This window comes from Paraburkholderia sp., assembly GCF_035656215.1.
Lineage (GTDB): Bacteria > Pseudomonadota > Gammaproteobacteria > Burkholderiales > Burkholderiaceae > Paraburkholderia.
The window spans coordinates 1-57671 of sequence record NZ_DASRSY010000207.1 but is presented as its reverse complement, the minus strand read 5'-3'; the positions used below and the strand labels follow the sequence as shown (position 1 = coordinate 57671).

The window sequence follows — 57671 nt, the reverse complement described above, 5'->3', positions numbered from 1 at the left end:
GTCGCGCATCTGCTGGCGACCGCGATTCTGCGCGGCGACTACGCGCCTGACTCGATCCTGCCGCGCGAGGCGGAGTTGATGGACACCTTCGGCGTGAGCCGGACAGTGTTGCGCGAGGCGCTTCGCACCCTGACGTCGAAAGGACTGATCGAATCGCGTCCGCGGGTCGGCACCCGGGTGCGGCCGAGACCGGCGTGGAATCTGCTCGATGCCGATGTGCTCGACTGGTACTCGCGCGTCGCCGAGCCGATGGCGTTTGCGCTCAAGTTGCAGGAAATGCGCGAGATGATCGAGCCGTACGCGGCGGGTCTGGCTGCGGCCTCGCACACGGACGACACCTTCAATGCGCTGGCGGCAGCACATGCGTCGATGGTCGGGGCGCGCAATGTCGACGAATGGGTGCGCGCCGATCTGCAGTTTCATTTGAGCGTGTTGACGGCATGCAGCAACGAATTGCTGATTCCGCTCGGCACGCTCATCGAGCGCACGTTGGAAGCGCAACTACGCCTGAATGCGAAACGCGCGGACGTGTTCAACGCGTCGCTCGCGGAGCACACGGCCGTGTTCGAAGCGATCCGCGACCGTAACGCGCCGGCAGCGCGAGGGGCGATGGCGGGATTGCTGGGAGTGACACGCGGAAGAATCGAAGGGTGAGTAGGACGCGAACGCGCCACGGGTTTCGCTCGGCAACTCGCCCCCAACTTTAGTCCATCGCGGCGTGCGCCACCGACGCATCCGGCGCCTGGCGCGACGGGCGGATTAACAGCAGCAGCGGAATGACCAGCAACGTCGCCACGAACATCAGCTTGAAGTCGTTCAGATAAGCGATCATAGACGCCTGCTGGGTAATCGACGCGTTCAGCGCCGCCAGGTCGTAATTCGAGCCGCTATTGAGCATTGGCTGGATCGCCGGATTGAACGGCGTGATATTCGCGACGAGGTCAGCATGCGACACCTGCGTGTTGCGCGTCATCAGCGTCTGCACGATCGAAATGCCGATACTGCTACCGATATTGCGCATCAGGCTGTAGGTCGCGGTGCCGTCGGCGCGCAGTTCCGGCGTAAGCGTGGAGAAGGTCAGCGCGCTCAACGGCACGAACACGAGGCCCAGGCCGAAGCCCTGGATCACGCCAGGCCAGACGATGTCCGATGCCGACAGCACGATCGTGTAATGCATCATCTGCCACAGCGCGAACGCTGAGATCAGGAAGCCGGCGAGCAGCAACAGCCGCGCGTCGACCCGCTTCAATAGTCGCCCGGCGAACAGCATCGCGATCATGGTCCCCGCGCCGCTCGGCGCCGTGACGAGTCCCGTGGTCGCGACCGGATAGTTCATCAGGTTTTGCAGCATGGGCGGCAGCAACGCGCGTGTCGCATACATCACCGCGCCGATCACAAAGATGAAAAACGTGCCGGTGGCGAAGTTCGGGTCTTTCAGCAATTCGTATTTGAAGAACGATTTCTTGCCGACTGTCGCGGTATGCACGAGGAAGAACGCGAAGCTGATCGCCGCGATCAGCGCCTCGATCACGATTTCATGCGAGCCGAACCAGTCGAGCTGCTCGCCGCGATCGAGCATCGCCTGCAGCCCGCCGATGGCGAGACCCAATGTGGCAAAACCGAAGGCGTCGAACTTCGCGTCGTGCTTCGGTTCACGCGCAGGCAGGAAGGTCGCCACGCCGAACAGCGCGAACGCGCCAATCGGCACGTTGATGAAAAACACCCAGCGCCAGTTGTAGCTATCGGTGAGCCAGCCGCCGAGCGTCGGTCCGAGAATCGGACCGACCATCACGCCCATACCCCACACCGCCATCGCCTGGCCCTGCTTTTCGCGCGGATTGATGTCAAGCAGGATCGACTGCGACAGCGGCACCAGCGAGGCTCCGAAAACCCCTTGCAGCAAACGCGACGCGACGATCTGCGTCAGCGTTTCCGACAATCCGCACAACGCTGAGGCTACCGTGAAGCCGCCGATTGCGAAAATCAGCAACCGCTTGACGCTCAGCCGGTCAGACAACCAGCCTGTCAACGGCGTGGCGATCGCGGCCGCGACGATATACGAGGTTAGCACCCACGTGATCTCATCCTGCGAGGCCGACAGCGTGCCCTGCATGTGCGGCAGCGCGACGTTGGCGATGGTGCTGTCGAGCGTCTGGATCAACGTCGCGAGCATGATCGAGACGGTGATCATCGGCCGGTTGAGCGGTGCCGCGGCGCTCGTCGGCGGAGAGTCGGAGGACATGGGCGAGCGGGATCTTCGATATAGTAAGCATGCTTAGTATATCGGCTGCTAGCGCATGCGCCCATCCGGAATTATGCGGAGCCTGAATTGCGCCCGTTTTGCACCCATTCCGACGATGACAAACGAAAGCTTTTCGTATAATCCGCGCATGAACACCCAACTCGAAGAACGCTTCGGCTTTCTGATTTCCGACGTCGGCCGCCTGACAGGCAAGCGTTTTGACGATCTCGCGAAGTCATCGGTCGATCTGACGCGCGCGCAGTGCCGCGTGCTGGCCAACCTCGCCCATTACGGCGACGTCAACCAGGCTCGGCTCGCGGACCTGCTCGAAGTCGCGCCGATTTCGGCGGGACGCCTGCTAGACCGCATGGAAGAGGGCGGCTGGATCGAGCGCACGGCCAATCCGCAGGATCGCCGCGAGCGCCAGGTGCGCATGACGCCGAAGGCCGAGCGCACCCTCGGCAAGGCCCGCAAAGTGGGTGATGAAGTCGCGCTCGAAGCGCTGAACGGTTTTACCGACAACGAAGCGAAGCAGCTTATCGCGCTGTTGCAACGCGTGCGCGGCAATCTTAGTCGCCTCGTGGATCGTTGAGCGCGGGCTCGCCACCGTTTTAGTTAGAGCGGGACCGGACAAAGGTATTGCAAAGGAGCTGGCGCAAGCCCGCTCCTTTTTTCGTTGCGAGCCTTAAAGCCGATGGCTCGCATCTGCAAAGCCATTCGCTTATTTGGATTCGGACGCGGCACCCGCCGGCTGAACCAGTTCGAAGCACGCTGCCTTGGTTTTCGCATCGGCCGGCGACGGGTCGATGCATTTGAATGCGCTCTGATCGCGCTGAACGAAAATCGTATTGGCCGAGCCGGTATCGACGTGGGCGCCATTCACTACCGCGACGATTTTGTAGCCGTCTTGCAGCAACGTCGCAAGCATGAGTGAACTGGCGCGCCACTGACTGTCGGGTGGCGTTTGGGCGTTGACGGTGAGCGGCGACGCGGCGGCGAGAAGCGCGAAGGATGCGGCGGCCGCGGCAAGCGCGGCAGTGCGGAACGTCATCAAGAAACCTCCTTGAAGTTGCTGTTTGGAGAGCCAAAAACAAAAAAGCCGCTGACCTTGTGGATCAGCGGCTTTTTCTTGCAACTGGTGGCGAATCAGGGACTCGAACCCCGGACCTGCGGATTATGATTCCGTCGCTCTAACCAACTGAGCTAATTCGCCGAAAGAAGCGAGATTATGAGGATAGGGCCGGGGGCTGTCAACCCCCGCCCTGCAACTTTTTTAAATCACCTCGTCTGTCAGGCGCCTCAGTCCTGCGCGTAGATATCCGAGTTCTTGGTTTCCTTGACGAACAGCAAGCCGATTACGAGCGTGATGAGCGCGACCACAATCGGATACCACAGCCCCGAGTAGATGTTGCCCTTCGCCGCGACGATCGCGAATGCGGTTGCTGGCAGGAAGCCGCCGAACCAGCCATTGCCAATGTGATATGGCAGCGACATCGAGGTATAGCGGATGCGCGTCGGGAACATCTCCACCAGCATCGCCGCAATCGGTCCGTAGACCATCGTCACGTAGATCATCATGATCGTCAGGATCACCACACTCATCGGCCAGTTGATCTGCGACGGATCGGCCTTTGGCGGATAGCCGGCGGTCTTCAGCGTGGTAGCCAGGGTTTTGTCGAACGTCTTGCCCTGGTCCTTGGCGTCGGCTGCCTTGCCGTCATACGTGTTGATCACCGTATCGCCGACCTTGATCTGCGCCAGTGTGCCTGCCGGCGCCGCGACGTTCTCGTAGTTCAAGCCGGCTTTCGAGAGCGCGCTCTTGGCGATGTCGCAGGAGCTCGTGAACTTCGCGGTGCCGACCGGGTTGAACTGGAACGAGCACTCGTCCGGGTTCGCGATCACGACGATCGGTGCTTTCGCCGTAGCGGTTTCCAGCGCCGGGTTCGTGTAGTGAGTCAGCGCTTTGAACAGCGGGAAGTACGTGCAGGCAGCAATCAGCAGGCCGGCCATGATGATCGGCTTGCGGCCGATCCGGTCCGACAGCGAGCCGAAGAACAGGAAGAACGGCGTGCCGATCAGGAGCGCGATCGCGATCAGGATGTTGGACGTCGCGCCGTCGACCTTCAGCGTTTGCGTCAGGAAGAACAGCGTGTAGAACTGACCCGTGTACCAGACCACCGCCTGGCCGGCGGTCAGGCCGATCAGCGCGAGGATCACGATCTTCAGGTTCTTCCATTGACCGAATGCTTCGGTCAGCGGCGCCTTCGAGGTTTTGCCTTCAGCCTTGATGCGCGCGAACACCGGCGATTCATTCAGTTGCAGGCGAATCCATACCGACACGCCGAGCAGGATGATCGACGCGAGGAACGGAATGCGCCAGCCCCAGGCGCCGAACGCGTCTTCGCCCATGGCCGTGCGCACGCCGAGAATCACCAGTAGCGAGAGGAACAGGCCGAGCGTGGCGGTGGTCTGGATCCACGCGGTGTAGAAACCGCGGCGTCCCGCCGGCGCATGTTCCGCGACGTAGGTTGCCGCACCGCCGTATTCGCCGCCGAGTGCAAGCCCCTGCAGCATGCGCATCGCGATGAAGATCACCGGCGACGCAATGCCGATCGATGCATAGCCGGGCAGGAAGCCGACCAGGAAGGTCGACAGGCCCATGATCACAATCGTGATGAGGAACGTGTGCTTGCGCCCGACCATATCGCCGAGGCGTCCGAACACGATCGCGCCGAACGGCCGCACCGCGAAGCCCGCGGCGAAGCTGAGGAGCGTAAAGATGAAGGCGGCAGTCGGATTGACGCCGGAGAAGAAGCTCTTGCTGATGAAGATTGCAAGTGAGCCGGCCAGATAGAAGTCGTACCACTCGAAAACCGTACCTAGCGACGATGCGAAGATCACCCGCTTCTCATCGTGCGTCATCGGCACGTGCGAGATTTGCCCGCCAACGGTAGCCATATGTCGTCTCCAATATTGATATGTGCACGCGGTCCGCCGGCGAAGGCGTTCCCGTGGAACCGATTATTGGAGTGGAAACTTACGGCGTACTGACGTGGTGGGGTGAAATGGCAGTCTGGGGTGCGAAGAGGAAATTCCCGTCAAAACACGATAACTGTCTTATAAGTTCTTGTAACGCGAGACTAACTTATCTCAATATGGCTGTGGTCAACGCGCGGATCTTTGCTTCCTTAGGGTAAGTCCTGTGGCCGTTTGAGCACATGCAAGCTGATACGCACGAGCGTTCCCGCAAGTCGTGGGGACGTTTGATAGACGTTATCGTCGATCGTCATCTCCCCGCCATGCATCGTCGTGATCTCGCGGACGATTGCCAGCCCGAGGCCGCTGCCGTCGCCTTCGCGGCCGAGAATCCGGTAAAAACGCTCGACCACCCGCGAGCGCTCGGCTACCGGAATACCGAGCCCCGTGTCTTCTACTTCCAGATGCACGAGCCGCGCCGTCACGTCGTGTCGCACCCGCACGGTGATCCGCCCGCCAGCCGGCGTGTAGCGGATCGCGTTGTCGATCAGGTTCGACAGCATTTCCCGCAGCATGACCGGATTGCCGTCGACTTCGACCGGTTCTTCGGGCGCTTCGTAGCCGAGGTCCATCTGTTTGGCGAGTGCGGCTTGAACCCAGTCGCGCACGGCGTTGCGCGCCATCTCCGTCACTTCGACGGGCGTGAAAATCTGCCCGGACATGCGGTTTTCCGCCCGTGCCAGCGCGAGCAACTGGGTGACGAGACGCGCGGCTTGCTCCGAACTGGTGGCGATCTGTTCGAGCGAGCGGTGGACTTCCGCGGAGGCGTCCTGGCGTAGCGCCAGCTCAGCCTGGGTGCGCAAACCGGCAAGCGGCGTTTTCATCTGATGCGCGGCGTCGGCGATAAAGCGCTTCTGCAACTCCATGTTCTGTTCGAGGCGCGTCAGCAGATCGTTGAACGATGTCACGAGGGGCTCGATTTCCGGCGGTGCGAGGCGAGCTTCGAGCGGCGACAGATCGTCCGGGCGGCGCGCGCGGATGTGCGCCTGCAAGGCGTGCAGCGGCGCGAGTCCGCGCGACAGGCCGAACCACACCAGCAGGATCGCCAGCGGCAGGATCACGAACTGCGGCAGGATCACGCCTTTGATGATGTCGTTGGCAAGCTGGCTGCGTTTGTCGAGCGTCTCGGCGACCTGCACCAGTACCGGCTGCGCGCCGGGCGTCTGCGGAAACTCGACCGTCGTATAGGCAACGCGGATATCGTTGCCGCGCAGCACGTCGTCACGGAATTCGACGAGGCCCGGCGGCGGACGGTCTTCCTCGTGCGGCAGAGGCATGTCGCGCTCGCCGCCCACCAGTTCGCCGCGCGTGCCGAGCACCTGATAGAACACGGTATCGACGTTGTCGGCGCGCAGAAAATCGCGGGTGGAGTCGGGCAGCGACAGCTCCGCCACGCCGTTGATCGGATGGATCTGGCGGGCGAGCACGTAGGCGTCGGTTTCGAGCGCGCGGTCGAACGGCCCGTTAGCGATCGACTTGGCGACCAGGTAGGTGACCGCGAGGCTCATCGGCCAAAGCAGCAGAAGCGGCGCCAGCATCCAGTCGAGAATCTCGCCGAACAGCGAGCGCGGGCGCGCCTCAGCGGCGGCTTCGGTCTCGTCGGGCGGGGCGAACGGATTGGCGTAGCGGGCGTCGCGCGCCTCGTCGAGGTCCGCCGCGTGCGCCGTAGCGCGGTCTGCGCGTGCGGACATGGGTGTCCTCTATTTGTAGTGATGGCTCGCCGGCATCGCGGCCGACGCAGGCGAGGAGGGCGGCTCGGGCTCGGCGGGGGCGTGTGGCGCGAGCGCGTTGGCGCCCATGTTCGGGTTCGAGGGCAGGGCGGCTTTCTCGAGGCAGTAGCCGAGGCCCCGCACGGTGATGATGCGCACGCCGCTCGGCTCGATCTTCTTGCGCAGCCGGTGCACGTAGACCTCGATCGCGTTATTGCTGACTTCCTCGCCCCATTCGCACAGATGGTCGACGAGCTGTTCCTTCGACACCAGCCGGCCGATCCGTTGCAGCAGTACTTCGAGCAAACCGAGTTCGCGCGCCGACAGGTCGATGACCTGCTCGTTGACATAGGCGATCCGGCCGACCTGATCGAACGACAGCGAACCATGCCGCACCACCGTGGGGCCGCCGCCCGCGCCGCGCCGGGTCAAGGCGCGCACGCGCGCCTCGAGTTCATTCAGCGCGAAGGGCTTGGCCATGTAATCGTCGGCGCCGAGATCGAGGCCCTTGACGCGTTCGTCGACGCTGTCCGCTGCCGTGAGAATCAGCACCGGCACGTTCGAGTTGCGGGCGCGCAGGCGGCGCAGCACCTCGAGCCCCGACATGCGCGGCAGGCCCAGATCGAGGATCAGCAGGTCGAAAGTTTGCATTGAAAGCGCGGTGTCGGCCTCGACGCCGCTCTTCACATGATCGACGGCATAGGCCGATTGGCGGAGTGATCGAACCAGACCGTCCGCGAGTATGCTGTCGTCTTCGGCAATCAGAATTCGCATGGTGCGCCAACCTGGCCTTGCCGGCACCGTGGGGTGACCTCCCGGCGCACAGCGGTCTCCGAAAATTATTGTGGGTAGTTGGGCAGCGTGACGGTAAAAATGCGCGTTCGCATGAGAATCGCGCTTGCCAAAACTACTGTTTTTTTATACAGTGTCTGGGTTTCGTGTGCTGTCCTCTAAGAACGGGCCGCACATCTGCCTCGGACGCCGTTCATCATAGCAAAGGACGATTCATGGAAGAAAGCAAGAAAGGCTCGGCTGGACTGACTGCTGAAAAGGGCAAGGCGCTCGCTGCCGCGCTCGCGCAGATCGAAAAGCAGTTCGGCAAAGGGTCGGTCATGCGGCTCGGCGCAGGTGAGGCGGTCGAAGACATCCAGGTGGTCTCAACCGGATCGCTCGGCCTCGACATCGCGCTGGGCGTCGGCGGTTTGCCGCGTGGCCGGGTGGTCGAAATTTATGGTCCGGAGTCGTCCGGTAAAACCACACTGACGTTGCAGGTCGTCGCCGAAATGCAGAAGCTCGGCGGCACGGCAGCGTTTATCGACGCGGAACACGCGCTGGATATCCAGTACGCGCGCAAGCTCGGCGTGAACGTCAACGACCTGCTGGTTTCGCAGCCGGACACTGGCGAGCAGGCGCTCGAAATTGCCGACGCACTGGTGCGCTCGGGTTCGATCGACATGATCGTGATCGACTCGGTCGCGGCACTCGTGCCGAAGGCTGAAATCGAAGGCGAAATGGGCGACTCGCTGCCGGGTCTGCAGGCGCGCCTGATGTCGCAAGCGCTGCGCAAGCTCACCGGCACGATCAAGCGCACCAACTGCCTCGTGATTTTCATCAACCAGATCCGTATGAAGATCGGTGTGATGTTCGGTAACCCGGAAACCACCACGGGTGGTAACGCGCTGAAGTTTTACGCGTCGGTGCGTCTGGACATTCGCCGGATCGGTTCGATCAAGAAGAACGATGAAGTGATCGGTAACGAAACGCGCGTGAAGGTGGTGAAAAATAAGGTTGCGCCGCCGTTCCGCGAAGCGATTTTCGACATTCTGTACGGCGAGGGCATTTCCCGTCAGGGCGAAGTCATCGACCTGGGTGTGCAAGCGAAGATCGTCGACAAGGCCGGTGCCTGGTACAGCTACAACGGCGAACGTATCGGTCAGGGCAAGGACAACGCGCGCGAATTTCTGCGTGAAAATCCGGACATCGCCCGTGAGATCGAAAACCGTATCCGTGAATCGTTGGGCGTGAATGCCATGGCGGAAGCGGTGACCGGTGCAGCCGCCGAAGTCGCAGGCGAAGAAGAGTAACCATCACGTGATACGCAAGGGCCGGCCGTTGTCCAATGCTGGATGTAGCGCGGACGGCCCGCGTGACGGTAGCGACGATTCGAGCGAATCGTCGTCATCCTCTTCGTCGACTTCCCGATCCACCCGGTCGTTTGGGCGGTCGTCGGGAAACTCATCCAGCAGTTCGTTTGGCAAATCTTCTGGAAGCTCCTTCGGGCGTTCCACTTCGCGTTCGCCGCGCTATCCGGGCGGCAATTCAGCCACCCTTCGCTCGTCCGCGTCAGATTCCGATTCCTCCGCTACAGCCGGCGACGCCGATCCCTTCGAGTCGTTCGATGCGCACGATCGCGCTGCAGGTCGCCAGCCGCAGTCCGATTCTTCTGCGCCAGCCGCAGCGGACTCGTCCGAAACCACTTACACCCGTTCGCGCCGCACACCCGGCGAGGCGAAGCCAGGGCAGGATGACGCAAAAAAATCCCAACGCCCGGCCCGTTCGCTCAAAGGACGTGCACTCGGCTATTTGTCCCGGCGTGAATACAGCCGCGCCGAACTGGCGCGCAAGCTAAAACCGTTCGTCGAAGAAACCGATTCGCTCGACACCTTGCTCGATTCGCTGGAAGCCGAAAACTGGCTGTCCGATTCGCGGTTTGCTGAAAGCCTGATTCATCGGCGTTCGTCACGGTTGGGCGCGAGCCGGATCGTCGGCGAATTGAAGCAGCATGCGGTCGACCAAACGCTGGTCGAAGAAGCCAGTGCGCAACTGCGCGAAACCGAACTGGCGCGCGCTCAAGCCGTCTGGCGAAAGAAATTCGGCCGGCTCCCCGAAACGGCGGCCGAGCGGGCAAAGCAGACGCGCTTTCTGGCCTCGCGCGGTTTCTCCGGCGCCACGATCGGAAAAATCCTCAAGGGCATCGACGAGGAATGGAGCGGCGAGTAGCTGGGTACTGCACGGGTCCCAGCGCGAAAAACTCCACGCTTCGCCGCCACGCCCTCACTTTGAGATAGCGTTTGCCGCGCTCCCCGGCCCGCCGGGCGGCCCTGCGCATTCCGAACTGTCTCAAATACCCAGTATGCTAAAATCTGGGAGTTTTCCAATCCGGCCTTTCCTTTCCGCATGCCGCTCTCCCCGCCAGTATCCCGTCAGTTGCGCCATCGTCGTGCAATCAGAGCGGAAGCCTATGAGCGAGCCGATGGCCTGTGGGATGTGGAAGCGTGTTTGACCGACGAAAAACCGCGCGATGTGGTGCTTGCGTCGGGCATCCGGCCCAATGGTCAGCCGATCCATGAACTCTGGCTTCGCATCACCATCGATCGCAAGCTCAACGTCGTCGACGCCGAAGCGTCGTCCGACTGGGTGCCCTATCCAGGGTTGTGCCAAGCCATCAATCCCGCCTACCGTGCCCTCATCGGGCTCAATCTGTTCCACAACTTCCGTCGCGATGCTGCCCGTTTGCTGGCCGGCACGGCTGGCTGCACGCATCTCACCGAGTTGTGCGCGCTTCTGCCGACCGCTGCAATCCAGGCCTTCGCCGGCGACGTGTGGAACACCAATGGAGGCGCGCCGGGCGCGAGCGGAAGTTCAGGAGACGATTCGTCTAACAGCACAGGCGAGCATTCCAACGACAAACCGCCATTCCAGTTGGGACGCTGCCACGCGCTGCGTTTCGACGGCGAGGCGGTGCAACAGTTTTATCCGCGCTGGTATGGCCGCGCTCCGTATACAGCGGATCGCGCGGCATCGTCAGGCGACGGGGCGGCCCGCCAGACAGGTGAGGAAGGCAACACGTCCGGCATGAACGACGGCAGCGGAAACGATGTTCAATCCAACTCTCAGACTGAAGGGAATCAGGCATGAAGATTCACGAGTACCAGGGTAAGGAAATCCTGCGGAAATTCGGCGTCGCGGTACCGCGCGGCAAGCCGGTCTTCTCGGTGGATGATGCGGTCAAGGCCGCGGAAGAGCTCGGCGGCCCGGTATGGGTCGTGAAGGCTCAGATCCATGCGGGTGGCCGTGGCAAGGGCGGCGGCGTGAAGGTCGCCAAGTCGCTGGAACAGGTTCGTGAATACTCGAACCAGATCCTCGGCATGCAGCTCGTCACGCACCAGACCGGTCCGGAAGGCCAGAAGGTGAATCGTCTGCTGATCGAAGAAGGCGCTGACATCAAGAAGGAACTGTATGTCGGCCTGGTGATCGATCGCGTTTCGCAGAAGATCGTCGTGATGGCATCGAGCGAAGGCGGCATGGACGTCGAAGAAGTCGCGGAAAAGACGCCTGAGCTGATCCACAAGATCGCGGTCGACCCGTCGACCGGTCTGAAAGATGCTGAAGCCGACGAACTCGCCACGAAGATCGGCGTGCCCGCCGCTTCGCTGCCGCAAGCACGTTCGATCCTGCAAGGCCTGTACAAGGCGTTCTGGGAAACCGACGCATCGCTGGCCGAAATCAACCCGCTGATCCTGACCGGCGACGGCAAGGTCATCGCGTTGGACGCCAAGTTCAACTTCGATTCGAACGCCCTGTTCCGTCACCCGGAAATCGTCGCGTATCGCGATCTGGACGAAGAAGATCCGGCGGAAGTCGAAGCATCGAAGTTCGACCTCGCGTACATCTCGCTCGACGGCAACATCGGCTGCCTCGTGAACGGCGCTGGCCTCGCAATGGCAACGATGGACACCATCAAGCTGTTCGGCGGCGAACCGGCGAACTTCCTGGACGTGGGCGGTGGCGCCACGACCGAGAAGGTCACGGAAGCGTTCAAGATCATGCTGAAGAACCCGAACCTGACGGCGATTCTGGTCAACATTTTCGGCGGCATCATGCGCTGCGACGTGATCGCGGAAGGCGTGATCGCGGCGTCGAAGGCCGTGTCGTTGAAGGTGCCGCTCGTGGTCCGCATGAAGGGCACGAACGAAGACCTGGGCAAGAAGATGCTCGCTGAATCCGGCCTGCCGATCATTGCGGCAGACAGCATGGAAGAAGCGGCTCAGAAGGTCGTCGCGGCCGCTTCGGGCAAGGCGTAAGCCTGCCGGGCGCATACCAGGATTACGAATGGCGGCGCGTGAGCGACGCGGGTGGAGAACATCCCGCCTTGCTCGCGGCGCCAGACGAACAGAGGTCAATACATGTCGATTCTGATTAACAAAGACACCAAGGTCATCACGCAGGGCATCACCGGCAAGACCGGTCAGTTCCATACGCGTGCTTGCCGTGAATACGCCAACGGCCGCGAAGCGTTCGTTGCGGGCGTGAACCCGAAGAAAGCCGGCGAAGATTTCGAAGGCATTCCTATCTACGCAAGCGTCGCTGAAGCCAAGGCTGAAACGGGCGCGACGGTGTCGGTGATTTACGTTCCGCCGGCAGGCGCTGCTGCTGCGATCTGGGAAGCAGTCGAAGCCGATCTGGATCTCGCCATCTGTATCACGGAAGGCATTCCTGTCCGTGACATGATCGAGCTCAAGGCACGTATGCGCGCTGAAAACCGCAAGACGCTGCTGCTCGGACCGAACTGCCCGGGCACGATCACGCCGGACGAACTGAAGATCGGCATCATGCCGGGTCACATCCACCGCAAGGGCCGCATCGGCGTCGTGTCGCGTTCGGGCACGCTGACGTATGAAGCAGTCGGCCAGTTGACGGCGATCGGCCTCGGCCAATCGTCGGCAGTCGGTATCGGCGGCGACCCGATCAACGGTCTGAAGCACATCGACGTGATGAAGATGTTCAACGACGATCCGGAAACGGACGCCGTCATCATGATCGGCGAGATCGGCGGTCCGGACGAAGCGAACGCTGCTGAGTGGATCAAGGACAACATGAAGAAGCCGGTGGTTGGCTTTATCGCCGGCGTCACGGCGCCTCCGGGCAAGCGCATGGGCCACGCCGGCGCGCTGATCTCGGGCGGTGCGGACACGGCTGAAGCCAAGCTGGAAATCATGGAAGCCTGCGGCATCACGGTCACGAAGAACCCGTCGGAAATGGCGCGTCTTCTGAAGGCGATGCTGTAAAAACGAAATTCGCGCGCAGTCACGGCGCGTTTTTGATACGCTTACGAAACCCTTTCGTGAGCAGGCAGTTAAAAAAGCGGGGGAGTGTAGACTCCCCCGCTTTTTTATTGCCCGCGCGTCCGATTCCTTCTTATTCTTTCACTCATGCTCGAGTTCTTCGCCACGCTCCACTGGGGCGCCGTCATTCAGATCATCGTCATCGACATTCTGCTGGGTGGTGACAATGCTGTCGTGATCGCGCTTGCTTGCCGCAACCTGCCGCCTGCGCAGCGTACGAAGGGCGTGCTGTGGGGTACGGCCGGCGCCATCGTGCTGCGCGTGGCGCTGATTGCGTTCGCCGTGGCGTTGCTCGACGTGCCGTTGCTGAAATTCGCCGGCGGCCTGTTGCTGCTGTGGATAGGCGTGCGTTTGATGGCGCCCGCGCACGACGTCCACGAGAACATCAAGCCGGCCGACAAGCTCATGTCGGCGATCAAGACCATCATCATCGCGGACGCGGTGATGAGCCTCGACAACGTAATCGCGATTGCCGGCGCTGCCGAGGCGGCCGATCCGGCGCACCGTCTCGCACTGGTGATTTTCGGGCTGGTGGTGAGCATTCCGCTGATTGTGTGGGGCAGCCAGTTGGTGCTGAAGCTGCTCGACCGCTTCCCAATCGTCATTACGCTCGGCGCGGCGCTGCTTGGCTGGATCGCGGGTGGCCTGATTATCAACGACCCGGCTGGCGACCGTTGGCCGATCCTGGATTCGCCCGTCGCCGAGTACGGCATGAGCATTGCCGGTGCGCTGTTCGTCGTGATCCTCGGTTATCTGCTCAAGCGGCGCAACGCGAATCGCGCGGCGGTTTGACGCTGAGTCTGAGTCGAGCGTCGCAGCACAGGCCGCGCGGCGGGCTGAGGCTGAACCTGAAGGACGAACGGACCAGCGCGATGCGAAACGCAAGCCGATCTGATCTGAACGCCGCCGCGCCAGTACAACGTTAGCCATTCGGCTGACTGTGTGGAACGAGCACCGCTGGCTACGATTGAAACGCCTGTCCCCGATTCGAGGGGCAGGCGTTTTTCGTTTCAGGAGCCTGCCGATGATCGTTATTTTGCCGTACTCCCCTTATTCACACGCCACGCTTTCCCCACGGAATGCGTGCGAACGGGCGCGCTGGACCGCGCCCTTCGCACGCGTCTGCCGCCGTTTCGGTTTCGGCTTTACGTTGATCGAACTGATGATCGTGCTGGCGATTGTCGGCGTAATCGCGGCCTATGCGATTCCGGCGTATCAGGACTATCTGGCCCGCAGTCGCGTGGGCGAGGGCCTCTCGTTGGCCGCATCCGCACGGCTCGCGGTGTCTGAAAACGCCGCCAGCGGCAATGCATTCGGCGGGGGTTATGCGTCGCCGCCCGGCACCCGCAACGTCGAATCCGTTCACGTCGACGACGACACCGGCCAGATTACTGTCGCTTTCACGACGCGCGTCGCGCCTGCCGGGTCGAACACGCTGACCCTGGTGCCCTCGGTGCCGGACAATGCCGACGCGCCAACCGCGCGGATCGCCTTGAGCAAGGGTGCCGTGCAGGCAGGCGCAGTCACCTGGGAGTGTTTCGCCGGTGGAAAAACGGCCTCCTCGTTACCTGCACCGGGCGCGGGGCCCGCACCTGCTGATGCGCCGTCCTTGCCGTCGAACCTTGCACCACCGGAGTGCCGTTCGTAAGCGATGGGGTGAAAGATCGGTGAGTTGTTATCCGAACGTAAAAGGCTGATTTTCGGGATATTTCAGCCCGGCCGGCGCACAGCAGGAGGATTTTTTTGTATAGTGCGCCGGTTGCTGACGCCCACCGGTTACTCGATGCCCACCCCATTTGCGCGCTACCTGTCTCTGATTCTGTTGGCTCTCGCGTTGGTGCTGCCTTATGCAGTCGTCAACCATACGTATCCGATACCGACCTTCTACGCTGAATTCACGGCGCTCGCGCTGTATCTGCTGATGGGCGCGGGTGTCGTGCTGCTGGTGTGGACCGCCAGGCCGCGCGTGACGTTTGCGTCGCCGGTTGTCGCGCTGGTGCCGTTGCTGTTCGGGCTGGTGCTGGTCGCGCAATCGGTGTTGCTGCCGGTCTCGCAGCCGTCGATGAACTGGCTCGGCGGCGGTTACCTGCTCGCCGCATTCATGGCGACGCACGCCGGCTACGGCTTCACACGCGCCAAGCTGAGCGAAACAGCACTGCGCTGGGCGGCCGGGGCGTTGATCGTCGGCGGCCTGTTTGCAGTGTTCTGCCAGGTGATTCAGTTGTTTCACCTTGAGACGCGCGTGTCGCCGTTCGTCGTCGCGTATAACGTGACCGTCGAGCGCCGGCCGTTCGGCAATATGGCGCAAGCGAACCACCTCGCCACCTATATCGCGTTCGCGATGGCGGGTGCGCTGTTCCTCGTGCAGACACGCCGCCTTGCCGTCAGCATCTGGCTGCTCGTGTCGACGATTTTCGCAATTGGGCTCGCGCTGACCGTGTCGCGCGGTCCGTGGTTGCAGATGGGCGTGATTGTGGTGGCGGGTTTCTGGATGGCGTTCGCGCAGACGCGTAGTGAGCCGCTTCTCCGCCGCAGCAATCGCGAATGGCTGATCCCGATCGCGGTGGCGGTGCTGTTCTTCGTGGTCAACGCGTTGATCCGCTGGGCCAACGTGCACTACCACCTGGAGCTCGGTCAGTCCGCGGCTGAGCGTTTCAAGGACGCCGGCCAGATCGCGCCACGCCTTGCACTGTGGAAATACGGTTGGACGATGTTCAAGGCGCATCCGCTGCTGGGTGTCGGCTGGGGCGAGTTTCCGAGCTATCAGTTCGAGTATGCGAAGTCGCTCGGCGGCGTCGAGATTGCCAATAACTCGCACGACATCTTCATCGACCTGCTCGCGAAGACGGGCTTGATCGGCCTCGCGATCGTGCTGTTCGGCCTGATCACGTGGCTGATGCGGGTGGTCCGCGCGCCGCAGAGCGCCGCACGCGTGTTCGGCGTCGCGCTGATCGGCGTGCTGGTCATGCATGCGCTGGTCGAGTATCCGCAGCAGTACATGTTCTTCCTGCTGCCGGCGATGTTTGTGTTCGGCTTGCTCGAGACACGGCCGCTGCGCCTAGTGCCTGGCCGCCTGTCGTTCGGCGCGTTTGCTGTGATTGTGTTCGGTGGCGTGGCCGCGCTGTATCCGGTGTATCGCGACTACGCGCGCGCCGAGGTGCTGTACTACGGCTCGCGTCCTGCGGAGCAGTATCGCGCGGCCCCGTCGTTCCTGTTTCAGGCGTGGGGCGAGTATGGTCTCGCGACGCTGCTGCCGATGAATTCGATGGACCTGCAACACAAGCTCGCCATGCACAAGCAGGCGATTGCGCTGCTGCCGGGCGAAACCGTGCTGCGCCGGTATGCGGTACTGCAGGCACTGAGCGGCGACACGGCGGGGGCGTTCGACACCGTCGAGCGCCTGAAGATCTTTGCTCGGGAGTTGAAGGATTGGCCGTCGCAGTTGGCCTACGTGTATGAACTGTGCGACGAGCAGAAGACGCTGACCGGTTTCAAGGCGGAACTGGTCAAGCGCTATGGCATGCCGGCGGGCGACGTCAATCAGGACGACGACAGCGACGAGGATTAAGCCGCGCTGTCGTTTTGAGCCTTATTCTTTGCTGCGGCTGTAGCTGTAGAGGTGGAGCGGGGCGACGACGTCAGCCATCATCAACCCGCCACCCAATCCCCCGACTTCCCGCCGTGCTTCTCCAGCACCTTCACATCGGTGATCGTCATGCCACGATCCACCGCCTTGCACATGTCGTACACCGTCAGCAGGCCAACCTGAACGGCGGTGAGCGCTTCCATCTCCACGCCCGTGCGTCCCAGCGTCTCCACTTGCACCGTGCAATGTACGCCGGGCAGCTTTTCATCGAGATCGAAGTCCACTTTCACGCGCGTCAGCGCGAGCGGGTGACATAGCGGGATCAGATCGGCGGTGCGCTTCGAACCTTGAATCGCGGCGATGCGCGCGATCCCGATGACGTCACCCTTCTTGGCGTTGCCGTCGCGGATCAGTGCGAACGTCTCCGGCAGCATGCGAATCGAGCCGCGCGCGACAGCGATGCGTTTGGTTTCCTGTTTGCCGCCGACGTCCACCATATGCGCCTGGCCGGCAGCGTCGAAATGAGTGAGTTCAGGCATGGTTGGGCTCCTTCAGAGGGCGCCTATCATAGCAGTGTGGTGGGGCGGGTCAGGGTGATTACAATTACCCTATGCCCGCTATCTTAGTCCGAGCGGCGGGCGTCGCTTTTCGACTTCGTCATACCGACCTCGCGATGCGTTCGAAACGGTTTCTTGCTGCGTTCTTGTCTGTCGCGCTTGCGGCTCCGCCGGGCGTGTTCGCGCAATCGCGCGCCGCTTCGAGCACGAGCCTCGCGCTCAACATGCAGTCCGCGGAACCGCCGTTGGAAAGCGGCCCGGTCGAAACCTTTGCCGATCCCATCGTGCCGCCCGACATTGCCCAAGGCGTCTTCGGCGTTTATGGTGGCGCGCAGAGCCGCTTCTCCGGTAACTCGGGCGCAACCACCAACTGGCGCACTCCAATCGTCACGCAGCAACTGCCCGACCTTGGCAACGGTGGCTCCGGCTCGTTGACGCCGCAAGCCGAGCGCAAGCTCGGCGAACGCGTGATGCGCGAATTGCGTCGCGACCCCGACTATCTCGACGACTGGCTCGTGCGCGACTACCTGAACTCGGTCGCCGCGAAACTCTCCGCGGCGGCGAATGGGCTATATCTCGGCGGCTATCGTCCGGACTTCGAGTTGTTCGCTGTCCGCGACTCGCAGATCAACGCCTTCTCGTTGCCGGGCGGCTTTATCGGCGTGAACACCGGTTTGATCGTGACGACGCAAACCGAGTCCGAACTTGCCTCGGTGCTCGGCCACGAGATGGGGCACGTCTTGCAGCGGCACATTTCGCGGATGATCACCACCGGCGAGCGCAGCTCCTACGCCGCGCTGGCCGGCCTGTTGTTCGGCATTCTGGCGGGCGTGCTCGCGCACAGCGGCGACCTCGGCAGCGCGATTGCGATCGGTGGCCAGGCCTATGCGGTCGACAATCAGTTGCGTTTCTCGCGCTCCGCCGAGCATGAAGCGGACCGCGTCGGCTTTCTGCTGCTGGCCGGCGCCGGCTACGACCCTTATGCGATGACGACGTTTTTCGGCCGCCTCGATCGTGCCGCCATGAGCGATACGGGCATACCGGCCTACGCGCGCACGCATCCGCTGACTGGCGAACGGATCGCCGACATGGAAGACCGTGCGCGCCGCGCGCCTTACCGGCAGCCGCATCAGACGTCCGAATATGGTTTTGTGCGAGCGCGGGCGCGTTTGCTGCAAGACCGCTCGCGCAGTGAATACGCGGATGAGATTTCGCGCCAGCGCTCTGAAATCGAGGACGGTACTGCGCTGAACGTCGCCGCGAACTGGTACGGGATTGCGTATGGGCAGATGCTGCTCGAGCGTTACGACGATGCGGTGGCGTCGCTGGCTTCGTCGCGCGCGGCGTTTGCAGCGGGCGAACGCAGTGAAGGTGAGCCCATGCGCAGTTCGCCGAGCCTCGACGTGCTGGCGGCCGACATCGCGCGCCGCGCCGGGCGTGATGACGAGGCGGCGCGTCTTGCCGAGTTTGCGCAGAAGCGCTGGCCGCAGTCGAACGCCGCGATCGACATGCACATCCAGACGTTGCTGACCTTGAAGCGATTTGTCGACGCGCAGGCTCTGGCGCTGAAGGAAACGCGTGCACAACCCGATCAGCCCGCCTGGTGGATGTATCTCGCGCAGGCAAGCGCTGGCAGCGGAGATGCGTTGACGCAGCATCGGGCGCTAGCCGAAAAATTCGCCCTCGATGGGGCTTGGCCGTCGGCCATCCGGCAACTGAAGGAAGCACGGGATCTGAAGGCGATCGGTTACTACGATCTCGCTACCGTCGACGCCCGCTTACATGAAATGGAGAGCCGCTATAAAGAGGAGCGGCTTGACGAGAAGAGCTAGTGGTTGCGGGCCTTCACGATCTGACCAGAACGTGGGCCACGCAAAAACCCCGGGCGCTAAACAGGCAAAAGACTAGGCATTCGCCGCCGGACTATCGACAAACCCGAACCGCGCGGCAACCTCATTTCGCTGTACACCCTGCAAGGGCAGCACAACCCCATCGTTCCAGCGAAACGCCCCGCTCAGCGAGTCATCGCCCAACGCTGCGTGATCAGAAAAGACCTCGAGATCATGATCGTGCAAAACCGCGACTCTCGGTGGCGCCGAGTCATCGACAAACAGAATCCCGCCTTCATCGTCGACAAACACAGATGAAGGCTCGAAAGCCCCGCCGGCCTGGTCAGTCAAGGAAAGCACCCCAGCGGCATCGGCGGACAACCTCACCACCCACGGCGTATAACCCAACTCGATATACACCCGCTGCGGCCCATTCTGGAAAAACCACTGACCGTGTTCATCGGCGTCGTAATTCCGATTGATAAATCCGAGCAACGCCTCATGCCGAATAGGCGTACCTGGCTCACCGCTAGCCTGAGCGGCTTCATCGCGCATGCGCCAGTTGCCGCGCCGGTCCAGCATCAACCATCCAGTGCAACTCGGCACATTCGGCCATTTGGCCAAAGCCTGCTTGACGATGTCATCCATGATCGATGTACCGCTCCAGATAACCGAGCACGCGTCGCGACAACCAGTCGATGCGGCCCGGGAAAGGCCCGGTCATAAAGCCGACGTGGCCGCCGTGCCTGGGTTGATCGAGTTCTACCGACGCCGATACCTCATGCCGCGCCGGTAATGCCTCGGCCGGCAAGAACGGATCGTTGCGCGCGTTCAGCACCAGTGTCGGCACGGCAATCCCGGGCAGTAACGGCCGCGTGGTCGCGCTGCTCCAGTAATCGTCGGTATCGCGAAAGCCGTGCAGCGGCGCCGTCACCACGTTGTCGAAGTCGTACATTGTGCGGCTCGCCAGCATTGCGTCCCGGTCGAACAGCCCCGGAAACTGCACCAGTTTCTGCTCGGCTTTTTGCTTCAGCGTCTTCAGAAAACTGCGCGTGTAGACCATGCCGAAACCCTGCGACAACGCACGGCCGCCGGCATGCACGTCGATCGGCGTCGAAATCGCCGCGGCAGCCGAGATGACGGGCGACGCATCTTCGCGCCGCTCACCAAGCCAGCGCAGCAATACATTGCCACCGAGCGATACGCCCGCCGCCACGATCGGCCCGCGATGCGTGGCGCGCAAGCGCCGCAGGATCCAGTCGACTTCGTTGCTATCGGCGAGATGGTAGAAACGCGGCAAGAGATTCAGCGTTCCGCTGCAACTGCGAAAGTGCGGCACGACGCCGTGCCAGCCGTATTCGCGCGCGGCCGCCATCAACGTGGCGGCATAGTGCGAAGTGGAACCGCCTTCGAGGCCGTGAAACAAGACGAACAGCGGAGCATCGTCTTCAGGAGCTTGAGGCGGGGAGGCGAGCACGGAGGCAGTCGTGCTGTCATGCACGACCCAATCGAGATCGATGAAATCGCCATCAGGCGTATCCCAGCGTTCGCGCCGGAACGTAATGGCCGGACGGCGCGCAAACAGCGACGGGACAATGGTCTGCGCATGCCGGTTCGGCAGCCAGAGCGGCGCGCGGTAGAGCAGATCGACGGTCGCCTCGACAGCGGCCGCGGCGCGTGCTGCGCCGGTAGAAGCGGATTTATCGTGCGTCGTCTTCCAATCCCCTGGAGGGACTTCCTTTGGGGCGAGCGACTTCCTGCGAGGCGTACTCATACCAGCGTCGAAGCAAAAAGGTAAAACCTGTGAAACAGAGGAGACGCCTATCAGGCGTCAGTGCAGCGACCCCTGACCATGCCGCATCTTTGTAGCGAACTGACTGGCGGCCTCATTCGGCATCGGACTCGCGTGGATATGCGCAATCCGCCATTCGCCGCGCTCGTGGACCATGACGTAAGTGGTGAACACCATCGCGGGGGTCGCCTTGGGATCGGCCGGCCGGTGTGCTTCGGCAATGGCGTAGACGACGGTGCCGAGGCTGTCGTAGACACGAATGTCGAGCGGTTCGATTGAAACGGGCGCGGTTTCGAGCTGAATTTGCAAGCCGGCGCGAATGTTGTCGAGGCCGTGCAGATGCGAGCCGTCGGCACAGATGCAGCTAACGAACTCCTCATCGATCCACAGGCCCATCAAGCTGTCGATATTCACCTCGGCGATGGCCTGGTAATAGGCATTCAGCGTGTCGGCGGCGGCTTCGAAGATATGGGCAAAACGTGGCATGGCTCGTCAGTCTCTTGTGCGCGGCGCGCGGTTGCGGGGCAGCGGTCAGCGGGACAGTCCGGAGCACCGGACAATCGCACCTAAGCGCGAGAATGCCCGCGCCGCGAGGCGCGAACATGACGCGACGCGCTCAGGGGCGTGCGGTGTTGCGTGCAAGTATCAGTCGAATCAACCGGGTTCAACGTTGCGCAAGCAACATGCCGCGCAAATCGCCGAATACCTGCTCGGCGCTCAACTGCTTCAGACAGTTCAGATGCCCGAGCGGACACTCGCGCTGAAAACAGGGGCTGCATTCAAGATGAAGCCATTGTACCTTCGCAAGCTCGGACAGGGGCGGCGTGTGGCGCGGATCGGTCGACCCGTACACTGCCACCAGCGGCCGGCGCAGCGCGGCGGCCACGTGCATCAGGCCGGAATCGTTGGTGACGACTGCATTGGCCCGCGAGATCAGCGCACAAGCCTCGCCAAGCGCGGTCTGGCCGCACAGATTACGCACGTTCGGCGCCTTCTCGGCGATGGCCTGGGCAAGGGGCGCATCTTTCGGCGAGCCGAGCGCGATGATCTGCGTATACGGGAACGACTGGCCGACCATCTGCGCGAGCGCCGCGAAATGCTCGGGTGGCCAGCGCTTGGCGGGACCGTATTCGGCGCCCGGGCAGAACACCAGCAGGGGCACGCGCGTATCCAGATTGAAGCGCGCGGAGGCTCGCGAGGCTTCGTTCAGGTCCGCGTCGAGCCGAGGCATCGGCAGGTCGTCGGGGATCTTGACGCCTGGCGCGTAGGCGAGGGCGGCGTACTGGCCGACCATTGGCGGGCGCTCGTCCTTGCGCGGATTCGCGTGGCGCACGTTCAGCAAGCCGTAGCGGCTTTCACCGGTGTAGCCGATGCGCAGCGGAATGCCCGCCATCCACGGGATCAGCGCCGATTTGAGCGAGTTCGGCAGGACATAGGCCGCGTCGTAGCCGACATCGCGCAAGTCGCTCGCCAGTTGCCAGCGGCGCAGCATCTGCAGCTTGCCGTGCGCGAGGTCGGTTGCGTAGACGTCGCGAATCTCGGGCATGCGTTCGAGCACGGGCGCGACCCACGAGGGCGCGACCGCGTCGATCACGATGCGCGGATGCAATTTCACGAGGCGCGCAAACAGCGGCTGCGCCATCAATGCGTCACCGATCCAGTTCGGTGCGATAACCAACGCGCGACGCATCAGAGTGGGTGTCCGGTGTCAAAACGAAGCGCCGCGCGAGCTATGCGCGTGGCGTTCGATTGTGTAAAAGGGGAAAAGCCGCGTGCCTTGCGGCGCAGATCCGGCATGGCCGGCGCCGCGGCGGTTGCAGTTGCGGCTTTGCTGCGAAACGCTGGCCTCGCCGCCCTCTGCTGCAAAAGCACGACCGGTCCGTCACATGACGAACCAGGCAGCAGGCGCGTCGGCAAAGAGCGCCACAAGCGATCAGTGCGCAGTGTTCAAGGTTAGTGACCCTTGACCACTTCGCCGTCGCGCAGCTTGTAGCGCGTGCCGCAATATGGGCAGCGCGCTTCGCCGTGCGTCACGTCGATAAAGACACGTGGGTGTGTGCTCCAACGCGGCATCGACGGATTCGGGCAATACGCCGGCAGATCTTTTGCCGACAGTTCGACCAGCGGCATTTCCTTGATTTCGCTCATGGGGACTTTCTCGTTGTATGTAGAGTGCGTGCGTTGCGCCGCCGGAAGGCCGAGGGCCCGGGGCGGCGCAGCGCGCGTTAGATCCTGGTAAGCCAGTGCGCGTACTTGTCGCTCTTGCCGTTCACGATATCGAAGAAGCCCGATTGCAGCTTCTCGGTGATCGGGCCGCGTGCGCCCGAGCCAATCGTGCGGTTGTCGAGTTCGCGGATCGGCGTGACTTCCGCGGCGGTACCGGTGAAGAACGCTTCGTCGCAGGTGTAGACCTCGTCACGCGTGATGCGCTTTTCGATCACCTGGATGCCCGCGTCGCGCGCCAGCGTAATGACCGTGTCGCGCGTGATGCCGTCGAGGCACGACGCCAGGTCCGGCGTGTACAGCTTGCCGTTGTTCACGAGGAAGAAATTTTCACCCGAGCCTTCCGACACGTAGCCGTCCACGTCCAGCAGCAGCGCTTCGTCGTAACCGTCGGCAATCGCTTCCTGGTTGGCGAGGATCGAGTTCACATACCAGCCCGACGCCTTGGCGCGGACCATCGACACGTTCACGTGATGGCGCGTGAACGACGAAGTCTTCACGCGGATGCCCTTGGCAATACCGTCTTCACCGAGGTAAGCGCCCCACGGCCAGGCGGCGATTGCCACGTGGATCGTGTTGCCCTTGGCCGACACGCCGAGCTTTTCCGAACCGACCCAGATGATCGGGCGCAGGTAGCAGGACTCCAGCTTGTTTTCGCGGACCACTTCGCACTGCGCGGCTGCCAGCGTTTCGTGGTCGAACGGCACGTCCATCTGGAAGATCTTGGCCGAATTCAGCAGGCGCTTGGTGTGTTCCTGGAGGCGGAAAATCGCTGTGCCGCCGTCCGCCGTCTTGTAGGCGCGTACGCCTTCGAAAACGCCCATGCCGTAATGCAGCGTGTGGGTGAGCACGTGGATCTTGGCATCGCGCCAGTCGATGAGCTTGCCATCCATCCAGATCTTGCCGTCGCGGTCGGCCATTGACATACGATTCTCCAGCGGGTGCGGTGTAAGGTGTGGGAGCGTTATTTTAGCGTCTTTTGCACACGAAACGGGCATTTGGCCGCCCAGCGGGCGCTATAATTCCGCGCACGCATAATTCATATCCGGATGCGCCAGCGGGTGCTTGACGACCTGGCGCCGACCTCCCTTCGTTGCGGCGCCCCTTGGTGCCAACGCGTTTCGCCTCATGCTCGCTCGCCTGTCAGATACCGATCGCCGTGCCTTTCGTCAGGGCGCGCGCGACTATTCGCCCACGCTGATGGCGATTTTCTCCTGGGGTCTTGTCACCGGTATTGCAATGAGCAAGTCCGTGCTCACGCTGCCGCAGGCGCTCACCATGTCGCTGCTGTGCTACGCCGGATCGTCGCAATTGGCCGTGCTGCCGCTACTCGCTGCCAAGTTGCCGATCTGGACCGTGTTGCTCACCGCCGCGATGGTCAATACGCGTTTCGTGATCTTCAGCGCCGGCCTCGCGCCGCATTTCTCCTATCTGCCCATGTGGCGACGCATCGTGCTCGGCTACTTCAACGGCGACGTGATCTATCTGCTGTTCCAGAAAAAGAGTTTCCAGACCGGTTACGTGCTGGGCAAAGAGGCGTACTTCTGGGGCATGGCGATATGCAGTTGGCTGTCGTGGCAGGTGTCGTCGATCGTCGGCATTCTGCTGGCGAGCCTGATTCCGGACAACTGGGGTCTTGCGCTCGCGGGCACGCTGGCGCTGCTTCCCATCATGGTGTCGGCGATCGCCACGCGTTCCACGCTGGTCGCCGTCAGCATCGCCGGTGTGGTGTCGCTGCTCGCTTTCGATTTGCCGTACCGGCTCGCGCTGCCGCTCGCAGTAATCGCGGCGATTGTCGCCGGCAGCGCGGCCGATCTGATGGTCGAGCGCGCCGACTTGCGCCGCATCCGTAATAGCGCCGGAGATTCCCGATGACATCCACGCAGATCTGGTTGGCCATTATTGGCATGACCTTCGTCACCGCGGTGACACGCGCCATGTTTCTGATCGGCGGCGAGCGCACGGTTTTGCCGGCGCGCGTGCAGCGGATGCTGCGCTATGCGCCGGCTGCGGCGCTTGCCGCCGTCGTGCTGCCCGATGTACTGGCGACGCCGGACGGGCTCTCATTCGCACCGTCGAACCACGAGTTTTACGCAACACTATCCGGTCTTGCGTGGTTTTTGTGGCGGCGCACCATGCTCGGCACGATTGTGGTGGGAATGGTCGTGTTCACGCTCTTACGCCTCTTCATGTAATTGATTGAGTCGAAAATGCTGCGATGCGACATGCGCGGCGCATCCTCCAAATACGGGACATTCGCCTGGCTGCGGGTCAGAAGGCCGTGTGGATAAGTTAAAATGGCTGTTTCCGGGATAAGCGCGCCGTTGCATGGCGCGACAGCCGCGGCTCTGCCGCCGGCGCCCGACTCAGTGGAGCCGCCGCCGTGCCGAAGCGCTGGAGTTTGCCGCGCTCTGGACCCGGCGCGTTGTCCGCCACCGCCTTCCCATCAACTCGCATGCACAAAAGCCCATGAACAAGGTATTGCGTCTCTCCGATCTGATCGACGAAGGCAAGCTATCCGGCAAACGCGTGTTCATCCGCGCCGATCTGAACGTGCCGCAGGACGATCAAGGCAACATCACCGAAGACACCCGTATCCGCGCCTCCGCGCCGGCGATCAAGGCTGCGCTGGACGCTGGCGCCGCCGTGATGGTCACGTCGCACCTGGGCCGCCCGACCGAAGGCGAATTCAAACCGGAAGACTCGCTTGCGCCGGTCGCGAAGCGGCTGGCCGAGCTACTCGGCCGTGACGTGCCGCTGGTCGCCAACTGGGTCGAAAACGGCGTGAATGTGGCGCCGGGCCAGCTCGTGCTGCTGGAAAACTGCCGCGTCAACAAGGGCGAAAAGAAAGATTCCGACGAGCTCGCGCAGAAAATGGCGAAGCTCTGCGATATCTACGTGAACGACGCATTCGGCACCGCGCACCGCGCCGAGGCCACCACGCACGGCATCGCCAAATACGCGCCGGTCGCTTGCGCCGGCCCGCTGCTGGCCGCTGAACTCGAGGCGCTCGGCAAGGCGCTGGGCGCGCCGAAGCGTCCGCTGGTGGCGATCGTCGCCGGTTCGAAAGTGTCCACCAAGCTGACCATTCTGAAGTCGCTGGCCGACCAGGTCGATCAGCTGATCGTGGGCGGCGGCATCGCCAATACGTTCATGCTGGCGGCTGGCCTGAAGATCGGCAAGTCGCTCGCCGAAGCCGATCTGGTCGCCGAAGCCAAGGTCATCATCGACGCAGCGAAAGCCCGCGGCGCCTCGGTGCCGATCCCGACCGACGTGGTCACGGCGAAAGCGTTTTCGCCCACCGCCAAGGCGGAAGTCAAGGCTGTCGCTGATGTAGAGGACGACGACCTGATCCTCGACATCGGACCGGAAACCGCCAAGGTGCTCGCGGCACAACTGGAAAAAGCCGGCACGATCGTGTGGAACGGCCCGGTCGGCGTGTTCGAATTCGACCAGTTCGGTAACGGCACCAAAACCTTGGCCGACGCGATCGCCAAATCGTCGGCGTTCTCGATTGCCGGCGGCGGCGACACCCTTGCGGCGATTGCCAAGTACGGCATCCACGACAAGGTCAGCTACATCTCGACGGGCGGCGGCGCCTTCCTCGAGTTCCTCGAGGGCAAGAAACTGCCCGCGGTCGAAGTTCTGGAATCGCGGGCTTAACGTGGCGACGCGCTCCCCCTCGGCGAAGTCTGCAAAAGCGCGCGGCAGCAAGTTGCCGCGCAACACCGCAGCAGCAACGGCAGGGGAGCGCGAAGCGCGCTCCGCCGCTACAACGGCCGTGGCTGAAGCTACGGCCCGGCAGCAGCAAGAATCCGAGTCGTCCCATGCGCTCGCGGAGTTGACCACTGCCAGCGAGGCAGCGGAATTGTCGACCGGACAAGCCGCTCACTCACCGGCAGAACTCCCGGACGAAGAGGTCGCGCTCGCCCCCCCACCGGCACCCCCCGTGCTGGTATCGAACACCGCTTTACCCCTTAAAGCGACGCTGGTTTCAATCGGCGCGCAGCCCCCAGCAGCACCCTTCGGTGCGCAGCCTCCGCATCCGACTCGCAGCGCTCATTCCAGCGATCCCACCCAGACGAGGAGACTCATGCATCGCGCCACCAAGATTGTCGCTACCATCGGACCGGCTTCCAGTACGCCGGAAATCCTGCTGCAAATGATTCAGGCAGGGGCCGACGTGGTGCGGCTCAATTTCTCGCACGGCACCGCCGACGACCACCGCCAGCGCGCCGAATTCGTGCGCGAGGCGGCCCGTCAGGCCGGCCGTGAAGTTGCCATCATGGCTGACCTGCAAGGCCCGAAGATTCGGGTCGGCAAATTCGAAAACGGCAAGACCACGCTGGTTCCCGGCAGCCCGTTCATCCTCGACGCCGAGTGCGAACTCGGCAACGACGATCGCGTCGGCCTCGACTACAAAGACCTGCCGCGCGACCTGAAACCGGGCGACGTGCTGTTGCTCAACGACGGCCTGATCGTGCTGGACGTCGTGCGCGTGCTCGGCAGCGAGATCCACACCACCGTGAAGATCGGCGGCGATCTGTCGAACAATAAGGGCATCAATCGCCAGGGCGGTGGCCTGACGGCGCCGGCCCTTACGGCCAAAGACATGGAAGACATCCGCACGGCGATGTCGCTCGGTGTGGATTTCGTCGCGGTATCGTTCCCCAAGAACGCCACCGATATGGAAATGGCCCGCCAGCTCGCGAACATCGCGGGTGCGCCCTACGGCATCAAGCCGAAGATGATCGCGAAGATCGAGCGGGCGGAAGCGATTCCGGCACTGCAAGGCATCCTCGACGCATCGGACGGCATCATGGTCGCGCGCGGCGATCTCGCCGTGGAAGTGGGCAATGCCGCAGTTCCCGCGCTGCAAAAGCGCATGATTCGTATGGCCCGCGAATCGAACAAGTTCGTGATCACCGCGACTCAGATGATGGAATCGATGATCTACGCTCCGGTGCCGACCCGCGCCGAAGTGTCGGACGTCGCCAACGCGGTGCTGGACGGTACGGACGCGGTGATGCTGTCGGCCGAATCCGCAGCGGGCAAGTACCCGGTGCAGACCATCGAGACAATGGCGGCGATCTGCCTCGAAGCTGAAAAGTCGGAGCAGTCGGAGCTGGACAAGGATTTCCTCGATCGCACGTTTACGCGAATCGACCAGTCCATCGCCATGGGCGCGCTGTTTACGGCGTTCCACCTGGGCGCGAAGGCGATCGTTGCGTTGACCGAATCGGGTTCGACCGCGTTGTGGATGTCGCGTCACTGGACGCATGTGCCGATTTTCGCGCTCACGCCGCGCGTCGGCAGCGAACGGGCGATGGCGATCTACCGCAACGTCACGTCGCTGCATCTGGATACCAGCACCGACCGCGACACCGCGTTGCAGCAGGCGCTGGAAACCGTGGTCAGCAAGGGCTACGCGTCGCGCGGCGACATGGTGGTGCTGAGCGTCGGCGAACCGATGGGCCAGGCAGGCGGCACGAATACGCTGAAGATCGTGCGAGTCGGCGAGCCGTATTGATCGACGCACTGTGTGTGGGCGGGAGTAAGTGCTAAGGCACTTACTCCCGCCCACACAGCAGACTGCTTGATCGGCACGCTCTGCGTGGGACCAGAGTAAGCGATAACTCTGGCCGACACAGGCTTGATTGAGCGAAGCGGCTGTCATGCCCCGCGAGAGGCGGCGCACAGACTCCAATTGCGCGAGCGGTAAAGGTCCGCAGGTGACGCGCTTTAGGGAATGGGTGAACGGGTATGCAGCTTGCTTCGCGATAAAATCGCCATAAAAGATGCCGACGGCACAGAATTCGTTTCAATCTAAGGAGTTACAGCATGCCTCTCGTATCAATGCGTCAACTGCTGGACCATGCCGCCGAAAACGGTTATGGCATTCCGGCATTCAACGTGAACAATCTGGAGCAGGTGCAGGCGATCATGTTTGCGGCCGACAAGGTCAACGCGCCGGTCATCATGCAGGCGTCGGCCGGCGCGCGTAAATACGCGGGCGAGCCGTTCCTGCGTCACCTGATCGAAGCGGCGGTGGAGTCGTATCCGCACATTCCAGTCGTGATGCACCAGGACCACGGTCAATCGCCGGCGGTCTGTATGGCGGCAATCCGCAGCGGTTTCACCAGCGTGATGATGGACGGTTCGCTCGAAGCCGACGGCAAGACGGTCGCATCGTACGAGTACAACGTCGAAGTCTCGCGCAAGGTCGTTGAAGCGGCGCACTCGATCGGTATCACGGTGGAAGCGGAACTGGGCGTGCTCGGTTCGCTGGAAACCATGAAGGGCGACAAGGAAGACGGTCACGGCGCGGAAGGCACGATGACCCGCGAACAACTGCTGACCGACCCGGAGCAGGCTGCCGACTTCGTCAAGCAGACGCAATGCGACGCGCTCGCGATCGCGATCGGTACCTCGCACGGCGCGTACAAATTCAGCAAGAAGCCCACGGGCGACATCCTGTCGATCCAGCGCATCAAGGAAATCCACCAGCGCATTCCGAACACGCACCTGGTGATGCACGGTTCGTCGTCGGTGCCGCAGGAACTGCTTGCGGAAATCCGCGAATTCGGCGGCGACATGAAGGAAACCTATGGCGTGCCGGTCGAGGAAATCCAGGAAGGCATCAGGAACGGCGTGCGCAAGGTCAATATCGACACCGACCTGCGTCTGGCGATCACCGGTGCGATCCGCCGCTACATGGCGACCAATCCGGGCAAGTTCGATCCGCGCGACTACCTGAAGCCGGCACGCGAAGCTGCGATGAAGATCTGTCTCGAGCGCTTCACGCAATTCGGCTGCGAAGGCCAGGCTGGCAAGATCAAACCGGTTTCGCTTGATAAAATCGCGGAGAAGTACAAATCGGGCGACCTCGCACAAGTCGTCCGCTAAGCTATAACCAAGCTCTACACCTGGCTGATTGGCCAGGTTGTCGTTCGATCGCCGTTCCCGCATCATCCGGGGAACGGCGTTTCCCTTTTGTTCCGGTCACACTTTTTGCCCCACTTTTAGCGAACCACGACGATGTCTACCCTTTACGAATCCACGCTCCACTCGCTGCCGCTGCTCGGCCGCGGTAAAGTCCGCGACAACTATGCGGTGGGCAACGACCAGTTGCTGATCGTCACGACCGACCGTCTGTCGGCGTTCGACGTCATCATGGGCGAGCCGATTCCGAATAAGGGCCGCGTGCTCAACGAAATGGCGAACTTCTGGTTCGAGAAGCTGAAGCATGTGGTGCCGAATCACTTGACGGGCGTGGCGCCCGAATCCGTGGTGGCGGCTGACGAAGTCGAGCAGGTCAAGGGCCGTGCAGTGGTGGTGAAACGCCTCGAGCCGATCCTCGTCGAAGCGGTAGTGCGCGGCTATCTGGCCGGCAGCGGCTGGAAAGACTACCAGGCAACCGGTTCGGTCTGCGGCGTAGAACTGCCGCCGGGCCTGCAAAACGCGCAGAAACTGCCTGAGCCGATTTTCACGCCGGCAGCCAAGGCCGAAATGGGCCACCACGACGAAAACATCACATACAACGAGATGGAGCGTCGTATCGGCACCGAACTGTCGGCCACGATCCGCGACATCTCGATCAAGCTGTACAAGGAAGCTGCTGACTACGCGGCCACCCGCGGCATCATCATCGCGGATACGAAGTTCGAATTCGGTCTGGACAACCACGGCCAGTTGTATCTGATGGATGAGGCGCTGACTGCCGATTCGTCGCGCTTCTGGCCGGCTGACCAGTATGAGGTCGGCACCAACCCGCCGTCGTTCGACAAGCAGTTCGTGCGCGACTGGCTCGAAACCCAGCCGTGGAAGAAAGAGCCGCCCGCACCGAAGCTTCCGGACGACGTGGTCACCAAGACGGGCGAGAAGTACCAGGAAGCGCTCGAACGCCTGACCGGACACAAGCTCGCTTAATTACGCGCGCCTGTTAGATCCGCCGCGCGTGAGAAGGCACCGGGCCGCCCCCAAGTTTGCTCACCCCCCCTCGGAGGGCTGTCGCGAAGCGACAAGTTTGGGGGCGCTCTCAAGAAACAAGGAAGCCGTAAGATGAGTGAAGTCCAGACTGCCCATACGCACAGCGCGCCCGTTGTCGGCGTGCTGATGGGTTCCAGTTCCGACTGGGAAGTGATGAAGAACGCCGTCGCGATTCTGCAGGAATTCGCCGTGCCGTATGAAGCCAGGGTCGTGTCCGCGCACCGGATGCCTGACGAAATGTTTGCGTATGCCGAAAGCGCACGCGAGCGCGGCATTCGGGCGATCATCGCGGGTGCGGGCGGCGCGGCGCATCTGCCGGGCATGTTGGCCGCCAAGACCACGGTGCCGGTGCTCGGCGTGCCGGTGGCGAGCAAGTATCTGAAGGGCATTGATTCGTTGCATTCGATCGTGCAGATGCCCAAGGGTGTGCCGGTCGCCACGTTTGCAATCGGCGAGGCGGGCGCGGCGAATGCAGCGCTGTTCGCGGTGTCGATTCTGAGCGGCACGAGCGCCGAATATGCGGAGAAACTGGCTGCGTTCCGCGTGCGCCAGAACGAAGCAGCCCACGCAATGGTGCTGCCGGCGCTGTAAGCGTCAAGGCTGATTGCATTTAGACGTCCCCAATGTCTGACCCCCGGCCGGATGCTGCAATTGCATGTTTTGCATGCGCATCCGGTTGTGACCGACCACTAAGATGAACCCAGACAACACACCGGTTTCACCGATTCTGCCCGGCGCATGGCTTGGCATGGTCGGTGGCGGCCAGCTCGGCCGCATGTTCTGTTTTGCCGCTCAGGCGATGGGCTATCGCGTCGCCGTGCTCGATCCGGACGAAAACAGTCCCGCGGGCGCGGTTGCCGACCGCCATATCCGTGCGGCTTATGACGACGAAGCGTCGCTTACCGAACTCGCGCGGCTGTGCGCAGCGGTGTCGACCGAATTCGAGAACGTGCCGGCCGCGAGCCTCGATTTCCTCGCTAAAACTACGTTTGTCAGTCCGGCCGGACGTTGCGTCGCTGTGGCGCAAGACCGGATCGCCGAGAAGCGCTTTATCGCGTCGTCAGGTGTGACGGTGGCGCCGCATGTCGTGATCGAATCGTCGGACGCGCTGGCCGCGCTCGACGATGCGAAGCTCGACGCCGTGCTGCCGGGCATTCTCAAGACCGCACGCATGGGCTACGACGGCAAAGGCCAGATCCGCGTGCGCAACGCCGAGGAAGTGCGTGAGGCGTATGCGTCGCTCGCGGGCGTTCCGTGCGTGCTGGAAAAGCGCTTGCCGTTGAAGTTCGAGGTGTCCGCGCTGATCGCGCGCGCGGCGAGCGGCGCGTCGGTGGTGTATCCGCTGGCGCAGAACACGCATCGCGACGGCGTGCTGTCGCACACCATCGTCCCCGCGCCGGATGCGAGCCCGACGCTGGTCGGGCAAGCGCAGCAGGCTGCGCTGCAAATCGCGGACAAGCTCGGCTATGTCGGCGTGCTGTGCGTTGAGTTCTTCATTCTCGAAGACGGATCGCTGGTTGCCAACGAAATGGCGCCGCGTCCGCACAATTCCGGCCATTACACCGTCGACGCCTGCGCGACCAGTCAGTTCGAGCAGCAGGTCCGCGCGATGACCAGTATGCCGCTGGGCGACACGCGCCAGCATTCGCCGGCGGTCATGCTGAACATCCTCGGCGACGTCTGGTTCCCGGGCGGCCCGAAGCAGGCGGCGGTCACGCCGCCGTGGCACGAAGTCGCCGCGATGCCGGCGGCGCGTTTGCACCTGTACGGCAAGGAAGAAGCACGTTGCGGCCGCAAGATGGGTCACGTGAACTTCACGGCCGCGACGCTCGATGAAGCCCGCACGGCGGCGCGCGATTGCGCGCGGCTCCTGCATATCATCACGAGCTGACGGGAGCGCCATGCCGGACCAAAGCAAACCTGCCGAAGGGGGCGCCACGAGTGTCTTGCCAGTGAGCGCTGCGCAGATCGAGCATGCGGCCGCACTGCTCGACGCGGGCGGCCTCGTCGCGTTCCCGACGGAGACTGTCTACGGACTCGGCGGCGACGCCGAAAGTCCGGACGCGGTTGCACGTATTTACGCGGCGAAGGGCCGGCCGGCGAATCATCCGGTGATCGTGCATCTGGCGCCACAGGGCGATCCGAACTACTGGGTCGAGCATTTGCCGGCGGAGGCGCAGCGCCTGATCGACGCGTTCTGGCCGGGACCGCTCACGCTGATCCTGAAGCGCGCGTCGCGAATTAATGCAGCAGTCAGCGGAGGGCAGGATTCGGTGGGTTTGCGCTGCCCGTCGCATCCGGTTGCCCAGGCTTTGCTGGAAGCATTCAGCGCGTTGCGTGGCGGGCATGGTGGCGTGGCTGCGCCGTCGGCGAATCGTTTTGGACATGTGAGCCCAACTACGGCGCAGCATGTGCGCGACGAGTTCGGCGGCGCGATTCATGTGCTGGACGGCGGCGCATCGGATGTCGGGATCGAGTCGACGATTCTGGATCTGTCACGCGGGTTTCCGGCGCTGTTGAGGCCAGGGCGGGTCACGCCGCAGGATATCGCCGATGTGCTCGGCGAGGCGCCACGTTTGCCGGACGGGTCGGATGCGACTGCGCCGAGGGCTTCGGGTACGTTGAAGGCGCACTATGCACCGCGTACGCCATTGGCTTTGTTACCGTTTGATGCGTTGCAGACGTTGCTAGCGGCGCGGCAAGGCGATGAACGCGTGGCGTTGGTCGCACGGGCGTCCCGCGCGGGGGACTGGGCTCATGCTGAAGGCGTGCATTTCATTGCCGCGCCTGAAGATCCGCATGTTTATGCGCGTGAGTTGTATGGCTTGCTCAGGGCGTTGGATCGCGCAAACGTGTCGCGGATTCTGATCGAGAAGTTGCCGGATACGATTGAGTGGATTGCTGTTAATGACCGGTTAGGTCGCGCTGCGGCTGCGTTCGAAGCGCAAGGGTAAGAGTAAGAGTAAGAGTAAGAGCAGGGTTTGCACCTGCGCGAGTGGATAGACAGCGCGTTCGCTACATTCGCTCCGCTCAAGACGCCGCGTTGGGGTCGGAAAAAACGCCCGGCTTGACCAGCAAGCCAGGCGTTCGCAGAACTCGCATCCTGCCACCGCTACGCGGCAATCCTCAACTTATTTCCCCAACCCGGTTGCAGCGACCGCCTGCTCGACCGTCTGCGCGAACAACGCGTGCAAATGCGTGCTCGGGTGCACCAGATCCGCGAACATGTACGTCTGATCCGCGCCGGCCACCGTAAGCGTTTGCGGCGAGCAGAACAGCGACGACTGGAACTGGCTGCCGTAAGACACAGCCGACTGCCCAGGCTGAAGCACGGCCGGATTCTGCGTGGCATAGGTCGTGGCCGCTTGCCCCATCGCTTTCAGGTTACACGCCGTGTCCGTGTTCGACACCGTGAAACCCAGCGATTGGCTGGACGCCAGCGTAGTGTCCAGCCACTTAAACGCGCTCACATAAATGATCTGCTTGTTCGATGCAAACGCCTGCTGCAGCGCGCCGTTATAAGTCTGGACCAGCACATTGAACAGCCTTTGGCCTTGCGCGCCGCTTCGCAGACCTTGCGGTGTTTGCGCGATATCCGGCACGTCCGACACGACCACGTGCGTCGCGCCCGCCGCGATGACCTGCTGAACCGAACCGACGAATTTGCCCGCCGCCACACCGATCGCCTGAAGCGCTGCGGGGATCGCAGCATTCGACGCGGTGGCGGCGGCCTGCTGCGCTGCTGCAGCCGTTCCGCCGCTCTGCAGGACCGCTGTCGCCGCCGCAGTGCCGGCATCCGACACTGCTTGCGCCTGGATGAAGATGTCGTTCGCGCCGCCGTTCATCAACACGAGCTGGTTCGAATTGAAGCTGCCGTGCGCGCCTAGATACTGCGTGATCTGCTGCGTGACGGGAATCGTTGTGGCTGCCATGTTGTTCGGCGCGTAACCTTCGCCTGGCTGCAGATCCACGCGCGAGCCGCCTTGCGCATAACCATATCCGCCCGTTGCGACCAGCGGTTGACCGAAGCCGCCCAGATACGCGGCGGTCAACGTGCCGCCGTAGTACTCCGCGACCTTCTGGGTCCACACTTCGCCCGGGTTGGTCGTGAAGCGGCCACCGCCGAAGCTCGACTGAATCACCGGCGCGTACGTGCCGACATCCGACAAACTGTCGCCGAACGACACGACCTGCAATTTCACGCCGCCTGCCGGCGTGCTGCTGCTCGAGTTGTTGTTATCGCCCCCGCCGCCGCAAGCCGCGAGCAACACGAACGCGGCACTGGCGACGGCGATCTGCGTGAGGCGTACGAAACTGCGCTTCTTCGATGTTGTTTGATTCATTTTGACTGCATCTCCTCGTATGTGTGGCCCTTATGCCATGTATTGCAGGCAGCGCCCACCGCTTTAGCGGCATGACGACAGCTTACAGAATCTTCTACGGTCTGCGCGATGTTTGAAACGCGGCCGTATGGTTTTCTTCAATGCCCGTAGCACCGCCGGACGACGGCACACTGGCACTGGCGCTCGCCCCGGCGGCGCGACGCGCATGATAATCCGTTGCCCAGGCGGGCGGCGCGAACAGCGCGCGCAACTTGTTGCGCCAGCCTCGCACGCTCACGAAGTCGGCCGCCATCGACGCCCATTCATGAAACGTCGCCTTCAACGGGTTATAGGTGTGAAGCGGTTCGACGATGCCGTACACCGGCGCGTCGTGCGGATCTTCCTCGACATAGCTGCCGAACAGGCGATCCCAGATCACCAGCACGCCCGCGTAATTGCGATCGATGTAGCGGTCGTTGCGCGCGTGATGCACGCGATGAATCGACGGCGTGTTGAACACGTATTCGAGCCAGCCGAGTTTGCCGATTGCCTGGGTATGCACGAAAAACTGGAAGCCGAGATTGATCAGCACGATGGCAACGATCTGCTTCGGCGGAAAGCCGAGTACGGCGAGCGGAATCCAGAACAGCCACATGCCGGCAATCGGATACATCAGGCTCTGCCGGAATGCAGTCGAAAAATTCATCCGCTCCGACGAGTGATGCACGACATGCGCGGCCCACAGCCAGCGCACGCGATGGCTGCAGCGGTGAAACCAGTAATAGAGCAGATCCTGCGCGACGAACAGCACGACGAAAGATACCCAGCTCGCCTGCCACGTGGTGACGCGATAGTGATCGTAGAAAAAAGCATAGACAGGGATGATCGCGAGCCACGCGAGCTTGTCGGCGGCTTGCTGCATCAGCGCGAGCGCGGCGTTGCAGAACGTGTCGCGCCAGCTATAGAGCTGCGCGCCGGGGCGCGTGCGCCGCAGGTGCCATGCTTCCCAGCCAATGCATGCGAGAAAGACTGGCGCCATGGCGAGCAGCAGCAATTCGGCATCGAATTGCATTGGGTCTTCCTCCGTGGTCCCTGGCCGCTGCGCTTGCCGCAACGGACGTTGTCGTTATTGTTTGATTAGGCCACGCAACCGTAACGGTCCCCCAAGGGGACTTCCTACGGGGCGTGCGCGGCTCGCGCGCTACGCATTGCGTTTTACGCGCGCCTCAAACACTGCCCGACAGCGTACACGCTTGGGCGCGTCGCGGCGCGCGGCTTCTATAGAAGGAATACTCAATGGGCGGCGCGCTTGTGCGGGTTTTTCCTGGGCTTGCTGGCGCGCGGTTCGGCGACGGGGTCGGAGACTTTCGTGAATCCCTGGGACGGGCCCTGATATACCCATTCGAGCAAGGCGTCGTGCGCGGCGCGCGCGGCTTCCGAATGCGGGTCGTTGATCAGGCTCACGACCACATAGCTGTTGCCGTCCGCCGAGGCCACGTAACCGGCGATCGCGCGCACGTCGCGCAAGGTGCCGGTTTTGATGTGCGCATTGCCGCCCGCACCCTGGTTGGTCAAGCGGTTGCGCATCGTGCCGTCGACACCCGCGATCGGTAGCGACTCCACAAACACCTGCGCGACCGGGCTCGCGTTGGCCCGCTGCAGCAGATCGGCGAGCGAGAGCGCGGTGATGTGCTCGTCGCGCGACAGGCCCGAGCCGTTGTCGAGCGTCAGGTATTCCATGTCGACGCTATCGCGGCGCAGAAACGCCTCGATGGCGCGCGCCGATTTCTCAGGCGTGGCGGGCGGCCTTTCTTCCGTCGCGCCGATTGTCAGGAACAGGTTGCGCGCCATCGTGTTGTTGCTGAACTTGTTGATGTCGCGAACGATGTCGGAGAGCACCGGCCCCTGGTGCGTGGCGACGAGGCGCGCGCCGACCGGCACCGCACCTTCGCGGGTTGCGCCGCTGAAGGTGCCCCCGGTTTGCTGCCACAGCGCGAGGAAACCGCCCGCGAAGAACGCGGAGTGGTCGAGCACCGCGACATTGATTGTGCGCGGGCCGCAGCGCACCGAGTAGTCGCCGGTGAACGACGCCACCACGGTGCCATTGGACTGCGGTGTCACGGTGGGCGAGACGGAGGCTGCATCGCCGCGGCAGGGGCCATTGACCGCGTGCATCTGATTGTCGATCTGCAACTGCGAGAGCGCAGGCAGCACGTCGATTGCGACGCTGCCGTCCGGTGAAGGCGTCAGCGTGAATGACAGCGATTTGAAGGCGTACAGCAGCGGATCAGGGCCGACGTTGTAAGGCGCGGTGGCGTCGTCGTCGAACGGCGGCAGATCGCGCGTGGAGGCGTCGAAATAGCGCTTGTCGAGCACTAGTGCGCCGTCGACGCCGTTGATGCCCGCCTTGTGAATCTTCTGCACGAGGTCGATCAGTTCCTCTGGAACGAGTTTCGGATCGCCTGTGCCCTGAATGTAGAGATTGCCGTGCAGCACGCCGTTGGCGTCGAGCGTGCCGTCCGCGTAGGCGCTCGTACGCCAGCGATAGTCCGGGCCGAGGATCGAGAGGCCGGAGTAGGTGGTGACGAGCTTCATCGTCGAGGCGGGCATCATCGGCTTGCCGGCGTTCAGTGCGACGATCGGCGTGCGGTCGCCGACCTTTTCGACCACCACGCTGATCGACGACAAGGGTACGTGCGCACGCTGCAGGCCGGCCATCACCGGTTGCGGCAACACCGTGGTGACGTTGACGCTCGGATGCCTGGCCTTGACGCGAGCCTGCGCGGTGAGCGGCAGCGATACGCCGCAGCCGAGCGTGGCACAGGCGAGCAGCAATGCCGCCGCGCGTGGCGCGATCCGGCGTGGCATGGAATCGATGGAAGCAGAGAAGCGTGGACGCGACGCCACACGGCGTGCGAGAGACGACAAAAAAGTGGGCAAAAAAGCGTGCGTCATGGACAGGCGAAGAAGCAGGATTTCGGGACGCGGTGGCGCGCGGCAATGCAAAGTGTGTCGGGGCGTCGCGTGATGCGCAGAAAACCGCTGCGCGACGCAAAGCGCTCATTGTAGAGACATGCCGCGAGGCTGCGGTGAAAAAGCGTCGTGCGGCGCGCATGTCGGGCCGGGCGCTAGAATGCGGCATCATCAAATGTTTCAGGACAGCACCAACCATGCGCATATTGCTAGTCGAAGACGACCGGATGATCGCCGAAGGCGTGCGCAAGGCGCTACGCGGCGAAGGCTTCGCGGTCGACTGGGTGGAAGACGGCGAAGCGGCGCTCAGCGCGGCGACCGGCCAACCTTACGATCTGGTGTTGCTCGATCTCGGCCTGCCCAAACGCGACGGGCTCGAGGTGCTGCGCACGCTGCGCGCCAAAGGCCAGGCCACGCCAGTGCTGATCCTTACCGCGCGCGATGCGGTCGCCGATCGCGTCAAAGGCCTCGACGCCGGTGCTGACGATTACCTCGTCAAACCTTTCGATCTCGACGAACTCGGCGCCCGCATGCGCGCGCTGATTCGCCGCCAATCGGGCCGCAGCGATTCGACCATCCGACACGGCAACCTCACGCTCGATCCGGCCTCGCATCAGGTCACGCTCGACGGTGCACCGGTCGCGTTGTCGGCGCGTGAATTTGCCCTGCTCGAAGCGTTGATCGCACGACCCGGCGCGGTGCTTTCGAAGAGTCAGCTCGAAGAAAAGATGTACGGCTGGGGCGAGGAGATCGGCAGCAATACCGTCGAGGTCTACATTCACGCCCTGCGCAAGAAGCTCGGCGCGGACCTGATCCGCAACGTGCGCGGTCTTGGCTACATGATCGCCAAGGACGCCTGAGCCGATGCGTTCGATTCGACGTCAATTGTTGTTCTGGCTGCTGGCGCTGGTGTTGCTCGGCGTCGGTATTGCGGGTTGGCTGATCTACCGGCAAGCGCTTGCCGAAGCCAACGAACTGTTCGATTACCAGTTGGAGCAGATCGCCGCGGCGCTGCCGTCGGAACCGTTCTCGCAAGTGCTCGGTTCGCGCGACACCGGCGACGAAGGCATCGTGTTGCAGATCTGGAATCGCAACGGCGTGTTGATGTACTACTCGCGACCGCGTGCGCCGCTCGCGCCGCGCGCCGAACTCGGTTTTTCGACGGAGCATACGGACCGCGGCGATTGGCGTGTGTACGGCGCGATCGTCGGCGATAACGTCGTGCAACTGGCGCAGCCGGTGTCGGTGCGCAACCGGCTCGCGGCGAATGTCGCGTTGCGAACCCTGTGGCCGTTGATCGTGCTACTGCCGCTATTGGGCGTGGCGGTGTGGGTGGTCGTCGGGCGTGGACTGCGGCCGTTGCGGCGCGTGACCAGCGCGCTCGACGCGCGTCATCCCGAGGCGCTCGATCCCTTGCCCGATCAGCGTCTGCCGCTCGAAGTGCAGCCGCTCGTGCGCGCGTTGAACGGCCTGCTCGAACGGCTCGCCACCGCACTCGATATCCAGAAAGCATTTGTCGCCGATGCCGCGCACGAGTTGCGCACGCCGCTCGCCGCCGTGCAGATTCAATCGCAACTCGTAGCCCGCGCGAAAGACGACGCCACGCGTAGCGAAGCGCTTGCCGATCTGCAAGCGGGCGTCACGCGCGCCACGCGTCTCGCCGAGCAATTGCTGGCGCTTGCGCGTTCAGAACCGGACGGCCTCGCCGCCACCGATGCGATCGATCTGCGCGCGCTATTGCAGGACTGTGTAGTGGCGTACGCGCCGCTTGCGCAGAATCGCGGCGTCGATCTCGGTATTGAGGCGAGCGAACCTGCCACGGTGATTGGCGACGCCGACGCGCTGCGTGTCATGTTCAACAACCTCGTTGATAACGCAACCAAATACACGCCGCGAGGCGGCCGCGTCGACGTCAGTCTGCATGTCGACGAAGGGCATCCGGTGGTGCGGATTGCCGACAGTGGGCCGGGCATCGAACCGGCCGAACGCGACCGCGTGTTCGATCGCTTCTACCGCGCCGGCGCCAGCGCAAACCGCGCGCGCACGGATGTGGCGGGCAGCGGTCTCGGCCTCGCGATCGTGCGCCGCATCGCTACGCAACACCATGCGGCGGTGAAGCTCGACGAATCTCCGGCGGGTGGTTTGCAGGTTGAAGTGCGCTTCTGAATGTGAGGCTTTCTGTTCGTAAAGTGGTTCGAATGTGGCTCGAATGTGGCTCAAGCGAGGCTGAAACAAGCCTCAAGAACCGGCTGGAAGCGATCTGACGCTGCTTAAGACTCTTTTAAGCGATGCCACGTACGCTTCATCCCATTCCAAAGCCTCTTTCTCCCAGTCAGGAGTACACGATGAACGCGAAAACCTTGTCCCGCAGCGCTGTTGCAGTGGCTGTCGCCGTGGCGCTCTCCGCCGGCTATGTGGCGGGGCATCGCGACGTGCCCGCGCCGCAGGTGATCACGCCGGCGCAGGCCGCGATGATGCCTGCTGAAGCCGCGGCGAAAACCGGCATCCCCGATTTCTCAGGTCTGGTCGAAACCTACGGCCCGGCTGTCGTCAACATCAGCGCGAAGCATGTGGTCAAGCAGACGGCATTGCGTAGCAACGGCGGTAATGGTGGCACCGGTGGCAACCAGTTGCCGATCGATCCGAGCGATCCCTTCTATCAGTTCTACAAGCACTTCTTCGGCGGCATGCCGGGCATGCAAGGCGGCGACGGCGGCGATGCACCCGACCAGCCGAGTGCGAGCCTCGGCTCGGGATTCATCGTCAGCAGTGACGGCTATATCCTGACCAATGCCCACGTGGTGGACGGCGCGAACGTCGTCACCGTGAAGCTCACCGACAAGCGCGAATTCAAGGCGAAAGTGATCGGCGCCGACAAGCAGTCCGACGTCGCCGTGCTGAAGATCGACTCGAGCAATCTGCCGATCGTGAAGATCGGCGATCCGCGTCAGAGCAAGGTCGGCCAGTGGGTGGTCGCGATCGGTTCGCCTTACGGTTTCGACAACACGGTGACTTCGGGCATCATCAGCGCGAAGTCGCGCTCGCTGCCGAACGAAAACTACACGCCATTCATCCAGACCGACGTGCCGGTGAATCCGGGTAACTCGGGCGGCCCGCTGTTCAATCTGCAAGGCGAAGTGATCGGCATCAATTCGATGATCTATTCGCAGACGGGCGGCTTCCAGGGCCTTTCGTTCGCTATCCCGATCAATGAAGCGATCAAGGTCAAGGACGACATCGTCAAGACCGGCCACGTGAGCCGCGGACGTCTCGGTGTCGCGGTGCAGGGCATGAACCAGACGCTGGCCGATTCGTTCGGTATGCAGAAGCCGCAAGGCGCGCTCGTCAGTTCGGTCGATCCGGGCGGTCCGGCCGCCAAGGGCGGTCTGCAACCGGGCGACGTGATTCTGTCGGTCAACGGCGAACCGGTCAGCGACTCGTCGGATCTGCCGTCGCAAGTCGCGGGTCTGGCGCCGGGTAGCTCGGCCACCGTGCAGGTGTGGCGCGACAAGGCCACTAAAGACCTGAAGGTGACGATCGGCTCGTTGTCGGATGCGAAGGTGGCTTCGGACAAAGCCAATCAGCCGACCCAGTTGCAAGGCCGTCTCGGTATGGCGGTGCGTCCGCTGACGCCGGAAGAAAAGAGCGGCGCGTCGGTGTCGCACGGTCTGCTGGTGCAGCAATCGGGCGGTGCGGCTGAAAGCGCCGGCATCCAGCCGGGCGACGTGATTCTGGCGGTCAACGGCCGGCCGGTCACGAGCGTCGATCAATTGAAGCAGATGATCGCCGGAGCGGGCAACAGCATCGCGTTGCTGATCCAGCGCGACAACGCGCAGATCTTCGTGCCGGTCGATCTCGGCTGAGGTTAAGCGGATCGGCAAGCGAAGAGCCCGGGCGATGGCATGGATGATCGTTTGGCTGTCATGTTGACTGACGCTCTGCCGATCCGCCCGGAAATTGAAGTAAAGCTTGCCGGTCCTTGCACTTACTGCCGAGGGACCGGCATTCGTCACCCGCATCAAACTCGCGAAGAAGGGCGCGCTGCGCCGTATGGCGTGGCGCAGCAGCGGTTTCCAGACGACGCAAACTGATGATTGGCACGCAGGTTGCGTCTGCCTTGATCCGGACCCATTGAGGGACGCCGGACGACAAGGACCTTAAGAAGGAGCGAACCGATGAAAACCCAACGCAATCAGCGAAGGATCGTAGCCGCCGCCGTATGCGCAGCGCTCACGCTCGGTCTGGCGGGCGGTGCTTATGCCCAGGCGAGTGACGTAACGGGCGGCACGACCACCGACGAAAGCAGCGCGGGCAACGCCAACGGTGGCGGCCTGCCGCAAATCCAGCACCAGGGCGACGTCTCGTTCGTGTCGGGCGGCGTCGGTCTCGACGAATCGAAAGCATTGCAGCACGCACAGGGCCAGTGGCCGTTGTCGCTGCGCTTCACCGGCCCCGGCTCTGATTTTCTCGCCGACGTCCACGTGCGTGTTGTCGATGCGCACAACGGCGACGTGCTGAGCGCCACGTCGCGTGGGCCATACATGCTGGTCAAGCTGCGCCCGGGCCGCTACACCGTGCATGCGCAATACAAGGATAACGACCAGACCAAATCGGTGACGGTTCCGGCCAAGGGCACCGCCAAGGCGGCGTTCTACTGGAATACGCAATAAGCAGCTCGCCTCCCTGAACGGCGCCGGGCGAGACGTCCGGGCTGCATTCAGGAAGGTCGCGCAATTGGCTGAAGTTTGGCCGATAATGAAGCCACGGGCGCCCCCCGTGGCTTTTCTGTTTGCACGACCGCACATCAACACGGAGCCGAGACATGAGCGATGCCTTGACACCCCACGGAAGCCCCGGCACCGGCGCAAGCACGGGCGGGCACACCATCGCCATTAGCGGCAACAACCACCGGGTGCGGGTGATTCACGGTGGCGTGACAATGGCCGACACCCAGGCCGGCTTGACGCTCACCGAAACCGGCCTGCCGGACGTGTTCTATTTCCCGCGTGGCGACGTGAACATGGCACGCCTCGAACGCTCAACGCATACGTCGCACTGCCCGTTCAAGGGCGATGCTTCGTACTACCATCTGCGCACCGAAGACGGCCTGATCGAAAACGCCGTGTGGAGCTACGAGACGCCGCTCGAGGCGGCGATACGAATAAAAGGGTATCTCGCGTTTTACGCATCGCGCGTCGACCGTATCGATCAGACGTCCTGACCGGCTGTCGCGCGTTCATCGGGGGAGGCTGCCGTGGAAGTGAACGACGCGTTACGGATTCCGCTTTCGCCGTCCGACGTTTGGGACGCGTTGCAGGACCTCGCCTTGTTGCGTGCCAGCCTTGACAACTGCGAGTCGTTCACGCGACTTGGCCACGGCGAATATGCGCTGACCATGACCGTGCCGCTCGGGCCGTTGCGCGCGCGTTACGAAGCGCGGGCCCATGTCGCCGGCCAGGATTCCGGACCGGCGGACGCGCAGCGCCGCACCATCAACTTCAAGGCGCGAGCCGAGGGTATCGGCGCGTTACGCGGACAGATCGAAGTGAGGTTGCGCGCGGAGGATGGCGCGCATGGCATCGGCAGGGAGCGGAGCACGCGGATCGATTACACGATCTGGGCGACCTCGTCCGGGCCGCTCGCCGAACTGCCCACGCGCCAGCTTGAAAACGCGCTGCATCAACTGGCTGACGATTTTTTCGACGAGTTCGGCGCGGTCGTTCGCGCCAAGCATGGGCAAGGGCCGAACCGTGCACGTGGATCAGGGGCGCGTCGACAGCACGTGTTTCTGCGGCCGATCACGCTCGGTGGCATCGCTCGACGCAACCGTACCGAACATGGCAATGCGTTGACCGGGCGGGCGGCGAGCGCGTCGCATGGGGCATCCCACGGTGTGTCGCATGAGGTCTCGCATCACGACTCCGGTCCGCATGCGGTCCCGAACTGGGCATGGGCGGTGATGATTTTTCTGGTGGCGTTGCTGTTGTATGTGGCGCGTTGGATTAGCGAACAGTGACGGCCTGGCTTGGCTTGATTCGACCACCACCATCGCGACGGATGTGGCTTGGTTACGACTCAGTGAGCCGCTGTAGCGCGGACGCGACTACGAAATCTCGGTCAATCACTACGAACTGCCGTCGAGCACAGGGCGTTTGCGGCCCCTGAACGCTTTATCCGCTTTTGCCGTTCTGGCCGCGTTCGCCGTCACCCGCGCGCCAACCTGTCAAGCGCTTTCATCCGCGCTCACACACCGCGAAACTCCCGCCGCCACGCAGACGGCGAGGTGCGGAACGCCTCCGCGAAATGTTGCCGTAGCGAGGCGGTCGAGCCGAAGCCTGCAATCCCCGCGATCGCTTCCACGGACTCATCCGTGCTTTCCAGCAACTGCTGCGCGCGGGCGAGCCGTTGTGCCAGCAGCCAGGCGCCGACGGTTGCGCCGGTGGCCAGCCGGAAACGTCGCGTAAAAGTGCGGCGGCTCATCAAGGCGCGTTCGGCGAGCGTGTCGAGCGTATGCGTCGCATCCAGATTCACCCTTACCCAATCAAGCAGGCAGGACAGGCGGTCGCCACGTACGTTCGGCGCCACCGGCTGCTGAATGAATTGCGCCTGGCCGCCTTGCCGATGTGGCGGCACGACTAGCCGGCGCGCGACATAGTTCGCGGCCTGCGCGCCGCACATTTTGCGCAGCACGTGCAGACAGCAGTCGAGGCCGGCGGCGGTGCCGGCCGAGGTCACCACGTTGCCGTCGTCGACATAGAGCACGTCGGGATCGAGCCGCACGCACGGATAGCGGCGCGCGAAGTCGTCCGCCCACGCCCAGTGGGTGGAGGCCGGCCGGTTGTCGAGGATGCCGGCCGCCGCCAGCACGAACGCGCCCAGACACAGCCCGACCAGTTGCGCGCCGCGCGCATGGGCGGCGCGCAATGCGTCGAGGAGTGCGGCGGACGGTGTCTCGTTCGGATCACGCCAGCTCGGTACGATGATCGTCTGCGCGTCGGCGAGCGCTTCGAGACCATGCGTAACGGCGATCGAGAAACCGGCCGTGGTGGTCAGCGCGCCAGTTTCGGCCGCACAGACGCGAAAGTCGAAATCGGGCAAGCCGCCGCCGCTGCGGTCTTCGCCGAACACCACGCACGGCACTGAGAGATGGAACGGGCTGATGCGGTCGAACGCGACGACCGCGACAACGTGACGGGGCGCGTCGTCGCGCTCCGCGGTGGAGGAGGTGGGGGTAGCCATCAGTCGCGGTCGCCCTATGAAATCCGACAATATTTCAACGATGGCCCGATTCTAGCGAATCTTGTCATTCGGGTCACTGTCGGGAAAACGGCGGTGGGCGAACAATGCAGTCATCGCCGCTGCCTATGCAGCGCCCGCCCCGGGCCACGCAGCGCGAGCCATATCTGACAGGAGTCTTGCCATGACTACACCGCGCCGTGCACTGATCGTTATCGATGTGCAGAACGAATACGTCACCGGCGATCTGCCGATCGAATATCCGGATGTGCAAACTTCGCTCGCCAACATCGGCCGGGCGATGGACACGGCCCGTGCCGCCGGCGTGCCGGTGGTGGTTGTGCAGAACCTCTCGCCGGCCACCTCTCGGCTATTCGCACGCGGCAGCGTGGGCGCGGAATTGCACCCGGTGGTGGGCTCGCGCGGCCACGATCACCTGCTGGAGAAAACGTTGCCGAGCGCGTTCACCGAGACCGATCTGGCCGAATGGCTCGCCGCGCAGCAGGTCGACACAGTGACGGTGGTCGGCTACATGACCCACAACTGCGATGCGTCGACTATCAACCACGCGGTCCACCTAGGTCTCACCGTCGAATTTCTGCACGACGCGACGGGCTCGGTGCCTTACGCGAACAGCGCGGGTTTTGCGAGTGCGCAGGACATTCACCGGGTGTTCAGCGTGGTGCTGCATTCGCGCTTCGCGGCTGTGGCGAGTACGGACGAGTGGATTGCGGCGGTGAAGGGTGGGGCGCCGCTCGAACGCGGCAACATTTATGCGTCGAACCAGAAGGCGCGGGCTAGTCAGGCGACTGCGTGAAGCCGCTGCAAAGGCCTCTTGTAAGAGCCTCTTGTAAGGGGCGGCCCGCTGTTTCGTAGCGACGCTAACTATCTATTCAGGTAGCTGCCTGAATAGATAGCTCCGCCGCCTTCCCCTTGCGCAACGCCGGGCTCAGCAGCAGCGCATCGAACATCCCGGCGACCATCTGCGCCGCATGTTTGCCGAAATCGGTCGCCTCCGGCAGAAACAGCATATCGCGCAGCGAGCCGCTGACGAACGCATGAACCATCGCCGCCGCGATCCTGGTGTCGAGGTCGGCCGGCATTTGCCCTTTGGAGATCGCATTGCGCAGGCCGCCTTCGATCTTTTTCAGCCCTTCGCGCATATTGGTCTGATAGCGGATCATCACCGGACCCATTTCTTCGACCAGTTCGCACTTCAGAAAGAGGATGTCGAACACTCGCCGGCGGCGCGGGTCGTTGGCGATGTCGCGCAGGCAGACCGTGCAGATTTCCATTAAGCGACCGAGCGGATCGGGTTCATTGGGGTCTTGCGAGGCGGCCTTGAGTTCGTCCAGCGGAAGCAGCACGCGGTCGAACATTTCGGTAAACAGATCGCTTTTGTGCGCGAAGTGCCAATAGATTGCGCCGCGCGTGACGCCGGCCGCCTGCGCGATGTCGGCGAGCGACGTGCGCGATACACCCTTCTCGAAGAAAACCCGTTCGGCCGCGTCGAGAATACTATTGCGCGTCTCCTGCGCCTCTTCTTTGGTTCTTCTGACCATATAGGTGTGACCTGCCCTGATTGTGGGGTTTTCCCGGGCGCTTTTAAGTACGCTCGATGACAATCTGTCTACTGTTAAGCAATTTGCGAGGCGTTCTTGCAGGCCCTCCGGCTGCAAAGAAGTAAACGCACTTTTACATGCATTCGTGGATGTATATATAATAGCATCCCACGATCGGATAGCCCAAGCAGTGACGACCGGTTAATATCCGTCACTGTTGCCTTTCAAAACGCTCTTGCGCCGCGCCCGGATGGGCGGCGCCGTGCGGCATTTCCCCGGTATGGCGCATTTCGCTCAGGATGCCCCTGCAGGTGCGGTTTGCATCCACGGGCTTCCGGTCAGGCGTCGCAAGACGCATGTGTGCGCTGTCGTCCCCGGGGTAGGGATGCGCGCACTTTTTCATTCTCAGTCTTTGACAGAGGTCGCTCCATGCGCGTCGAACGGGTTCCATTCCGCTTAATCAGTGCCGCGACGGCTGCCGTATTGCTGGCAGCGTGCGGACCAAAACAATCTGCCCCGCCGCAACAAACGCCCGAAGTTGGCGTCGTCACCGTCCAGCCGACGGCGGTGCCCGTCGTCACCGAATTGCCGGGCCGCACCAGTGCCTTCCTCGTCGCGCAAGTGCGTGCACGGGTCGACGGCATCGTGCTGCGCCGCGAATTCACGGAAGGTGGCGAGGTCAAGGCCGGTCAGCGTCTGTACAAGATCGATCCGGCGCCCTACATCGCGACGTTGAACAATGCGAAGGCAACGCTGGCGAAGGCCCAGGCCAATCTCGTGTCGACCACCGCGCAAGCCAACCGCTACAAGGTGCTGGTTGCCGCCAACGCGGTCAGCAAGCAGGACTACGACAATGCTGTGGCCTCAGAAGGTCAGGCCGCGGCTGACGTGGCCGCCGGCAAGGCAGCGGTCGATACGGCGCAGATCAACCTCGGCTACACCGACGTAACCTCGCCGGTGACCGGCCAGGTCGGCGTGTCGCAAGTCACGCCGGGCGCTTATGTGCAGGCGAGCGCGGCCACGCTGCTGGCAACGGTCCAGCAACTCGATCCGGTCTACGTGGATCTGACGCAATCCAGCCTCGACGGCCTGAAGCTGCGCCGCGAAGTGCAGGAAGGGCGCCTGAAGACGAGCGGCCCGAACGCTGCCAAGGTCTCGCTGATTCTCGAAGACGGCCGCACCTATTCGGAAAAGGGCAAGCTGCAGTTCACCGACGTGACGGTCGACCAGAGCACCGGTTCGGTGACGGTTCGCGCGATCTTCAAGAACGCGGACAAGGTGTTGCTGCCGGGTATGTTCGTGCGCGCCCGGATCGAAGAAGGCGTCAACGACAATGCGATCGTCGTGCCGCAAGTCGGCATCACGCATGACCAGAAGGGCACGCCTACCGCGCTCGTGGTCAATAGCGCGAACAAGGTCGAATTGCGCCAGCTCGTTACGTTGGGCACGTACGGTTCGAACTGGGTGGTGGAAAGCGGCCTGATGGCCGGCGACCGCGTGATTGTCCAGGGCACCGACAAGGCGCATCCGGGGCAGGAGGTCAAGGCCGTTGCCGCGCAACTTCCCGCCACACCCGCTTCCGACGCATCCGCTCAGGGTGCACCGGCCGCCAGCGGTGCTACGCAGACGGCGCACCCCGCTTCTGCTGCATCGGGCGCGTAATAACAGGGAGCCCGCCACATGGCAAAGTTCTTTATTGATCGCCCAATTTTTGCGTGGGTGATCGCCATTATTCTGATGCTTGCGGGTATCGCGTCGGTCTTTACGTTGCCGATCGCGCAATATCCGACCATCGCACCGCCGGCCGTGCAGATCAGTGCAACGTACCCGGGCGCATCGGCGAAGACGGTGGAAAACACCGTCACGCAGGTGATCGAGCAGCAGATGAGTGGTCTCGACCACTTGCTGTATCTGTCGTCCACTTCGGACGACTCGGGTACGGCAACCATCACGCTGACGTTCGCAGCCGGCACCAATCCTGACATTGCGCAGGTGCAGGTGCAGAACAAGTTGCAACTCGCCACGCCGCTGTTGCCGCAAGCCGTGCAGCAACTCGGGACGAAGGTCACCAAATCGAGCAGCAGCTTCCTGCTCGTGATGGCGTTCAACTCCGAAGACGGCAGCATGAACAAGTACGACCTGGCGAACTACGTCGCGTCGAACGTCGAAGACCCGCTCAGCCGGATCGACGGCGTGGGTACGGTGACGCTGTTCGGCTCGCAGTACGCAATGCGGATCTGGCTCGACGCCAACAAGCTGACCAACTTCGGCCTCACGCCGGTGGATGTGCAGACGGCCTTGCAGGCGCAGAACGTGCAGGTAGCGGGCGGCTCGCTCGGCGGCACGCCGGCGGTGCCGGGGCAAGTGCTGCAAGCAACCATCACGGAAGCCACGCTGCTGAATACGCCTGAACAGTTCGGCAACGTGCTGCTGAAAGTGAATCCGGACGGCTCGCAAGTCCGTATCAAGGACGTGGGCCGTATCGAGCTCGGTGGCGAAAACTACAATTTCGACACCAAGTACAACGGACAGCCGACGGCAGGTTTCGGGATTCAGCTGGCTACCGGCGCGAACGCGCTGGCAACCGCCAAGGCAGTGCGCGCGAAGATCGACGAACTGTCGAAGTACTTCCCGCATGGTCTCGTCGTGAAGTATCCGTATGACACCACGCCGTTCGTGCGCCTGTCGATCGAAGAAGTGGTCAAGACGCTGCTCGAAGGTATCGTGCTGGTGTTCCTGGTCATGTACCTGTTCCTGCAGAACCTGCGCGCCACGTTGATCCCGACGATCGCCGTGCCGGTGGTGCTGCTGGGCACGTTCGCGGTCATGGGTCTGGTGGGCTTCTCGATCAACACGCTGTCCATGTTCGGGCTCGTGCTGGCCATTGGCTTGCTGGTGGACGATGCGATCGTGGTGGTGGAAAACGTCGAGCGGGTGATGCAGGAAGAGGGCTTGTCGCCTCGAGATGCCACTCGCAAGGCGATGGACCAGATTACCGGCGCGCTGGTCGGCGTGGCGCTCGTGCTGTCGGCGGTGTTCGTGCCGGTGGCGTTCTCGGGCGGTTCGGTCGGGGCCATTTACCGGCAGTTCTCGCTGACGATCGTGGCGGCGATGGTGCTGTCCGTGCTGGTCGCATTGATTCTGACGCCGGCGCTGTGCGCAACGATCCTCAAGCCGATCGAAAAGGGCCACGAGGAAAAAACCACCGGTTTCTTCGGCTGGTTCAACCGCACGTTCAACAAGAGCCGCGACAAGTATCACTCTGGCGTTCACCACGTGATCAAGCGCTCGGGCCGTTGGCTGATCATCTACATGGTGGTGATCCTCGCGGTCGGTCTGCTGTTCGTGAAGTTGCCGAAGTCGTTCCTGCCTGACGAGGACCAGGGCACGATGTTCGTGCTGGTGCAAACGCCGTCCGGGTCGACCCAGGAAACCACGGCGCGCGCGCTGAAGGACGTTTCCGACTACCTGCTCAACGGCGAGAAGAGCATCGTCGAATCGACCTTCACGGTGAACGGCTTCAGCTTCGCCGGCCGCGGCCAGAATGCGGGTCTCGTGTTCGTACGGATGAAGGACTACGCCGAGCGTCAGCATTCGGATCAGAAGGTGCAGGCGCTGGTTGGCCGTCTCTTCATGCATTTCTCGGGCTACAAGAATGCACTGGTGTATCCGGTGAATCCGCCGTCGATTCCCGAACTCGGCACGGCTGCCGGCTTCGACTTCGAACTGCAGGATCGCGCCGGTATCGGCCACGAGAAGCTGATGCAAGCTCGCAACATGCTGTTGGGCATGGCCTCGAAAGATCCGGCGCTGGCTCAGGTGCGTCCGAACGGCCTGAACGATACGCCGCAGTTCAAGGTGGCCATCGACCACGAGAAGGCTTCCGCGCTCGGCGTGTCGCTGTCGGCGATCGACCAGACGTTCTCGATCGCATGGGCGTCGCAGTACGTGAACAACTTCCTCGATATCGACGGCCGGATCAAGAAGGTGTATCTGCAAGGCGACGCACCGTTCCGGATGAAACCGGAAGACCTGAACGCCTGGTACGTGCGCAATACGGCGGGCACCATGGTGCCGTTCTCGTCGTTCGCCAGCGGCTCGTGGGGCTACGGTTCGCCGAAGCTCGAGCGTTACAACGGTATCTCGGCGGTGGAAATTCAGGGTGCGGCAGCGGCGGGCAAGTCGACGGGTCAGGCCATGACGGCCATGGAAGCACTCGTGGCGAAGCTGCCGGCGGGTATCGGCTACGAATGGACGGGCCTGTCGTTGCAGGAACGCCAGTCCGGTTCGCAGGCGCCGATTCTGTACGGCATCTCGATCCTGGTGGTGTTCCTCTGTCTCGCGGCGCTGTATGAAAGCTGGTCGATCCCGTTCTCGGTGATCATGGTGGTGCCGCTCGGCGTGATCGGCGCACTGCTGGCCGCTACGCTGCGCGGGCTCGAGAACGACGTGTTCTTCCAGGTGGGGCTGTTGACCACGGTGGGGCTGTCGGCGAAGAACGCGATTCTGATCGTGGAATTTGCCCGCGACCTGCAGGTTAAGGAGGGGATGGGGCCGGTCGAGGCCGCGCTCGAAGCAGCGCGTCTGCGATTGCGTCCGATTCTGATGACCTCGCTCGCGTTCATTCTCGGCGTGATGCCGCTCGCGATCAGTAACGGCGCGGGTTCGGCCAGCCAGCACGCAATCGGTACCGGCGTGATCGGCGGGATGTTGACGGCGACCTTCCTCGCGATTTTCATGATCCCGATGTTCTTCGTCGTGATTCGCGCGAAGTTCGGCGGCGAGAAGGAAGATCCGGATGAGGCGCTCGCACACTACAACCAGCACCATCCGCATGACGGTCAAGGTGGCGGGTCGGCTGATGAAGGCTCGGGCAAGGACGGACATTGAGATGCAAAAACACTCTTTGATTGCAGTGGCGGTTGCGCTGTTCGCCGCGGGTTGCACGATGGCGCCGAAGTATCAACGCCCGGCTGAACCCGTGACGGGCACCTTCCCGGCCGGCGGCGTGTATGACACGCAGCCGGGCGCGACCCAGCCGGGTGCGGGGCAAACGGGCACGTCGACTGCGGCGCGTAGCGCCAGCGGCCAGGCTGCGGCCGATATCGGCTGGCGTGACTTCTTTGTCGACCCGCGCATGCAGCGGTTGATCGAGATCGCGCTGAAAAACAACCGCGATCTGCGCGTGTCGGTACTGAACATGCAGGCGTCGGCGGCGCAGTACCGCATCGTTCGTGCGGGGCTGTTCCCGACGCTCGACGCTGCGGCTTCGCAGACCAAATCGCGTACGCCGAAAGAACTGGTTTTCAACAACCAGACAATCTCGAACACGTACTCGGTGGGTCTGAACGCTTCCTGGGAAATCGACTTCTTCGGGCGCATTCAAAGCCTGAAGGATCAGGCGTTGGCGCAGTACCTGGCCACCACTCAGGCACGCAAGGCGGCGGAAATCTCGCTGGTTTCGCAAGTCGCGGATCAGTACCTGACGGTGCTCGAGCTCGACGATCTGCTGACGGTGACGCAGAACACGCTGAAGACGTCGCAGGAGTCGTATCGGATCGCCAAGCTGCAATTCGATAACGGCACGGGTTCGGAACTCGATTTGCGGCAATCGCAAACCGTGGTCGAACAGGCCAACGCGAACCTGCAGGCGCAGGCGCGTCTGCGCGCCCAGGGTGAGAACGCACTGGTGCTGTTGCTCGGTGAGCCCTTGCCTGCCGATTTGCCGCCGGGTCTGACGTTGAACGACCAGAATCTCCTCACGGATATTCCGGCCGGATTGCCGTCCGATCTGCTGACACGTCGCCCGGACATCATGGAGGCCGAAGAGAACTTGCTGGCGGCCAACGCGAACATCGGTGCGGCGCGTGCGGCGTTCTTCCCGAAGGTCTCGCTGACAGGCAGCTTCGGCACGCTGAGCCCGTCGCTCGGTGGCCTGTTCAAGCCGGGTTCGGCGGCGTGGAGCTTTGCGCCGTCGATCACGCTGCCGATCTTCGAAGGCGGGCAGAACCTTGCCAACCTCGATCTCGCCAATATCCAGAAGAAAGTCCAGATCGCGACGTATGAAAAGGCGATCCAGACGGCCTTCCGCGAAGTGGCGGACGGACTGGCGGCACGCGGCACGTACGATCAGCAGATCCAGGCGCTGGAGCGCAATACCTTTGCTGAACAGCGTCGACTGGATCTGTCGAACTTGCGTTATACGAACGGCGTCGACAGCTATCTGTCGGTGTTGACCGCGCAGACCGATCTGTACTCGTCGCAGCAGTCGTTGATCACCGCGCGCATGCAGCGTCTCCAGAACCTGGTTGATTTGTACCAGGCACTGGGCGGCGGCTGGATCCAGCGGGCCGGCGAGCAGCCGCGTCCGGCGGATGCGCCGGTCGACTACGGCGCGGCAAGTGCGCCGGTGGCGGCTTCGGCAGCCACTGCGGGCTAAACGTCTTATAGACTCGCAATAGCTGGCGGGCAGGGTGGTTTCCGGTTTCAGGGAAGCCGTCTTGCGCAGCCGGAAATAAAAAACGCCACGGCATGCCGTGGCGTTTTTTATTTCCGCAGAGCGTGTGTGGCTTTAGCGACCCTTGGCACCTCAAGCACCGCAGCGACCCCAGTCGCGCGGCGCTGGTTCCACAGTCAGACGCTCAGTGCAGATCTACCGCACGCAGCATCTCGTCGCGCGGCGGCTCATTACCGCCGCGTCCGTCGAAATCATGTCCGGCCTTGCGGATTTCGCACTGCGCCTTCTTCTCGCTCTTCACACCGTTGAAGATCAGGTTCAGCACGACCGCCGACACCGACGCCAGCAAGATCCCGCTATGCAACAGCGGCGACAGCGCCGGCGGCAGCTTGGAGAAAAATTGCGGCGATACCACCGGCACCAGACCCATGCCGATACTCACCGCGACGATGAACAGGTTGTGGTGGTTCTTCACGAAGTCGACCTTGGCCAGCACCTTGATGCCGTTTGCCGCCACCATGCCGAACATCACGATGCCCGCACCGCCGAGCACGAAGGCCGGCACCGAAGCAACCACCTGCGCCATCTTCGGGAACAGGCCCAGCAGCACCAGGATCACGCCGCCCATTGCGCAGACAAAGCGGCTCTTCACACCCGTCACGCCGATCAGGCCGACGTTCTGCGAGAACGAGGTATGCGGAAACGAGTTGAAGATGCCGCCGATCAGCGTGCCCAGACCGTCGACGCGCAAACCACGCACCAACGTCTTCTGATCTACCGGACGATCCACCATGTCGCCGACCGCGAGGAACATGCCGGTCGATTCGATGAAGGTGACGAACATCACGGTGACCATCGTCGCGATCGCGAGCGGATCGAAATGCGGCAGGCCGAAGTGGAACGGCATCACAATGCCGACCCACGGTGCGTGCGTGACGCCGTCCATGTTCACGCGGCCAAGCGCCAGCGCGATGATGAAACCTGCAACGATGCCGAGCAGCACCGAGATATTGGCGAGGAAGCCCTTGGCGAATTTGTTGATCAGCAGGATCAGCATCAACACGAGGAGCGACAGGCCCAGATAGACCGGGTTGCCGTAATCAGGATTGCCCACGCCACCGGCCGCCCAGTTGATGCCCACTTCCATCAGCGAGAGGCCGATCACCGAGATCACCACGCCGATAACCACCGGTGGGAAGAAGCGCAGCAGCTTGCCGACCGCCGGCGCGAGCAGGATGCCGATGATACCGGCCGCGATCGTCGAGCCGAAGATGTCGAGAATGCCGAGCGAGGGATTGGTGCCGATCGCGACCATCGGACCGACAGCCGCGAACGTGCAGCCCATGATGACCGGCAGACGGATGCCGAAGATCCACAGACCGAGGGTCTGAATCAGCGTGGCGATGCCGCAGGAAAACAGATCGGCGCTGATCAGGAACGCGATCTGGTCTTTCGGCAATTTCAGCGCCGCACCGATGATCAGCGGCACCGCAACTGCGCCTGCGTACATCACCAAAACGTGCTGAATGCCGAGCGTCAGCAACTGGCCCGCGGGCAGTCGCTCGTCGCACGGGTGAACCGTGTTCGATTGCATTTTGTCTCTCTCCACCATCTCGTTTTGGGATAGCTCCAAGGTATGCGGAACGAAAAGGTGCAACAAGACCACTGGGGCCTATTCCGGCATTCCCGGTGACGATATGGGTGAGGCCTATTTGAAAGCCAAAAGAAATGCGTGCGCCGCACAAATCGGCCGTCAGCCCCTTGCAGCAGCGACGTGCGCTCACGCGCCGCTCGCGCCCTTCTAAACGAGATATGTGTGAGAATCAATGAGGTGTATCTCGCTCGCCACATAGTGCTATTTTGATGTGGCTCGCTGCGTGGCGGGGTTAACCCGCGATTCCGGGTTTTCTGCGTGCGTTCGGACTCGTTTCCAAAATCGCGCTGCGGAGACGGAAAATACGTCGTTCCAGGCACCTTTCGCGTGCTTATCCCCAAGCTCAAATTGACGTTCTATCATCCATGAGTTTTCTTGGCATCGACCTCGGCACCGGTTCCCTCAAAGTAGCAATCGTCGACGAAAGCGGCCGCGAGCAGGCAGCGGCGAGTGTCGCGTATGCACTCGAAACGCCGCATCCGGGGTGGGCGGAAATCTCGGTGCACACCTGGTGGCGCGCGCTAGGCGAAGCGGCGGCGCGTTTGCCTGAGGATTGGCGCCGCGAGGTGCGGGCAATCGGCTTCTCCGGACAGATGCACGGTGTCGTGCTGATCGACGCCGATGGCGAAGCTGTGCGCCCCGCGATGCTTTGGCCCGACACGCGCGCGTTGGACCTGCTCGATCAATGGCCCGAGCCGCAGCCGAATCCTGTTGCGCCCGGCATGGCGGGTCCTTTGCTGCGCTGGATCGTGCAGAACGAACCGCAGTCCGCGCGCAAGACACGTTGGGCGTTGCAACCGAAGGATTGGCTGCGTGTCGCACTGGGCGGCGCCGTCGCAACCGATCCATCCGACGCCTGCGCGACGGCGCTCGCGGATCCTGCGGGTGTGTGGGATCGGGCGTTGCTTGAGCGGCTCGAATTGCCGCATGAATGGTTTGCGCCGCTTGCGCCTTCCTATGCTGCGGGCGGTGTTTTGTCGCAGAAAGCTGCGCAGGAACTGGGTTTGCGAGCCGGCATCGTGCTCGCGATTGGCGCCGCGGATACCCCATGTGCCGCGCTCGGCAGTGGTCTCGCCAGTGACGGCGACGCGTTGCTCACCACTGGCACCGGCGGACAAATCGTCGTGCTCGCCGAACACGCGCCGCAAGCCGTGAAAGGCTTGCATCGCTATCGCGCCGCGAGCGATCACTGGTATCGGATGGCGGCGATGCAAAACGTCGGCGTCGCGCTTGAACGCGTGCGCGGCTGGCTCTCGTATGAATGGGCCGATGCTTATCGTGATGCGTTTGGTGATGCGACAAGCGCCGCGCCAGGCCTCACCTTCCTGCCGTACCTCACCGGCGAGCGCACCCCGTGGCTCAACCCGTCCGCTCGTGGCGGTTGGCTTGGCCTTGCACTCGACCACACGCGCGGCACGATGATGCGCGCCGCATTCGAAGGCGTCGCGTTCTCGCTGCGCGCCGGGCTCGACGCGATCCGCGCGAGCGGCGCGACGGTGACGACATTGAAACTCGCAGGCGGTGGTTCAGTCGATGCACGCTGGCGGCAGTTGCTTGCCGATGCGCTGAACGTCGAGCTCCATGCCGTGGATTGTCCGAACGCGGCGCCGCGTGGCGCGGCCATTCTCGGCGGATTGGCGAGCGGGCATTGGCACGCGAGCGACCTCGCCGCGCTTGCGCCAGGCGCGACGCGCGTGGCCGGGCCACAAGGCGATGCGGCGCTCGCCGAACGTTACGCGCGCTTTCTCGATCTGTATGGCCGCGTCGAATCATGGTTCGGCGAAACTCCGCTTCGGTGACCAACGCGATGTCAGCTACAGACAATGCCGCGACGTACTTTGCAATACCATGACGACTTTCGCGCGCTAAGTTAGAGGGGGTACCTGATGCCGGACGAGAGCAACATCGTCCGTTCACAGCCTGGCAAACGAAATAACCGCAGCAGCCGAACCGCGATATCGGTACGTCGCGCGATATCTCACCGCGACGTGCCAGAGCATTCACAGATTCACAGGAGCATTCACGATGAAAACCAAAGCAGCAATCGCATGGAAAGCCGGCGCCCCGTTGACGATCGAAGAGGTGGATCTCGAAGGTCCGCGTGCCGGTGAAGTCCTGATCGAAGTGAAGGCGACGGGGATCTGCCACACCGATTACTACACGCTCTCAGGCGCCGATCCGGAAGGCATCTTCCCGGCGATTCTCGGCCACGAAGGCGCGGGCGTGATCGTCGATGTCGGTCCGGGCGTCGGCACGCTTAAAAAAGGCGACCACGTCATTCCGCTCTACACGCCGGAATGCCGCCAGTGCAAATTCTGCCTGTCGCGCAAGACCAATCTTTGCCAGGCGATCCGTTCGACGCAAGGCCGCGGCCTGATG

51 protein-coding genes and 1 tRNA gene (1 of these 52 running past the window's edge) are annotated in these 57671 nt (G+C 62.8%); 33 read left to right on the top strand and 19 right to left on the bottom strand.

Annotation, left to right across the window (positions count from 1 at the left end):
• On the top strand, positions 1-654 hold the 3' portion of the coding sequence (locus tag VFE81_RS11885; RefSeq protein ID WP_325044780.1) for a FadR/GntR family transcriptional regulator. 51 nt of this gene lie to the left of the window's left edge; 654 of the gene's 705 nt are visible here — the last part of the coding sequence; the start codon falls outside the window, past its left edge; its stop codon occupies positions 652-654.
• A gap of 49 nt (positions 655-703) precedes the next feature.
• Here VFE81_RS11885 and VFE81_RS11880 read toward each other — a convergent pair whose 3' ends face one another.
• Entirely contained in the window at positions 704-2242 is a 1539-nt protein-coding gene (locus tag VFE81_RS11880; protein ID WP_325044779.1) for a DHA2 family efflux MFS transporter permease subunit, read from the bottom strand.
• 148 nt (positions 2243-2390) lie between these two features.
• Here VFE81_RS11880 and VFE81_RS11875 point away from each other — a divergent pair, with 148 nt between their 5' ends.
• The gene (locus tag VFE81_RS11875; RefSeq protein ID WP_325044778.1) at positions 2391-2834 is read left to right on the top strand and encodes a MarR family transcriptional regulator; all 444 of its coding nucleotides are present in this window, start codon (positions 2391-2393) and stop codon (positions 2832-2834) included.
• 129 nt (positions 2835-2963) lie between these two features.
• On the opposite strand, the gene VFE81_RS11870 is transcribed toward VFE81_RS11875, so the two are convergent.
• The 5 genes from VFE81_RS11870 to VFE81_RS11850 form a co-directional block, all read right to left on the bottom strand.
• Positions 2964-3293, bottom strand: coding sequence for a hypothetical protein (locus VFE81_RS11870; RefSeq protein WP_325044782.1), 330 nt, complete (start codon positions 3291-3293; stop codon positions 2964-2966).
• Between the two features lie 85 nt (positions 3294-3378).
• A tRNA-Met gene (locus VFE81_RS11865) sits at positions 3379-3455 on the bottom strand.
• 86 nt (positions 3456-3541) lie between these two features.
• Positions 3542-5200, bottom strand: a complete 1659-nt coding sequence (locus VFE81_RS11860) for an MFS transporter (RefSeq protein WP_325044777.1) — start codon at positions 5198-5200, stop codon at positions 3542-3544.
• 230 nt (positions 5201-5430) lie between these two features.
• A complete protein-coding gene (locus tag VFE81_RS11855; protein ID WP_325044776.1) occupies positions 5431-6969 on the bottom strand; it encodes a sensor histidine kinase in 1539 nt (512 codons plus the stop codon).
• A 9-nt stretch (positions 6970-6978) separates the two neighbouring features.
• Positions 6979-7761 carry a response regulator transcription factor gene (locus VFE81_RS11850; RefSeq protein ID WP_325044775.1) on the bottom strand — a complete coding sequence of 261 codons (783 nt, stop codon included), beginning with the start codon at positions 7759-7761 and terminating at the stop codon, positions 6979-6981.
• A gap of 233 nt (positions 7762-7994) precedes the next feature.
• Here VFE81_RS11850 and recA point away from each other — a divergent pair, with 233 nt between their 5' ends.
• The 8 genes from recA to VFE81_RS11810 all read left to right on the top strand — a co-directional run bounded on the left by recA (position 7995) and on the right by VFE81_RS11810 (position 16680).
• Positions 7995-9071: a recombinase RecA gene (recA, locus tag VFE81_RS11845; protein WP_325044774.1), complete on the top strand. Its 1077-nt coding sequence runs from the start codon at positions 7995-7997 to the stop codon at positions 9069-9071.
• Between the two features lie 28 nt (positions 9072-9099).
• A complete protein-coding gene (recX, locus tag VFE81_RS11840; RefSeq protein ID WP_325044773.1) occupies positions 9100-9987 on the top strand; it encodes a recombination regulator RecX in 888 nt (295 codons plus the stop codon).
• Between the two features lie 177 nt (positions 9988-10164).
• The gene (locus tag VFE81_RS11835) at positions 10165-10905 is read left to right on the top strand and encodes a DUF2889 domain-containing protein (protein WP_325044772.1); all 741 of its coding nucleotides are present in this window, start codon (positions 10165-10167) and stop codon (positions 10903-10905) included.
• The gene (gene sucC / locus VFE81_RS11830) at positions 10902-12071 is read left to right on the top strand and encodes an ADP-forming succinate--CoA ligase subunit beta (protein WP_042321142.1); all 1170 of its coding nucleotides are present in this window, start codon (positions 10902-10904) and stop codon (positions 12069-12071) included. Before VFE81_RS11835 ends, sucC begins: the two co-directional genes overlap by 4 nt.
• 102 nt (positions 12072-12173) lie before the next feature.
• On the top strand, positions 12174-13055 hold the full coding sequence (gene sucD / locus VFE81_RS11825; protein ID WP_097390342.1) for a succinate--CoA ligase subunit alpha: 882 nt from the start codon (positions 12174-12176) through the stop codon (positions 13053-13055).
• A 144-nt stretch (positions 13056-13199) separates the two neighbouring features.
• Entirely contained in the window at positions 13200-13904 is a 705-nt protein-coding gene (locus VFE81_RS11820; RefSeq protein WP_325044771.1) for a TerC family protein, read from the top strand.
• Positions 13905-14136: 232 nt separating this feature from the next.
• Positions 14137-14760, top strand: a complete 624-nt coding sequence (locus VFE81_RS11815) for a pilin (RefSeq protein WP_325044770.1) — start codon at positions 14137-14139, stop codon at positions 14758-14760.
• Between the two features lie 135 nt (positions 14761-14895).
• Positions 14896-16680 carry a PglL family O-oligosaccharyltransferase gene (locus tag VFE81_RS11810; protein WP_325044769.1) on the top strand — a complete coding sequence of 595 codons (1785 nt, stop codon included), beginning with the start codon at positions 14896-14898 and terminating at the stop codon, positions 16678-16680.
• Positions 16681-16760: 80 nt separating this feature from the next.
• Here VFE81_RS11810 and moaC read toward each other — a convergent pair whose 3' ends face one another.
• Positions 16761-17237 carry a cyclic pyranopterin monophosphate synthase MoaC gene (moaC, locus tag VFE81_RS11805; RefSeq protein ID WP_046567816.1) on the bottom strand — a complete coding sequence of 159 codons (477 nt, stop codon included), beginning with the start codon at positions 17235-17237 and terminating at the stop codon, positions 16761-16763.
• A gap of 134 nt (positions 17238-17371) precedes the next feature.
• Between moaC and VFE81_RS11800 the strand changes: the two genes are divergently transcribed.
• On the top strand, positions 17372-19087 hold the full coding sequence (locus tag VFE81_RS11800) for a M48 family metalloprotease (protein WP_325044768.1): 1716 nt from the start codon (positions 17372-17374) through the stop codon (positions 19085-19087).
• A 72-nt stretch (positions 19088-19159) separates the two neighbouring features.
• On the opposite strand, the gene VFE81_RS11795 is transcribed toward VFE81_RS11800, so the two are convergent.
• From VFE81_RS11795 to VFE81_RS11770, 6 genes are all read right to left on the bottom strand, one after another.
• Positions 19160-19732, bottom strand: coding sequence for a DUF2946 family protein (locus VFE81_RS11795; RefSeq protein WP_325044767.1), 573 nt, complete (start codon positions 19730-19732; stop codon positions 19160-19162).
• Positions 19725-20858, bottom strand: coding sequence for a YheT family hydrolase (locus tag VFE81_RS11790; RefSeq protein ID WP_325044766.1), 1134 nt, complete (start codon positions 20856-20858; stop codon positions 19725-19727). The genes VFE81_RS11795 and VFE81_RS11790 overlap by 8 nt, the downstream gene beginning before the upstream one ends.
• 57 nt (positions 20859-20915) lie before the next feature.
• The gene (locus VFE81_RS11785) at positions 20916-21362 is read right to left on the bottom strand and encodes a nuclear transport factor 2 family protein (protein WP_325044765.1); all 447 of its coding nucleotides are present in this window, start codon (positions 21360-21362) and stop codon (positions 20916-20918) included.
• A 178-nt stretch (positions 21363-21540) separates the two neighbouring features.
• Positions 21541-22566 (bottom strand): lipopolysaccharide heptosyltransferase II, encoded by a 1026-nt coding sequence (waaF, locus tag VFE81_RS11780; protein ID WP_325044764.1) that lies wholly within the window; start codon positions 22564-22566, stop codon positions 21541-21543.
• Positions 22567-22829: 263 nt separating this feature from the next.
• Entirely contained in the window at positions 22830-23024 is a 195-nt protein-coding gene (locus VFE81_RS11775; protein WP_017772808.1) for a zinc-finger domain-containing protein, read from the bottom strand.
• A 77-nt stretch (positions 23025-23101) separates the two neighbouring features.
• Positions 23102-24025, bottom strand: a complete 924-nt coding sequence (locus tag VFE81_RS11770) for a branched-chain amino acid transaminase (RefSeq protein ID WP_011489743.1) — start codon at positions 24023-24025, stop codon at positions 23102-23104.
• Between the two features lie 202 nt (positions 24026-24227).
• Between VFE81_RS11770 and VFE81_RS11765 the strand changes: the two genes are divergently transcribed.
• The 9 genes from VFE81_RS11765 to VFE81_RS11725 all read left to right on the top strand — a co-directional run bounded on the left by VFE81_RS11765 (position 24228) and on the right by VFE81_RS11725 (position 34042).
• Positions 24228-24974 carry an AzlC family ABC transporter permease gene (locus tag VFE81_RS11765; protein ID WP_325044763.1) on the top strand — a complete coding sequence of 249 codons (747 nt, stop codon included), beginning with the start codon at positions 24228-24230 and terminating at the stop codon, positions 24972-24974.
• A complete protein-coding gene (locus VFE81_RS11760; protein WP_169485204.1) occupies positions 24971-25294 on the top strand; it encodes an AzlD domain-containing protein in 324 nt (107 codons plus the stop codon). Before VFE81_RS11765 ends, VFE81_RS11760 begins: the two co-directional genes overlap by 4 nt.
• A gap of 274 nt (positions 25295-25568) precedes the next feature.
• Positions 25569-26762: a phosphoglycerate kinase gene (locus VFE81_RS11755; protein WP_325044762.1), complete on the top strand. Its 1194-nt coding sequence runs from the start codon at positions 25569-25571 to the stop codon at positions 26760-26762.
• Positions 26763-27192: 430 nt separating this feature from the next.
• Positions 27193-28629: a pyruvate kinase gene (pyk, locus tag VFE81_RS11750; protein WP_325044761.1), complete on the top strand. Its 1437-nt coding sequence runs from the start codon at positions 27193-27195 to the stop codon at positions 28627-28629.
• Between the two features lie 311 nt (positions 28630-28940).
• Positions 28941-30005, top strand: a complete 1065-nt coding sequence (gene fba, locus VFE81_RS11745; RefSeq protein WP_325044760.1) for a class II fructose-bisphosphate aldolase — start codon at positions 28941-28943, stop codon at positions 30003-30005.
• 132 nt (positions 30006-30137) lie between these two features.
• Entirely contained in the window at positions 30138-31028 is an 891-nt protein-coding gene (locus VFE81_RS11740; protein ID WP_325044759.1) for a phosphoribosylaminoimidazolesuccinocarboxamide synthase, read from the top strand.
• Between the two features lie 132 nt (positions 31029-31160).
• Positions 31161-31679, top strand: coding sequence for a 5-(carboxyamino)imidazole ribonucleotide mutase (gene purE, locus VFE81_RS11735; protein ID WP_325044758.1), 519 nt, complete (start codon positions 31161-31163; stop codon positions 31677-31679).
• 103 nt (positions 31680-31782) lie between these two features.
• Positions 31783-32979, top strand: a complete 1197-nt coding sequence (locus tag VFE81_RS11730; RefSeq protein ID WP_325044757.1) for a 5-(carboxyamino)imidazole ribonucleotide synthase — start codon at positions 31783-31785, stop codon at positions 32977-32979.
• A 10-nt stretch (positions 32980-32989) separates the two neighbouring features.
• On the top strand, positions 32990-34042 hold the full coding sequence (locus VFE81_RS11725; RefSeq protein WP_325044756.1) for an L-threonylcarbamoyladenylate synthase: 1053 nt from the start codon (positions 32990-32992) through the stop codon (positions 34040-34042).
• Between the two features lie 177 nt (positions 34043-34219).
• Here the strand turns inward: VFE81_RS11725 and VFE81_RS11720 are convergent, their stop codons facing one another.
• The 3 genes from VFE81_RS11720 to dacB all read right to left on the bottom strand — a co-directional run bounded on the left by VFE81_RS11720 (position 34220) and on the right by dacB (position 38365).
• Positions 34220-35431 carry an SGNH/GDSL hydrolase family protein gene (locus VFE81_RS11720; protein ID WP_325044755.1) on the bottom strand — a complete coding sequence of 404 codons (1212 nt, stop codon included), beginning with the start codon at positions 35429-35431 and terminating at the stop codon, positions 34220-34222.
• 94 nt (positions 35432-35525) lie between these two features.
• Positions 35526-36482, bottom strand: coding sequence for a sterol desaturase family protein (locus VFE81_RS11715; RefSeq protein ID WP_325044754.1), 957 nt, complete (start codon positions 36480-36482; stop codon positions 35526-35528).
• Between the two features lie 221 nt (positions 36483-36703).
• Positions 36704-38365, bottom strand: coding sequence for a D-alanyl-D-alanine carboxypeptidase/D-alanyl-D-alanine endopeptidase (gene dacB, locus VFE81_RS11710; RefSeq protein WP_325044753.1), 1662 nt, complete (start codon positions 38363-38365; stop codon positions 36704-36706).
• A 215-nt stretch (positions 38366-38580) separates the two neighbouring features.
• Here dacB and VFE81_RS11705 point away from each other — a divergent pair, with 215 nt between their 5' ends.
• From VFE81_RS11705 to VFE81_RS11675, 7 genes are all read left to right on the top strand, one after another.
• The gene (locus VFE81_RS11705; protein WP_325044752.1) at positions 38581-39243 is read left to right on the top strand and encodes a response regulator; all 663 of its coding nucleotides are present in this window, start codon (positions 38581-38583) and stop codon (positions 39241-39243) included.
• Between the two features lie 4 nt (positions 39244-39247).
• Entirely contained in the window at positions 39248-40549 is a 1302-nt protein-coding gene (locus tag VFE81_RS11700; protein WP_325044751.1) for an ATP-binding protein, read from the top strand.
• A 179-nt stretch (positions 40550-40728) separates the two neighbouring features.
• On the top strand, positions 40729-42246 hold the full coding sequence (locus VFE81_RS11695; protein WP_325044750.1) for a DegQ family serine endoprotease: 1518 nt from the start codon (positions 40729-40731) through the stop codon (positions 42244-42246).
• 39 nt (positions 42247-42285) lie between these two features.
• Positions 42286-42474 carry a hypothetical protein gene (locus VFE81_RS11690; RefSeq protein ID WP_325044749.1) on the top strand — a complete coding sequence of 63 codons (189 nt, stop codon included), beginning with the start codon at positions 42286-42288 and terminating at the stop codon, positions 42472-42474.
• Positions 42475-42558: 84 nt separating this feature from the next.
• Positions 42559-43053 carry a carboxypeptidase regulatory-like domain-containing protein gene (locus VFE81_RS11685; protein ID WP_325044748.1) on the top strand — a complete coding sequence of 165 codons (495 nt, stop codon included), beginning with the start codon at positions 42559-42561 and terminating at the stop codon, positions 43051-43053.
• 152 nt (positions 43054-43205) lie between these two features.
• Positions 43206-43604 (top strand): DUF427 domain-containing protein, encoded by a 399-nt coding sequence (locus VFE81_RS11680; RefSeq protein WP_325044747.1) that lies wholly within the window; start codon positions 43206-43208, stop codon positions 43602-43604.
• A gap of 33 nt (positions 43605-43637) precedes the next feature.
• A complete protein-coding gene (locus tag VFE81_RS11675) occupies positions 43638-44399 on the top strand; it encodes a CoxG family protein (protein WP_325044746.1) in 762 nt (253 codons plus the stop codon).
• A gap of 227 nt (positions 44400-44626) precedes the next feature.
• On the opposite strand, the gene VFE81_RS11670 is transcribed toward VFE81_RS11675, so the two are convergent.
• Positions 44627-45622, bottom strand: coding sequence for a helix-turn-helix domain-containing protein (locus tag VFE81_RS11670; protein WP_325044745.1), 996 nt, complete (start codon positions 45620-45622; stop codon positions 44627-44629).
• Positions 45623-45803: 181 nt separating this feature from the next.
• Here VFE81_RS11670 and VFE81_RS11665 point away from each other — a divergent pair, with 181 nt between their 5' ends.
• A complete protein-coding gene (locus tag VFE81_RS11665; protein ID WP_325044744.1) occupies positions 45804-46436 on the top strand; it encodes a cysteine hydrolase family protein in 633 nt (210 codons plus the stop codon).
• 76 nt (positions 46437-46512) lie between these two features.
• Here the strand turns inward: VFE81_RS11665 and VFE81_RS11660 are convergent, their stop codons facing one another.
• Positions 46513-47181, bottom strand: coding sequence for a TetR family transcriptional regulator (locus tag VFE81_RS11660; protein WP_325044781.1), 669 nt, complete (start codon positions 47179-47181; stop codon positions 46513-46515).
• Positions 47182-47610: 429 nt separating this feature from the next.
• Between VFE81_RS11660 and VFE81_RS11655 the strand changes: the two genes are divergently transcribed.
• Genes VFE81_RS11655 through VFE81_RS11645 form a run of 3 tightly spaced genes read left to right on the top strand, consistent with a single transcriptional unit; the run spans position 47611 to position 53620 of the window.
• On the top strand, positions 47611-48843 hold the full coding sequence (locus VFE81_RS11655) for an efflux RND transporter periplasmic adaptor subunit (protein ID WP_325044743.1): 1233 nt from the start codon (positions 47611-47613) through the stop codon (positions 48841-48843).
• Positions 48844-48861: 18 nt separating this feature from the next.
• Positions 48862-52071 (top strand): efflux RND transporter permease subunit, encoded by a 3210-nt coding sequence (locus tag VFE81_RS11650; RefSeq protein ID WP_325044742.1) that lies wholly within the window; start codon positions 48862-48864, stop codon positions 52069-52071.
• A gap of 1 nt (position 52072) precedes the next feature.
• Positions 52073-53620 carry an efflux transporter outer membrane subunit gene (locus VFE81_RS11645; RefSeq protein WP_325044741.1) on the top strand — a complete coding sequence of 516 codons (1548 nt, stop codon included), beginning with the start codon at positions 52073-52075 and terminating at the stop codon, positions 53618-53620.
• 202 nt (positions 53621-53822) lie between these two features.
• On the opposite strand, the gene VFE81_RS11640 is transcribed toward VFE81_RS11645, so the two are convergent.
• Positions 53823-55232, bottom strand: coding sequence for a nucleobase:cation symporter-2 family protein (locus VFE81_RS11640; RefSeq protein ID WP_325044740.1), 1410 nt, complete (start codon positions 55230-55232; stop codon positions 53823-53825).
• A 425-nt stretch (positions 55233-55657) separates the two neighbouring features.
• On the opposite strand from VFE81_RS11640, the gene VFE81_RS11635 reads away from it, so the two are divergent.
• Together VFE81_RS11635 and VFE81_RS11630 are read left to right on the top strand one after the other, a co-directional pair.
• Entirely contained in the window at positions 55658-57091 is a 1434-nt protein-coding gene (locus tag VFE81_RS11635; protein WP_325044739.1) for a xylulokinase, read from the top strand.
• Positions 57092-57317: 226 nt separating this feature from the next.
• A partial coding sequence (locus VFE81_RS11630) for an alcohol dehydrogenase catalytic domain-containing protein (protein WP_325044738.1) occupies positions 57318-57671 on the top strand: 354 nt, incomplete at its 3' end.

Excerpts from the sequence above, each read along its gene's own strand:
- VFE81_RS11880 (WP_325044779.1), bottom strand. The coding sequence starts at position 2,242 with ATGTCCTCCGACTCTCCGCCGACGAGCGCCGCGGCACCGCTCAACCGG.
- VFE81_RS11875 (WP_325044778.1), top strand. The coding sequence starts at position 2,391 with ATGAACACCCAACTCGAAGAACGCTTCGGCTTTCTGATTTCCGACGTC.
- VFE81_RS11870 (WP_325044782.1), bottom strand. The coding sequence starts at position 3,293 with ATGACGTTCCGCACTGCCGCGCTTGCCGCGGCCGCCGCATCCTTCGCG.
- VFE81_RS11860 (WP_325044777.1), bottom strand. The coding sequence starts at position 5,200 with ATGGCTACCGTTGGCGGGCAAATCTCGCACGTGCCGATGACGCACGAT.
- VFE81_RS11855 (WP_325044776.1), bottom strand. The coding sequence starts at position 6,969 with ATGTCCGCACGCGCAGACCGCGCTACGGCGCACGCGGCGGACCTCGAC.
- VFE81_RS11850 (WP_325044775.1), bottom strand. The coding sequence starts at position 7,761 with ATGCGAATTCTGATTGCCGAAGACGACAGCATACTCGCGGACGGTCTG.
- recA (WP_325044774.1), top strand. The coding sequence starts at position 7,995 with ATGGAAGAAAGCAAGAAAGGCTCGGCTGGACTGACTGCTGAAAAGGGC.
- VFE81_RS11835 (WP_325044772.1), top strand. The coding sequence starts at position 10,165 with ATGCCGCTCTCCCCGCCAGTATCCCGTCAGTTGCGCCATCGTCGTGCA.
- sucC (WP_042321142.1), top strand. The coding sequence starts at position 10,902 with ATGAAGATTCACGAGTACCAGGGTAAGGAAATCCTGCGGAAATTCGGC.
- sucD (WP_097390342.1), top strand. The coding sequence starts at position 12,174 with ATGTCGATTCTGATTAACAAAGACACCAAGGTCATCACGCAGGGCATC.
- VFE81_RS11820 (WP_325044771.1), top strand. The coding sequence starts at position 13,200 with ATGCTCGAGTTCTTCGCCACGCTCCACTGGGGCGCCGTCATTCAGATC.
- VFE81_RS11815 (WP_325044770.1), top strand. The coding sequence starts at position 14,137 with ATGATCGTTATTTTGCCGTACTCCCCTTATTCACACGCCACGCTTTCC.
- VFE81_RS11810 (WP_325044769.1), top strand. The coding sequence starts at position 14,896 with ATGCCCACCCCATTTGCGCGCTACCTGTCTCTGATTCTGTTGGCTCTC.
- moaC (WP_046567816.1), bottom strand. The coding sequence starts at position 17,237 with ATGCCTGAACTCACTCATTTCGACGCTGCCGGCCAGGCGCATATGGTG.
- VFE81_RS11800 (WP_325044768.1), top strand. The coding sequence starts at position 17,372 with ATGCGTTCGAAACGGTTTCTTGCTGCGTTCTTGTCTGTCGCGCTTGCG.
- VFE81_RS11795 (WP_325044767.1), bottom strand. The coding sequence starts at position 19,732 with ATGGATGACATCGTCAAGCAGGCTTTGGCCAAATGGCCGAATGTGCCG.
- VFE81_RS11790 (WP_325044766.1), bottom strand. The coding sequence starts at position 20,858 with ATGAGTACGCCTCGCAGGAAGTCGCTCGCCCCAAAGGAAGTCCCTCCA.
- VFE81_RS11785 (WP_325044765.1), bottom strand. The coding sequence starts at position 21,362 with ATGCCACGTTTTGCCCATATCTTCGAAGCCGCCGCCGACACGCTGAAT.
- waaF (WP_325044764.1), bottom strand. The coding sequence starts at position 22,566 with ATGCGTCGCGCGTTGGTTATCGCACCGAACTGGATCGGTGACGCATTG.
- VFE81_RS11775 (WP_017772808.1), bottom strand. The coding sequence starts at position 23,024 with ATGAGCGAAATCAAGGAAATGCCGCTGGTCGAACTGTCGGCAAAAGAT.
- VFE81_RS11770 (WP_011489743.1), bottom strand. The coding sequence starts at position 24,025 with ATGTCAATGGCCGACCGCGACGGCAAGATCTGGATGGATGGCAAGCTC.
- VFE81_RS11765 (WP_325044763.1), top strand. The coding sequence starts at position 24,228 with ATGCTCGCTCGCCTGTCAGATACCGATCGCCGTGCCTTTCGTCAGGGC.
- VFE81_RS11760 (WP_169485204.1), top strand. The coding sequence starts at position 24,971 with ATGACATCCACGCAGATCTGGTTGGCCATTATTGGCATGACCTTCGTC.
- VFE81_RS11755 (WP_325044762.1), top strand. The coding sequence starts at position 25,569 with ATGAACAAGGTATTGCGTCTCTCCGATCTGATCGACGAAGGCAAGCTA.
- pyk (WP_325044761.1), top strand. The coding sequence starts at position 27,193 with ATGCATCGCGCCACCAAGATTGTCGCTACCATCGGACCGGCTTCCAGT.
- fba (WP_325044760.1), top strand. The coding sequence starts at position 28,941 with ATGCCTCTCGTATCAATGCGTCAACTGCTGGACCATGCCGCCGAAAAC.
- VFE81_RS11740 (WP_325044759.1), top strand. The coding sequence starts at position 30,138 with ATGTCTACCCTTTACGAATCCACGCTCCACTCGCTGCCGCTGCTCGGC.
- purE (WP_325044758.1), top strand. The coding sequence starts at position 31,161 with ATGAGTGAAGTCCAGACTGCCCATACGCACAGCGCGCCCGTTGTCGGC.
- VFE81_RS11730 (WP_325044757.1), top strand. The coding sequence starts at position 31,783 with ATGAACCCAGACAACACACCGGTTTCACCGATTCTGCCCGGCGCATGG.
- VFE81_RS11725 (WP_325044756.1), top strand. The coding sequence starts at position 32,990 with ATGCCGGACCAAAGCAAACCTGCCGAAGGGGGCGCCACGAGTGTCTTG.
- VFE81_RS11720 (WP_325044755.1), bottom strand. The coding sequence starts at position 35,431 with ATGAATCAAACAACATCGAAGAAGCGCAGTTTCGTACGCCTCACGCAG.
- VFE81_RS11715 (WP_325044754.1), bottom strand. The coding sequence starts at position 36,482 with ATGCAATTCGATGCCGAATTGCTGCTGCTCGCCATGGCGCCAGTCTTT.
- dacB (WP_325044753.1), bottom strand. The coding sequence starts at position 38,365 with ATGACGCACGCTTTTTTGCCCACTTTTTTGTCGTCTCTCGCACGCCGT.
- VFE81_RS11705 (WP_325044752.1), top strand. The coding sequence starts at position 38,581 with ATGCGCATATTGCTAGTCGAAGACGACCGGATGATCGCCGAAGGCGTG.
- VFE81_RS11700 (WP_325044751.1), top strand. The coding sequence starts at position 39,248 with ATGCGTTCGATTCGACGTCAATTGTTGTTCTGGCTGCTGGCGCTGGTG.
- VFE81_RS11695 (WP_325044750.1), top strand. The coding sequence starts at position 40,729 with ATGAACGCGAAAACCTTGTCCCGCAGCGCTGTTGCAGTGGCTGTCGCC.
- VFE81_RS11690 (WP_325044749.1), top strand. The coding sequence starts at position 42,286 with ATGGATGATCGTTTGGCTGTCATGTTGACTGACGCTCTGCCGATCCGC.
- VFE81_RS11685 (WP_325044748.1), top strand. The coding sequence starts at position 42,559 with ATGAAAACCCAACGCAATCAGCGAAGGATCGTAGCCGCCGCCGTATGC.
- VFE81_RS11680 (WP_325044747.1), top strand. The coding sequence starts at position 43,206 with ATGAGCGATGCCTTGACACCCCACGGAAGCCCCGGCACCGGCGCAAGC.
- VFE81_RS11670 (WP_325044745.1), bottom strand. The coding sequence starts at position 45,622 with ATGGCTACCCCCACCTCCTCCACCGCGGAGCGCGACGACGCGCCCCGT.
- VFE81_RS11665 (WP_325044744.1), top strand. The coding sequence starts at position 45,804 with ATGACTACACCGCGCCGTGCACTGATCGTTATCGATGTGCAGAACGAA.
- VFE81_RS11660 (WP_325044781.1), bottom strand. The coding sequence starts at position 47,181 with ATGGTCAGAAGAACCAAAGAAGAGGCGCAGGAGACGCGCAATAGTATT.
- VFE81_RS11655 (WP_325044743.1), top strand. The coding sequence starts at position 47,611 with ATGCGCGTCGAACGGGTTCCATTCCGCTTAATCAGTGCCGCGACGGCT.
- VFE81_RS11650 (WP_325044742.1), top strand. The coding sequence starts at position 48,862 with ATGGCAAAGTTCTTTATTGATCGCCCAATTTTTGCGTGGGTGATCGCC.
- VFE81_RS11645 (WP_325044741.1), top strand. The coding sequence starts at position 52,073 with ATGCAAAAACACTCTTTGATTGCAGTGGCGGTTGCGCTGTTCGCCGCG.
- VFE81_RS11640 (WP_325044740.1), bottom strand. The coding sequence starts at position 55,232 with ATGCAATCGAACACGGTTCACCCGTGCGACGAGCGACTGCCCGCGGGC.
- VFE81_RS11635 (WP_325044739.1), top strand. The coding sequence starts at position 55,658 with ATGAGTTTTCTTGGCATCGACCTCGGCACCGGTTCCCTCAAAGTAGCA.